At 27.0% G+C, this 57,671-nt stretch carries 45 protein-coding genes and 1 pseudogene (2 of these 46 cut by a window edge); 30 read left to right on the forward strand and 16 right to left on the reverse strand.

Annotation, left to right across the window (positions count from 1 at the left end; all coding sequences use genetic code 11):
- Positions 1–1,095, forward strand: partial view of an SH3 domain-containing protein gene (locus ARA19_RS06785; protein ID WP_055070214.1) — the 3' portion only. 729 nt of this gene lie to the left of the window's left edge; only the last 1,095 of its 1,824 coding nucleotides appear in the window; the start codon falls outside the window, past its left edge; it ends in the stop codon at positions 1,093–1,095.
- A gap of 66 nt (positions 1,096–1,161) precedes the next feature.
- Here the strand turns inward: ARA19_RS06785 and ARA19_RS06790 are convergent, their stop codons facing one another.
- From ARA19_RS06790 to ARA19_RS06810, 5 genes are all read right to left on the reverse strand, one after another.
- Positions 1,162–1,575, reverse strand: a complete 414-nt coding sequence (locus tag ARA19_RS06790) for a (deoxy)nucleoside triphosphate pyrophosphohydrolase (protein WP_055070215.1) — start codon at positions 1,573–1,575, stop codon at positions 1,162–1,164.
- 119 nt (positions 1,576–1,694) lie between these two features.
- Positions 1,695–2,858 (reverse strand): MFS transporter, encoded by a 1,164-nt coding sequence (locus ARA19_RS06795; RefSeq protein WP_055070216.1) that lies wholly within the window; start codon positions 2,856–2,858, stop codon positions 1,695–1,697.
- A 149-nt stretch (positions 2,859–3,007) separates the two neighbouring features.
- Complete coding sequence (locus tag ARA19_RS06800; RefSeq protein WP_055070217.1) at positions 3,008–3,544, reverse strand: Chromate resistance protein ChrB; 537 nt, start codon at positions 3,542–3,544, stop codon at positions 3,008–3,010.
- Between the two features lie 194 nt (positions 3,545–3,738).
- Positions 3,739–4,749 (reverse strand): endolytic transglycosylase MltG, encoded by a 1,011-nt coding sequence (gene mltG, locus ARA19_RS06805; protein WP_055070218.1) that lies wholly within the window; start codon positions 4,747–4,749, stop codon positions 3,739–3,741.
- Between the two features lie 393 nt (positions 4,750–5,142).
- On the reverse strand, positions 5,143–5,730 hold the full coding sequence (locus tag ARA19_RS06810; RefSeq protein ID WP_055070219.1) for a hypothetical protein: 588 nt from the start codon (positions 5,728–5,730) through the stop codon (positions 5,143–5,145).
- 326 nt (positions 5,731–6,056) lie between these two features.
- Here ARA19_RS06810 and ARA19_RS06815 point away from each other — a divergent pair, with 326 nt between their 5' ends.
- Together ARA19_RS06815 and ARA19_RS06820 are read left to right on the forward strand one after the other, a co-directional pair.
- The gene (locus ARA19_RS06815; RefSeq protein ID WP_055070220.1) at positions 6,057–7,328 is read left to right on the forward strand and encodes a peptidoglycan-binding domain-containing protein; all 1,272 of its coding nucleotides are present in this window, start codon (positions 6,057–6,059) and stop codon (positions 7,326–7,328) included.
- Between the two features lie 461 nt (positions 7,329–7,789).
- The gene (locus tag ARA19_RS06820) at positions 7,790–9,088 is read left to right on the forward strand and encodes an APC family permease (RefSeq protein ID WP_055070221.1); all 1,299 of its coding nucleotides are present in this window, start codon (positions 7,790–7,792) and stop codon (positions 9,086–9,088) included.
- Positions 9,089–9,097: 9 nt separating this feature from the next.
- On the opposite strand, the gene ARA19_RS06825 is transcribed toward ARA19_RS06820, so the two are convergent.
- Entirely contained in the window at positions 9,098–10,204 is a 1,107-nt protein-coding gene (locus ARA19_RS06825) for an HD-GYP domain-containing protein (RefSeq protein ID WP_055070222.1), read from the reverse strand.
- A gap of 354 nt (positions 10,205–10,558) precedes the next feature.
- On the opposite strand from ARA19_RS06825, the gene ARA19_RS06830 reads away from it, so the two are divergent.
- Positions 10,559–10,774: a hypothetical protein gene (locus ARA19_RS06830; RefSeq protein WP_055070223.1), complete on the forward strand. Its 216-nt coding sequence runs from the start codon at positions 10,559–10,561 to the stop codon at positions 10,772–10,774.
- A gap of 212 nt (positions 10,775–10,986) precedes the next feature.
- Complete coding sequence (locus ARA19_RS06835; RefSeq protein WP_242862404.1) at positions 10,987–11,721, forward strand: hydrolase; 735 nt, start codon at positions 10,987–10,989, stop codon at positions 11,719–11,721.
- Between the two features lie 238 nt (positions 11,722–11,959).
- Here ARA19_RS06835 and yiaY read toward each other — a convergent pair whose 3' ends face one another.
- Positions 11,960–13,108: an L-threonine dehydrogenase gene (gene yiaY / locus ARA19_RS06840; RefSeq protein ID WP_055070224.1), complete on the reverse strand. Its 1,149-nt coding sequence runs from the start codon at positions 13,106–13,108 to the stop codon at positions 11,960–11,962.
- A 453-nt stretch (positions 13,109–13,561) separates the two neighbouring features.
- On the opposite strand from yiaY, the gene ARA19_RS06845 reads away from it, so the two are divergent.
- A complete protein-coding gene (locus ARA19_RS06845; RefSeq protein WP_055070225.1) occupies positions 13,562–14,053 on the forward strand; it encodes a hypothetical protein in 492 nt (163 codons plus the stop codon).
- A 326-nt stretch (positions 14,054–14,379) separates the two neighbouring features.
- Here ARA19_RS06845 and ARA19_RS06850 read toward each other — a convergent pair whose 3' ends face one another.
- Both ARA19_RS06850 and ARA19_RS06855 read right to left on the reverse strand, forming a co-directional pair.
- Positions 14,380–14,955, reverse strand: coding sequence for a class I SAM-dependent methyltransferase (locus tag ARA19_RS06850; RefSeq protein WP_055070226.1), 576 nt, complete (start codon positions 14,953–14,955; stop codon positions 14,380–14,382).
- Positions 14,948–15,472: an ECF transporter S component gene (locus ARA19_RS06855; RefSeq protein WP_055070227.1), complete on the reverse strand. Its 525-nt coding sequence runs from the start codon at positions 15,470–15,472 to the stop codon at positions 14,948–14,950. The genes ARA19_RS06850 and ARA19_RS06855 overlap by 8 nt, the downstream gene beginning before the upstream one ends.
- Before the next feature lie 715 nt (positions 15,473–16,187).
- Between ARA19_RS06855 and ARA19_RS06860 the strand changes: the two genes are divergently transcribed.
- Both ARA19_RS06860 and ARA19_RS06865 read left to right on the forward strand, forming a co-directional pair.
- On the forward strand, positions 16,188–17,369 hold the full coding sequence (locus ARA19_RS06860; protein WP_055070228.1) for a metal-dependent hydrolase family protein: 1,182 nt from the start codon (positions 16,188–16,190) through the stop codon (positions 17,367–17,369).
- A gap of 175 nt (positions 17,370–17,544) precedes the next feature.
- Positions 17,545–18,447 (forward strand): carbohydrate kinase family protein, encoded by a 903-nt coding sequence (locus ARA19_RS06865; RefSeq protein WP_055070229.1) that lies wholly within the window; start codon positions 17,545–17,547, stop codon positions 18,445–18,447.
- A gap of 131 nt (positions 18,448–18,578) precedes the next feature.
- On the opposite strand, the gene rsiV is transcribed toward ARA19_RS06865, so the two are convergent.
- Both rsiV and ARA19_RS06875 read right to left on the reverse strand, forming a co-directional pair.
- The gene (gene rsiV, locus ARA19_RS06870) at positions 18,579–19,400 is read right to left on the reverse strand and encodes an anti-sigma-V factor RsiV (protein WP_055070230.1); all 822 of its coding nucleotides are present in this window, start codon (positions 19,398–19,400) and stop codon (positions 18,579–18,581) included.
- A gap of 69 nt (positions 19,401–19,469) precedes the next feature.
- On the reverse strand, positions 19,470–19,937 hold the full coding sequence (locus ARA19_RS06875) for an acyl-CoA thioesterase (protein ID WP_055070231.1): 468 nt from the start codon (positions 19,935–19,937) through the stop codon (positions 19,470–19,472).
- 240 nt (positions 19,938–20,177) lie between these two features.
- Here ARA19_RS06875 and ARA19_RS06880 point away from each other — a divergent pair, with 240 nt between their 5' ends.
- From ARA19_RS06880 to ARA19_RS06950, 15 genes are all read left to right on the forward strand, one after another.
- A complete protein-coding gene (locus ARA19_RS06880) occupies positions 20,178–20,897 on the forward strand; it encodes an AzlC family ABC transporter permease (RefSeq protein WP_055070232.1) in 720 nt (239 codons plus the stop codon).
- Positions 20,897–21,202 (forward strand): AzlD domain-containing protein, encoded by a 306-nt coding sequence (locus tag ARA19_RS06885; protein ID WP_055070233.1) that lies wholly within the window; start codon positions 20,897–20,899, stop codon positions 21,200–21,202. Before ARA19_RS06880 ends, ARA19_RS06885 begins: the two co-directional genes overlap by 1 nt.
- Positions 21,203–21,753: 551 nt before the next feature.
- The gene (locus ARA19_RS06890) at positions 21,754–23,193 is read left to right on the forward strand and encodes an NADP-dependent glyceraldehyde-3-phosphate dehydrogenase (protein ID WP_055070234.1); all 1,440 of its coding nucleotides are present in this window, start codon (positions 21,754–21,756) and stop codon (positions 23,191–23,193) included.
- Between the two features lie 77 nt (positions 23,194–23,270).
- A complete protein-coding gene (locus tag ARA19_RS06895) occupies positions 23,271–24,038 on the forward strand; it encodes an FAD-binding oxidoreductase (RefSeq protein ID WP_055070235.1) in 768 nt (255 codons plus the stop codon).
- Positions 24,039–24,476: 438 nt separating this feature from the next.
- Positions 24,477–25,052 (forward strand): VanZ family protein, encoded by a 576-nt coding sequence (locus tag ARA19_RS06900; RefSeq protein WP_055070236.1) that lies wholly within the window; start codon positions 24,477–24,479, stop codon positions 25,050–25,052.
- Between the two features lie 239 nt (positions 25,053–25,291).
- A complete protein-coding gene (locus ARA19_RS06905; RefSeq protein WP_055070237.1) occupies positions 25,292–26,827 on the forward strand; it encodes an ABC transporter permease/substrate-binding protein in 1,536 nt (511 codons plus the stop codon).
- A gap of 11 nt (positions 26,828–26,838) precedes the next feature.
- Complete coding sequence (locus ARA19_RS06910; RefSeq protein ID WP_055070238.1) at positions 26,839–27,615, forward strand: ATP-binding cassette domain-containing protein; 777 nt, start codon at positions 26,839–26,841, stop codon at positions 27,613–27,615.
- 98 nt (positions 27,616–27,713) lie between these two features.
- Entirely contained in the window at positions 27,714–28,301 is a 588-nt protein-coding gene (locus ARA19_RS06915; protein ID WP_055070239.1) for a hypothetical protein, read from the forward strand.
- 260 nt (positions 28,302–28,561) lie between these two features.
- Positions 28,562–30,358 (forward strand): ABC transporter ATP-binding protein/permease, encoded by a 1,797-nt coding sequence (locus tag ARA19_RS06920; protein ID WP_055070240.1) that lies wholly within the window; start codon positions 28,562–28,564, stop codon positions 30,356–30,358.
- Position 30,359: 1 nt separating this feature from the next.
- Positions 30,360–32,030 (forward strand): ABC transporter ATP-binding protein, encoded by a 1,671-nt coding sequence (locus ARA19_RS06925; RefSeq protein ID WP_055070241.1) that lies wholly within the window; start codon positions 30,360–30,362, stop codon positions 32,028–32,030.
- 186 nt (positions 32,031–32,216) lie between these two features.
- Positions 32,217–32,516, forward strand: a complete 300-nt coding sequence (locus tag ARA19_RS06930; RefSeq protein WP_084764317.1) for a nitrous oxide-stimulated promoter family protein — start codon at positions 32,217–32,219, stop codon at positions 32,514–32,516.
- 25 nt (positions 32,517–32,541) lie between these two features.
- Entirely contained in the window at positions 32,542–32,943 is a 402-nt protein-coding gene (locus tag ARA19_RS06935; RefSeq protein WP_055070242.1) for a YbaN family protein, read from the forward strand.
- A 20-nt stretch (positions 32,944–32,963) separates the two neighbouring features.
- Positions 32,964–34,757: an NEAT domain-containing protein gene (locus tag ARA19_RS06940; RefSeq protein WP_055070243.1), complete on the forward strand. Its 1,794-nt coding sequence runs from the start codon at positions 32,964–32,966 to the stop codon at positions 34,755–34,757.
- A gap of 303 nt (positions 34,758–35,060) precedes the next feature.
- The gene (locus ARA19_RS06945; RefSeq protein ID WP_055070244.1) at positions 35,061–36,428 is read left to right on the forward strand and encodes an MATE family efflux transporter; all 1,368 of its coding nucleotides are present in this window, start codon (positions 35,061–35,063) and stop codon (positions 36,426–36,428) included.
- Between the two features lie 162 nt (positions 36,429–36,590).
- Positions 36,591–37,781, forward strand: a complete 1,191-nt coding sequence (locus ARA19_RS06950) for a phosphopentomutase (protein ID WP_055070245.1) — start codon at positions 36,591–36,593, stop codon at positions 37,779–37,781.
- 166 nt (positions 37,782–37,947) lie between these two features.
- Here the strand turns inward: ARA19_RS06950 and ARA19_RS06955 are convergent, their stop codons facing one another.
- From ARA19_RS06955 to ARA19_RS17115, 3 genes and pseudogenes are all read right to left on the reverse strand, one after another.
- A complete protein-coding gene (locus ARA19_RS06955; protein ID WP_055070246.1) occupies positions 37,948–38,706 on the reverse strand; it encodes a class I SAM-dependent methyltransferase in 759 nt (252 codons plus the stop codon).
- 261 nt (positions 38,707–38,967) lie between these two features.
- Positions 38,968–39,690 (reverse strand): site-2 protease family protein, encoded by a 723-nt coding sequence (locus ARA19_RS06960; RefSeq protein ID WP_055070247.1) that lies wholly within the window; start codon positions 39,688–39,690, stop codon positions 38,968–38,970.
- Between the two features lie 30 nt (positions 39,691–39,720).
- Positions 39,721–40,574, reverse strand: a pseudogene (locus ARA19_RS17115) (IS1595 family transposase); the annotation flags it as partial.
- A gap of 360 nt (positions 40,575–40,934) precedes the next feature.
- Here ARA19_RS17115 and ARA19_RS06965 point away from each other — a divergent pair.
- From ARA19_RS06965 to ARA19_RS06975, 3 genes are all read left to right on the forward strand, one after another.
- Positions 40,935–41,360, forward strand: a complete 426-nt coding sequence (locus ARA19_RS06965) for a MarR family winged helix-turn-helix transcriptional regulator (protein WP_055070248.1) — start codon at positions 40,935–40,937, stop codon at positions 41,358–41,360.
- 72 nt (positions 41,361–41,432) lie between these two features.
- Positions 41,433–43,163, forward strand: coding sequence for an ABC transporter ATP-binding protein (locus ARA19_RS06970; protein WP_055070249.1), 1,731 nt, complete (start codon positions 41,433–41,435; stop codon positions 43,161–43,163).
- Positions 43,164–43,185: 22 nt separating this feature from the next.
- Complete coding sequence (locus tag ARA19_RS06975) at positions 43,186–45,105, forward strand: ABC transporter ATP-binding protein (RefSeq protein ID WP_423230604.1); 1,920 nt, start codon at positions 43,186–43,188, stop codon at positions 45,103–45,105.
- Between the two features lie 158 nt (positions 45,106–45,263).
- Here the strand turns inward: ARA19_RS06975 and ARA19_RS06980 are convergent, their stop codons facing one another.
- Positions 45,264–46,049, reverse strand: a complete 786-nt coding sequence (locus ARA19_RS06980; RefSeq protein WP_055070250.1) for a hypothetical protein — start codon at positions 46,047–46,049, stop codon at positions 45,264–45,266.
- A 476-nt stretch (positions 46,050–46,525) separates the two neighbouring features.
- Here ARA19_RS06980 and ARA19_RS06985 point away from each other — a divergent pair, with 476 nt between their 5' ends.
- From ARA19_RS06985 to ARA19_RS07000, 4 genes are all read left to right on the forward strand, one after another.
- On the forward strand, positions 46,526–47,440 hold the full coding sequence (locus tag ARA19_RS06985; RefSeq protein ID WP_055070251.1) for an ABC transporter ATP-binding protein: 915 nt from the start codon (positions 46,526–46,528) through the stop codon (positions 47,438–47,440).
- On the forward strand, positions 47,440–48,672 hold the full coding sequence (locus tag ARA19_RS06990; protein WP_055070252.1) for an ABC transporter permease subunit: 1,233 nt from the start codon (positions 47,440–47,442) through the stop codon (positions 48,670–48,672). The genes ARA19_RS06985 and ARA19_RS06990 overlap by 1 nt, the downstream gene beginning before the upstream one ends.
- A 279-nt stretch (positions 48,673–48,951) precedes the next feature.
- On the forward strand, positions 48,952–50,187 hold the full coding sequence (locus tag ARA19_RS06995) for a dicarboxylate/amino acid:cation symporter (protein WP_055070253.1): 1,236 nt from the start codon (positions 48,952–48,954) through the stop codon (positions 50,185–50,187).
- 581 nt (positions 50,188–50,768) lie between these two features.
- Positions 50,769–57,206: a hypothetical protein gene (locus tag ARA19_RS07000; protein ID WP_055070254.1), complete on the forward strand. Its 6,438-nt coding sequence runs from the start codon at positions 50,769–50,771 to the stop codon at positions 57,204–57,206.
- Between the two features lie 169 nt (positions 57,207–57,375).
- On the opposite strand, the gene ARA19_RS07005 is transcribed toward ARA19_RS07000, so the two are convergent.
- Positions 57,376–57,671 carry the 3' portion of a TetR/AcrR family transcriptional regulator gene (locus ARA19_RS07005; RefSeq protein WP_055070255.1) on the reverse strand. 247 nt of this gene lie beyond the right edge of the window, so the window shows 296 of its 543 coding nt (coding positions 248–543); the start codon falls outside the window, past its right edge — the gene reads right to left on this strand; its stop codon occupies positions 57,376–57,378.

Here is a 57,671-nt window from a genome sequence, read left to right on the forward strand (position 1 = left end):
GGAAAAACTAGTACAAATACAGAGAAAAATCAATTAGAGGAAGTAGGAAGTAAAGAAAAATTAAATACTGTTACTTCTAATAAGAATATAAGCAAGGAAAAGAATATAACTAGTGGTAATTTAGAAGGAAATAATGTAAAGAAAAATTCAGAAAGTAAAGAGGGGACTGAAAAGAATAAAACAGCTTATATAACTAATGTCAAAGTTAATAGTGCGCCGATTTTCTATGTATCAATGGATGGAGAAAAAACTTCTTGGCAGTTAGAAAATGGACAAAAAGTTATGGTATTAGGGGAAGATCATAATAACTACAAAATAAAAGTTATTGATTCTGGAATTACAGGTTATGTAAATAAGAATAATATTACTTTTAAGAACAATGAAAATGATATACATCCAAATGATAATAAATTACTTTCAAGTTATTTTGGAACGTGGACAGTTGGAAAACAAATAGGTTACATGATTGGAGAAGGTGGATATTTTAAATCTTACGAGGGGAACAAATTAGTAATGACAAAGGATATGTTTTCATTTATGGGGACAACTATAAAGGATCCAAATTACTATATAGTAAATATGGGTGTTGGAGAATACTTTGGAAATTCGAAATATGATAAATTTGGTGATTTAAAAACTAATAAATATGGTGAATTAGAAGTACTAGCAGTATTACCTAGCTCAGAAAAAGTAACTAATAAGGAATTCTTAAATAAAATTCAGTGTAATCCTTCTGGAATTTTAATATCAGGAGACAGTCTTGTTACTTTTGGAGGAGGAACTAATAATGCATCACTTAATGAATGTTTAAGAGGAGATGTTAAAGTTAAGGTTCCAAAGGTAGATTTAAGTAAGTATATTGGAAAGTTAGCCTTTGTTAATGAAAATAATTGTTATATATATAAAGATTCTAATGTAAATTCAGAAAATAGTTCAGTTAAGTATGGTTCCTATGGAACAATTGAAAAGATAGATGGAAATTGGGTATATTTAAAGGCTTCAGGAAAAGGTGAAAGTTTAACAGGCTGGATGGAATTAAGCGATTTAAGATTAATAAATAGAACTGATGCTCAACTTCAAAATAGTGATAAATAATATAATTGAAAATTAAAAAACATAGGTAGTATGAATTTTAAGAAATACTTACCTATGTTTTAGACTCTATATAGATTTTGCTGAAAGCATTTCTGTATAGAGTTTTTTTACTGCTGGAATATCAGCAGGTGCCCAGTTTAATGTTTTTAAGTATTCAATAGGCATCCAAAGTAATTTGGCATGTTCATTAGCTATTGGTTGTCCTTTTATTAATTTACATTTTACAGCTATTAAGTTAACTATAACTTTTTCATATTCATGAGTATTTTCATGAAATTCTGATATAAATTCAATATGGCAATTTAGCTCTTCTTTAATTTCTCTAACTATAGCATCATCTATACTTTCATTTTCTTCAACTTTTCCACCGGGAAATTCCCATAGTTTAGACATTGACATTTCTTTAGAGCGAAGAGCACAAAGAATTTCAGCATTTTCATTTTCTATTATTGCAGCTACAACTTTAATAGTTTTTTTCATAAAATCACCTCTTTAGAATATAGAATTTACTGTATAAAATTTTAAATTTACTATAATTAATAGTAACATAAACTGAAATTTAATTCAGATAAAAAATGGTAGGGAGCTTTTAAAGCATATTAAATTTCAATTAAGAATGTAGCAATAACGCCTAAGAATAATATTATAGCACCGACAATAAATGAGATTAAGAAACCAAAATCATTAATTGTATAAGTAGATAATATAGGGGCCAAACTAGTTCCTAAAAATAATATAAAAGTATGTAAAGAAAGAGCATTAGCTCTATGGTTGCCACCAAGCAATCCAATAATAGAAATAAGACTAGGAACCGCTAGTGCTATGCCAAGGACAAATAATATACTTAGTATGGTAAGAAGTGCTATATTATTTGTGAATCCAAGGAGTGCAAAGGAAACAACTGATAATAGAATAGAAAACCTTAAAACTGGTATATTATTAAATCTTTTAATTAATTTATTAGAAAGAGGAGAAAAGAACATTCCAATAATACCTATAAAATTTATATACACTACATCATTATTATCTAGATTAAAAGTAACTAATAAATCATTAAGTGATGTATACATATAAACAAATGATAGTAGTATAACAAAGGATATAATATAGGCAAATCTTAGATTTTTAATTTTTATAACATTTTTTAAATCCTTAAAATTATTAGCTATGGACATATTAGGATTAGCAATAGGAACAGCTGGAATAAAAATATATAATATTATAAAAGTTAAAATATATATAAATGAAAATAAAAAGAATATATATTTCCAATTAAAATAGTTTGATAGTATCATACTAACATCTTGCCCTAAAATACCAGCCATTAAAAATCCAGTACTGATGAAACTTATAGCTAAAACTTTTCTATCATTAGGGAAAAAATCCATTATATAAGCCAAAGCAACTGGTGAAAAAGTAGCTGCTGCTAGTCCTTGTAAAGCTCTAAAAATTATTAAAAGAGTTAGATTATTACTGAATCCTGCAAGTAATGAAAAAATTGATAAAAATATAAGTCCAAGCAAAATAATTTTTTTTCTACCATATTTATTAGAGAGTGCTCCGTAAAATAAGCAACCAATAGCAAAGAATATTGAAAAGATACTGCTTGTTAGTGTTGCATTAGAAGTATTAGTACTAAAGTAAGTTGAGAAAGTATGTATTAAGGGGATTGTCATATATAAAGATGACATTACAACAATACCACCCCAAAGAAGAAGCAACATTACTAAGTTATAATTTTTGTCTTTAGTTTTATTAATCATAATTTTAAATACCTTTCTTGAATTTATAATGTAACAATAGTTACATGTAACTATTGTTACAAATTTATTTAAATTATATTCTTTAAAAAGGAATGTGTCAATAAGAATTCAATAAAAAAACTATGAAGTTATAATAACTCCATAGTTTTTTAGATATTTTCTTTTTTATAGACTAAGGATGCAAAAAGAGATACTTTATTTTCTATTTCTTCTAAAAAGAGTTCAGCATCTTTAGCATTAGAATTATTAAAATAATCTCTGTTTTTTATTTTCTTTAGCCATAATTTTAATTTTTTCAAACTTCCTTCAACTTCTTCAAGCTCAGAGAAATTAAAATTATTTTCATTTATTTCTGTATCAACCTCGTAAATTAGATGTTTACAATTTTTGATAAATTCATCATACTCGCTGAATGATTGGTTTGTAAATTCAGATATTATATCATTTTCATCAGATTCATTAATAAATTGAAGTTTGCTAAGTGTTGATTTCCCATCAAAAGAATCTTTTACTAATTTATCTAATTTATTTAATTTAGTTAAGATATCATCTCTATTTGGCAATAGGGCAACACCTTGTTGTAAATAGATAGCTCCTAAATTTTTTAATGACCTCCAAATATAAACTCTATTTTTAGAAGGTTCACTAGGAATTTTATAGCTAAATGATAAAAATTCTATAGACATTTTCATGTTCCTTTCTAAGCTCTATAAATTCAATTAAAGTAATAGTAAAGTCTATACTCTATTATAACACATAGGTTTTTACCTAGAAGCATTTTATATAAAGAAACTATAGAGAGAGAATCATATGATTTATATATAGAAAAATTGGGAGGAATAAATTCTATTCTCCCAATTTAAGTTAACTATTTAATTAATTATTTTATTATCTTACTTTTTTCTTTTAAGAAATCATTATAGTTATTTGTGAAGTATTTTTGATTTCCATTTAAAATGTAGTAAAGATAATTTGTATTGTCTGATTTTAATGCAGCTTCAATAGCTTTCTCTCCAGGGTTACAGATTGGACCTATTGGTAAACCTTTATGAATATAAGTATTATAAGGTGAATCAATCTTTAAATCTTTATCATATACTTTGTCCACATGTTTACCTAAAGCATATATTACAGTAGCATCCATTTGTAGAGGCATTCCTGCTTTTAATCTATTATCAATTACTGATGATATAAGTTTCATATCATTAAAGTTTTTTCCTTCACTTTGTATGATAGAGGCCTTTGTAACTACGGTTTCTATTTGAGCTGGAGTTATTTTGACACCAGTTTCTTTCATTGATTGATTCAAACCTAAAACAAACATATTTATCATATTTTGAATTATATCATTAATATTTTCACCTTTAGTGAATTTATAGGTTGTAGGGAAGAGATATCCTTCTAATTGATATCTTTTGCCATTAACTTTCTTGATGAATTGAGGTAATGGATAATTCTCAATATCTTTTAAAATTTCTTCTTGTGATCCAAATCCAAATTTAGATAATTTAGTTGCAATTTGGTCAACTGTATAACCCTCAGGTATGACAACATCTATGACATTAGGGTTTTGCTCATTTAAGATATTTAAAAATTGTCCTAAAGTAACACCACCTTTTATTGTATAATCACCAGGAGTTAATCTAACCTTTGTTCCACTCATAGATATATCTAATTTAGCTAAATCACTATGATTAATAACCCCTTCATTAGATAAATTATCAATTAACGTAGAAATATTTTCATTACTATCAATTGAAAAACTTATGTTACCTTTAGTGTTAAAAGGAGTTTTACTAACTGATTTAGTCATTAAAGAAATTATAGCTATAATTACTATAATAATTATTACTATTATTCCTCCAATAATTAGTTTCTTCTTATGTTTCATTTTAATTCCACCTATTCTATTTATATGTTATATATAGATATATTACTATAAGATGTAAATAATAGCTATTATAATTTTTATTATAAAAAAAGAACCTTATAAAGTAGAGTATTTAACAATAGGCTATATATTATTTTGAAGTGTTTTTATTTATATTTATAATTACAATAATAAAGTTTTAATATGATAAAATTGTAGAATGATAGAAAATTAAAATAAAGGAAAAAGAAATAAAAAAACTTCTTAAGATACCAATGAATAAGGAAATACATTTAGTTACATCATTGGGCTATTATGAAAATACTTCTCCAAGGAAAAGGGAAGAAAGCAATTAGAAGAAATTCTTGATTTTAATGAATATAAATAGACTAACTTTTAAATAAAAAATAGGGATTAATGATTGGAGTATAAATCACCAGATTTAAAGTTTACAATTATTTTATCTATTACAGGAGTTAAATCTTCTTCTAGTTCTTTAGGATATTTTAGAGTAAAGCTATTTATAGACTTTGGGCCTACTACACTATATTTGCAGTAGGCTTCATTTTCTTCAGAACCTGCAATTATGTAGTAATTTTCAATTAGATATTTGTAAGTTACATTTCTACTTTCCTTCAAATTTCTTTCAAAAGCAAGTCTTGGAGTTTCATTAAGTGTATTATTAGAGCCAAATGCATATAAAGAAATAGTAGAGGTTTCATTTTTTAAAGTAATTGAATTATCATCATTGGAGCATATTTTTTTTGTAAGAAAAGCTGGATATTCTAAAGAAAATCCATATTTAGTATTAGTATAAGTTTTATATTCTAGAGTATTGTTTTCTTCTATAGTTTTTTGAGTAATAGAATTTTTAGGAGAAAAACAATTTTTAGAAGGGCACAATAAAGTCATTAAGAATTCCATTAAAGATACAACTACTATAGTTATAAGTACTAGAATAATTGAAAGTTTTTTATTTTGCTTCTCTAATTTATCATCCATAAATTTTTCTCCTTTCTCATTAGCACATGAGATATTATTTATAGTTTTTCAATTTATAATTTGAATTATACAGAGAAAAATGAACTTCATTTTACAATTAATTCCTGTAACATTCCAATTGTTTAGAATCTAAGATAAGGAGGTACAGATTATTGTAATTGATAATTTTATATGAATATTTTACACCATTGATAGTAATTTGTTTGAGGAAATATAATGAATGTAGGGAAAAATGTATAATAGAGGAATAATTATAATAATATATTATCCTTAGACATTATATGTACATATAATAATAGAAAGAAATTTTTTGTGAGGAAATATTTATGGCTAATAGTGGCAGACTTAAAGTCCATTGTTTTCTTGGGAATACTTATTTACCAATATCTGATGTGAAGATTTTGATATATTATGCAGATACAACAAGGAATACTCAAGAGCTAGTTAAAGTTGTAAATACTAATAGAGAGGGCTATGTTGATAATATTGAACTAGAGGTTCCAGATACTTTTAGTAGTTCTGGAGAACCTACATTACTTTACGGAGTTTATAATTTAGAGTTAAGTAGAGATGGATATAGAAGTCTCATAGTTAGAGGAGTGCAGGTTTTTCCAAATAGGATAGCAATTCAAAGATGTTATTTAGAAAAAGGATTTCCTCATGCTTGTAGTAAAGTGTTTATTGAAATTCCAGAGCATAAACAGATTAAGCAACAATGTTCAAAGATAGCACCACAATCTTTAACTACTTTAAGACTTAAAAAGGAAGAAAAACATTCTAAAAAAAGTAAAAGTGATAAAAATATGAGAGTTTTAAGCTCTGTGGAAGTTCCATCAGTTATAACAGTGCATGCTGGAGATCCTTATAATAAGTTAGCTCCAAATTATACTTTAGATTTTGTTGATTATATAAAAAATGTTGGTTCTTCTGAACTTTATCCAACTTGGAATTCAGATTCTTTAAGAGCAAATATTTATTGCATAGTATCTTTTGCACTAAATAGAGTTTATACAGAATGGTATAGAAGTCAAGGGTTTGATTTCGATATAACTAGCGATACAGCTTATGATCAAGCTTTCAATTATGGAAGAAATACCTATAATACTATTAATGTAATTGCTGATCAGCTTTTTAAAAATTATTTGCAGAGACCAGGAGAAGAAGCACCATTTTTATCTGAATTTTGTAATGGCACAACAAGTACATGTCCAGGATGGTTAAGTCAATGGGGAAGTCAATATCTAGGCGAAAATGGTTATACTCCTTATGAAATTTTGACTTATTATTATGGAAGTAATTTGAATATATTGGAGGCGCAAACTGTAAAGGGATATCCAGTATCATTTCCAGGGTATCCTATAGGTTTATGGATGGAAGGTAATAGTGTAAAAGCTATACAAAACCAATTAAATGAAATTGCAGTGCATTATCCAGCAATACCTAAGTTGACTGTAGATGGAATATATGGTCCTAAAACAGAAAACTCAGTAAAGATATTCCAAGGAATTTTTGACTTGCCAAACACAGGTATTGTAAATAGTGCAACTTGGTATTCGATTTCAAGGGTTTATGTAGGAGTTACAGGAATAGCAAATTAGGGTGATTTAGTTCTAAATATTTAATATAGCACAACTAAAATATGAGACTTATTTAAAAGTATGAGGCTGTTTATTTTCTATTTACAGAAAATAAACAGCCTCTAGCTATGGGATAAAGATATTTTTCATATATATCTAACTTTTATTTTATATTTAAATTTATTATAACCAAAGTTTACAAAGGGAAATTAATTCTACAGCTATAATAGTTAATGATACTATTATAAAAGTATTTTTAATTTTTCCTCTTTTTTTTATATTAATATTTTTTATAAACATAAATAAAGACCTCTTTTTTTATTTCTATATATCCAAATATAATAATAATGTATTTCTATGAAAAGTAAAAACATTGTATATGAATTTCTTTTGAATTTCTATGTATAAATATTTAAATAAAATCACAAAATTAAATAAAAATGATGTTTTAGGATATGTGATTTTAAAGGAGAATACAAAAGATGAGAATATTTAGACGACAAAGTGCAGAAATATATACATCTAAGGAAGAAAAAAAGCATAGAACTTTAGGAGTATTTGATTTAACCTTATTGAGTATAGGCGCTGTTATTGGTACTGGAGTATTAGTTTTACCAGGGGTAGTAGCTGCAACTATGGCTGGACCTGGTGAAGTATTTTCTTATATTATAGCAGGAATAGCGGCATTTTTTGTGGTTTTGTGCTATGCAGAATTTGCATCATCTATACCTAGTGCAGGAGGGTCCTATACCTATGCATATGTTTCTTTAGGAGAAATAGTTGGATATCTTGTTGGAAGTACAGTTGTTGTTGGATATATAGTTTCATTAGCTTTAGTTTCCAATGGATGGGCATCTTATTTTTATGAAGTGCTTAAAGAATTTGATATAGTTTTGCCTTTATGGATGACAGCAATACCGAGCTTAGGTGGAATTATCAATTTGCCAGCTACCCTAGTAGTTCTTTTAATGACTTATATTTTATCAAGGGGAACACAGGAAAGTAAGTTATTTAATAATATTATAGTGCTTATAAAACTAGCAATAATATTAATTTTTTTAGTGATAGGTTTTTTTAATTATAATAGTGAAAATCTAAAGGTACTTTTGCCAAATGGCATTTCAGGAGTTTTTTCAGGAGCGGCAGTATTATTTTTAGCATATACAGGTTTTGATGTAACTGCATCAGCAGCAGAGGAAACAAAGAATCCACAGAAGACAATGCCAAGAGCATTAATATTATCAATAAGCATATGCATAATAATATATTGTTTAGTTGCCATAGTTCTTGTATCTATGGTTAATTATAGTGAATTAAACCAAGCAGATGCTTTAGCTTATGCATTATATAAGGTTGGACAAAATTTTGGAGCTTTAATATTATCTATAGGAGCTATACTTGGAATATTATCTATAATATTTGGTATTGCCTTTGGCGTATCTAGAATATTAGCTACTTTAAGTAAAGATGGATTAGTACCAAAAATATTTGAAAAGGAAAATAAAAAAGGTGTTCCCTATGTGGCACTATGGTTTTCTGGAGGAGTAGGAGCATTACTTGCTGGGTTTATAAATTTAAATATACTTGCAAATTTTACTTCTATGGCATTATTATTTGCATACCTTATGGTTTCATTAGGACTTATAGCTTTTAGAAGAAATAATCCAATTTTTAAAAGGGGATTTAAAACACCATTAGTTCCTTTAACACCAATAATATCAATATTGTGTTGTGGATTTTTAATGTTTAGTTTGCCTAGAGAAACATTATTATATAAGTAATAGATTCCTTTAAAATTCAATAGCACATATAACGAGAGAAAGTTCTTGAGATAAATCTATAATAGAACCTATTCTACTTTCTATGGGGCTTTCTATGATTTCTAAACATGGTCTTAAGGGATAAAACTGATGTAATTTTAAAACACATCCTATTTCACCGTTACTAAGTTTGACAAGAGTTCCTTTAGAGTATGGAAAGAGAACCTTAGCAAATACTTTTGTTACTTCAAAATCAAACATTATATTAGCATTAGAAAGTATAAATTCAAAGGCTTCACTAGGACACATTGCTCTTTTATAAGGTCTATTAGAGGTAAGGGCATCGTAAACATCTGCCACTGCAACTATTTTAGACAAGAAAGCTATTTCATCGCTTTTCAAACCAAGTGGATAGCCACTTCCATCAACTTTTTCATGATGCTGCACAATTATATTTCTGCAATTTTTGTTGATGTTATCATTTGTTAGGACATAATCAAATCCTTTTTTAGGATGAGTTTTAATTATTTCAAATTCTTCATCAGTAAGTTTACCTGGTTTTTGGATAATTTCTTTTCCTACAAAAATTTTCCCCAAATCATGTAATAGTGCTCCAATACATAAATCTATTAAATCTTTTTTTGGAAGATTAAAGCCCGTGCCTATTACTGTTGAAATTAATGCTACATTAACGCTATGTTGATAGGTATAGGCATCCATTGTTTTTATATCAACAAGACCAACTAATAGATTTTTGTTAGATATGACACTATCATAAAGTTCTTCAGCTAATTCTTCTATGGATTTTAAATAATTTTCTTTTTGTTCAATGAGCTTCATTTTATCCTTAAAACTACAATGAGAAGATTCAGAAGATATTCTGCTAAAGGTACTAAAAACATCTTTCACTAATAATATAGATTTTTGTTTAAGTTCAGGCGAAATAATTTCTTCTATTTCTTTATCCGTATAGTTATCTGTTATATAAAGTGAGTAAATTTTTAAATTTTTAATTCTATTTATTAAGGATTTTCTTAATTTAGTACCTTTTCTTAATAATATTCTTCCTTCAGTGTCATAAATAGTTTTTGATAAATAGCAGCCTTCAGGAACAGATTCAATTGGAACTAAACGCATTTACAACCTCTTTAAAGAATAATAATTTATTAAAAAATACATGAATTAATATTGCTCTATATGTTTATCGTATGATAAATGTGGTTTCTTTAATTTTTTTCATCATTATATTCAAATTTTAAAAATCAATAGAATGTAATTAATATATTTTTAACTTTAGTTTCTAATGTAATTTTAAATTTTACTATTGTTATTGTTTACATTTGATATTCTCATAGTTATTCTTTAGAGATATAACAATCATGATTATTTTGTTGTTGAAATATATACTTTTTGGTGAAAATAGCATATAATTTCTATTAGAGTAATGAAGAAAATATGGATTTTTTAGGTTTACAAATGAGGAGGAGAAAAATGATTTTAGATGTTAATGGAATAAAGTTAGATGTAGAATATAGTATTACTGAAAATGGTAGAGTATTAATTTCTAAGGTAAAAAAAGAAGATAAAGTATTAGAGTCAAATTCAAGAGGTGAGTATTTGATGATGACATTAAATAACATGTACTTCACCGTAAAAAGAGAGCAAATAATAAAAGCTTTACCTGAATATAGTACAGACCTTTGGTAAAACAAAAAACATCATCTTGTAGAGTGAAAAATATAAATTTGATTTAATTTACATTTACACTTTATAAAGGTAGTACATATTGTATATATAATTTTTAGGGTGTCTATAGCAAAGGACACCATTTTCTATTTAAATTTTCTATTTAAATAGAAAATTTAAATGATAAATGCATATATATATAAGGAGGAAAAATTTATAGAGGATGATTTGAGTTGGAAATAGTATACCCTAATGAATTTTTAAATTTTATAGGAAATGATGAGAGTTATAGAGAGGATGAATACTTAAGAAGTAAAAAGAAAATATCTAGGCGAGCTTACAGAGAGTGTTTATTAGATCCTTGTGATGTAACAATGCTTATTATAGATGAACAACCACAAATGTTTTTTGGTATAGAAAGTAATTCTAGATTAAATGTAATGAATAATATTGTAGGGTTAGTAAAAGCAGCAAAGATATTCAATATTCCTGTAATATTAACTACTGTCGCAGAAAAAGAATTTTCAGGACCTATTTATTCAAAAATTCAAAAATTATGTCCGAGACAAGTTCCTATAAATAGATCAACTTTAAATGCTTGGGAAGATGAAAGGGTTAGACGTGCAGTTTGTGAGACTGGTAGAAAAAAATTAATTATAGCAGGGTTATGGACTGAAGTTTGCGTGACACTACCTACATTATCTGCAATTTGTGATGGATATGAAGTATATGTTGTTACAGATGCTAGTGCAGGTAGTTCAAAGGAAGCACATGAAATGGCTATTAATAGAATGATGCAATGTAAGGCTAAAATGGTAACTTGGCAGGCGGTTTTATTAGAATTTCAAAGGGATTGGAATAATAAAGAAACTTATGATGCTGTAACTAAAGTTATAAGAGAACATGGTGGGGCTTATGGCCTTGGAATTGAATATGTAAAAGAAATGTTTAGCAAATGTAGAGAATAATATTTAGAGGGGTTATCAAATCAGCACCTTAATTTATATTACTTTTATAAATGTATTTTTTCGGCTACCGAGATATCTAAGGTACAAAATGATGAACTTATTAGATAAAAGGCAGAGAGGATGTATTTGTAATTGGATACATTCTCTCTATTATTAAAATACAGTTCAGTAAGAAAACTTTAAATTTTATTTAAATTAAGTTTATGTTTTAGCTGTTTAGAAAGATATTTTTATGAGCTTACATTGCAGCTTTGTAGATAGCAATAATTTCTTCTTTGCTACCTTTTCTAGGGTTAGTTAAAGAACAAGCATCCTTTAATGCATTTGTTGCAAGAATTTCAAAGTCAGATTCCTTAACACCAAGTTCTTTAAGTCCACTTGGAATTCCAACTTTAACTGATAATTCTTTTATTAATTTTATGCAAAGAGCAGCACCTTCTTGTGGAGATAGCCCCTCTATGTTTCCACCTAGTATTTTGGCAACTTTAGCTAATCTTTCAGCTGACACAGTACTATTGAATTCTTGAACATGAGGTAATAATATAGCATTACATACACCATGAGGTAAATTATAGAATCCACCTAATTGGTGAGCCATTGAGTGAACATATCCAAGAGATGCATTATTAAATGCCATTCCTCCAAGATATTCAGCATAAGCCATCATATCTCTAGCTTCAATATCTTCACCATTTTCAACAGCTCTAACTAAGTATTGACTTATAAGCTCAATTGATTTTTCAGCACAAGCATCTGTAATAGGAGTAGCTATAGTTGAAACATAAGCTTCAATTGAGTGTGTTAAAGCATCCATACCTGTTGAAGCAGTTAACGATTTAGGCATAGCAATCATTAAAAGAGGATCATTAACAGCCATTAGAGGTGTTAAGTGTTTATCAACTAAAGACATTTTAATGTGTCTTTCTTCATCTGTTATAATAGCGAATAAAGTCATTTCACTACCTGTACCAGCAGTAGTATTTATGCTAACTAAAGGTAATTGAGGTTTTTTTGATTTATCTATTCCTTCGTAATCTTTTATTTCACCACCATTTGTAGCAAGTAGGGCAATTCCTTTAGAACAATCATGAGCAGAACCACCACCTAAAGAAATTATAAAATCACAATTATTTTCTTTTAATTTCTTTAATCCATTATTAACATTTGTAACTGTAGGGTTAGGTGAAGTTTCATCATATATACTGAATGAAATATTATTCTCTTCTAACATTCTAGTTATTTTAGATACTAAACCTATTTTATTAAGAACTTTATCTGTAACTATAAGGCAATTTTTAAATCCTAATTTTGCTATTTCTGTTCCTGCAGTTTTAAGACAATCAGGTCCCATTAAACTAGTTTGTGGCATAAAAAATTTATAATCCATTTTAAAACCTCCTAAGATGTCAATTTTATTTTGAGTATTTAAAGGTCTAAAAGATTTAATTGATAGTTAAAACTTTAACAATACTCTCTATGCCTTTATTTTAGTTCATAACACTCCTTAAAACTATCTCATTTTTGTTAATAAATGTTGCATTTTTTACATTATGTATATATTGATAATATTATTTTGATTTTGTAGAATAATTAACTAAATATTCAATTATATATAATCAATTTTTCTATAACTTTATTGAAAAAATATATATTATACTAGAATAATAGGGAAAAGGATTTTTTTAAGTTAAGCTTAGGGTATGGATATTATTCATGAAATAAAGTTTGGGAATTATTATTATTATACATTATAGGTTGACATATATTAAATTTTAAAGTAATATAAAATACAAATTATAAAGAGGAAGTGATTTTTATTAAAAGTCTAAAGGAATTGAGAATGACTATTAATGATAAAGAAGCTGATTTATATTCTAAAACTAATGAACTTAGAGAATACTATAAAACAGTTATACACATTTTGCCAGATAAAAGTGAGCAAATTATAAACGATACTGGAGATAAATTTGCCTCTTTATTCAATGAAATAAAAATCTTAGAAGAAGAAATAGTTAGATTAAAGTTAATTCTTCAAGATTATAACTCACAGAAAATAATAGAAATAGATGGTGATAAAAGAAGTATTTTAGATATTCTTGCTGAATTAAGATCTGTAAGACATAGAATGGAATTTTTAGAAGAATTAATAAAAATAAGACCATCAATAAGAAGAATAGATATTCAAAATAGTGAAAACTATTACTATGAGAAGTCTAATTTAAATTATGATGTTAAAAATATAGTAAAAGAAAGAGATAAACTAAGAAGTTTAGCTAATAAATATGAAGCAATAATTGATGGTTATAATTCAAAGGAAATAATTAATATGTAGCCTGTGTATTCTATGTTTTTAGACATAGTTTTATATAGAGTATATCACTTTAAATATTTTAATGAAATTAAATTTGGGAGTAACATTAAGTTTTACACATTTCACAATTAACATTTTTTTATTTTTACCAAGTTACAAGTCATATTTTAATTTGATTATATAATTAATTTTTAAAGTAAAGCAAACATTAAAATACAAAATGGGAGTTAGCTTAAAATTTTCAAAAAGTGATATACAGAAAAAAGAGACTATTTTAAAAGAGAATTTTTTCTCCATTGAAATAGTCTTTTTTATTTATCTAACTTTTATTTAAGTTTATGAAATTATTATTTTTTTGTTCCATATACTATATAAATATGTTCTTCATCTGTTACATTTTTAATAGTGAAAGAAGAACTTATTAATTCAGCTACTTCCGAAGCTGGTTTAAGACCTAATGAAATTTCATTAGCAGTTCTTTTATGATGGTCGTTTAAAGGCTTTCTTCCCATACCATGGCAAATTACAAGTTGACCATCTTTATTTAATAGTGTTGAAATATGATTAATAAATTTTTCTGGTTCTAGGAAATGAGGAAATGCATTATATATAATTATAAAATCGAATTTCTCATCTTTTATGTTAAATATGTTTTCACATAAAAACGTTATTCTAAAATCATCATATTTACTTTTAGCTTTTTCTATCATTTTTTCAGATAAATCTACAGCTAAAATTGAATTTGGATTATGAGGTAATAAAAATTCTTCTAATACACCAGTGCCGCAAGCTATATCTAATATTTTTGAATTATCTTTAAGCTCTGCTGTTTTTAAAATTCTTTCTATTTTCTCAGGATCGCCCTTTGATTGGTTATCCCAATCTGCTGCTAAGTTGTTAAAAAATTCTTTCATTTTATCCATTATAAACACCAGCTTTCTTTAAAACTCTATATAAATAAGGGACTATAATCCATTGTAGTATTATTCCAGGTAAACCTATAACGAAAACTACGAAAAGTAAATGGAAAAACTTATGCGTAGGAAGCCCCATAAATATTACAAATAAACCAGCATAAAGTAAGTTACCTATAATTTCTGCAATAATTAAGTTTAAGAAACTATTTATTTTATTTCTAAGTAATCCAGTTATAAGCCCCATTGCTCCTAATTGGAATAACATAGTTAAAGCAATTGGTAATGGTGGCATACCTGTTAGGAAACTAGATATTATAGGAGTAAAGACACCTAGAGCTAGTCCGTATCTCCAACCTAATATAAGACCACCTAATAATACTGTTAAATCCATTGGTGAAAAAATAGTTCCCATTTCTCTACCGAAAGCTGTGAAAAAATGTGGTAAAATTAGTCCTATAGCTAATAGCAATCCAGCTGATGTAAGATTTCTTGCTAAGCCATTTTTTGTTGTTGAGTTATTCATAATTTTCTCCTATGTATAATTGGTTTGTTATTGATAATATCTTATCAATTAATATTATATTACTAAGTAAAAATTAATGCAATATTTAAATAAAATTCATAAAAAATTAACAATTGAGATAAAATTAATCTAATTTGATTAAAATATTAATTATAAAAGCTATACCTATTTTATCTAATAACTAGAGGTGTAATATTCATATCTCCTACTTAACAGGAGATAGACTTATGTGTATTTCTAGTAGAAGTTGATTAAGAATTTAGATAGAGTTAAAATTTCATTTTAATTAAGTCTAGCTTTATTTAGGTATAGCCTCAAATAGAGAACTTTAAATTAAGTGAAATATCACTTTAATAAATAAAGTAAGAATATTTAAAGAGAATTATTTTTTCATAGATTGTTATAAAGCTGTCATTTGTTGATAAATATAATAAAATGTAAAAAATATTTTAACTTTATTGAATTATTAATTAAATAGAATTAAAGAAAATTTTATTTAAATGATTATATGTTATAATAATAAATTTATAAAATAGAATGGTTTTTAAGAAAATTGTGTTTATTATAATTATTAGACCTATTTAAATAAATAATTTAAGATTAAATTAGGTTATATTAATAAAATTAAAGGAGAAGATGAGTGTTATAGGCATGAGTGTTAGAAGAGTTAATATTATTAATGTAACTTTAATTTTATAAAGAAAAGGTGAGACTTATGAAATATTACTTTAAAAATTTGAATTTAATTGATGGAACAGGAAAAGATATTATAGAAAAAACTAATATGTTAGTTGAAAATAATAAGTTAAAGTATATAGGCAAGGATATTAAAGTAGAAAATGACTTTGAAGTTATAGATTTGGAAGGGAAGTATGTTATTCCAGGAATTATAGATTGTCATGTTCATTCTTTTGTAGAGACTAGTGGAAAGATAAATCCATTGACAACTATGAATAATCCAGTGTTTCTAACAGCAATAGCTATGAAAAATTTAGAAGAGTTATTAAAGTCAGGGGTTACCTATATAAGAGATGTTGGAGCTATTAATGGATATGATATAAAGTTAAGAGAATTATTAAAAATGGGGTATATAAAAGGACCAGGAATGAAGTGTTGTGGACAAGTGATAACTATGACAGGAGGACATATGCATTTTATGGGGAGAGAAGCAGATGGAGAGGATGAAGTTAGAAAAGCTACAAGAGAAGCAATAAAAATGGGAGCAGATTTTATTAAAATGGCTGCATCAGGGGGAGTTTTAACTGCGGGTAATGATGTAACAACCTATCAATTTAATGAAGATGAAATAAGAGCTGCTGTAATTGAAGCTCATAAAGCAAAGAAAAAAGTTGCTACTCATTCACATAGTGTAATGGCTATAAAAAATTCAATTTTAGCTGGAGTAGACAGTATAGAACATGGTTCTTTAATGGATGAAGAGTGTATAAATATGATGTTAGAAAATGGTACATACTTAGTTCCAACACTTAAAGCTTCTTACAGTATAATAAAAGCAGGTGAAGAAAATAGTTTGGCTAAAAAAGAGGGTTATGAAAAAGCAATGATGTTATTTGAACATCAAAAAGCAAATTTTAAAAAAGCTTATGATACTGGTGTTAAAATAGCAATGGGAACAGATTCAGGAGTTCCTGGTAATAAATTTGGAGAAAGTGCTATAGAACTTGAACTAATGGTTCAATGCGGTATGAGTGAGAGTGATGCAATAAAAGCGGCAACAAAAACTTCATCAGAGCTTTTAGAGATAAATGATGAGTATGGAACAATAGAAGAAGGAAAGTTTGCTGATTTTATTGTATTGAGTGAAAATCCTCTAAAAAATATAAAAGTGCTTCAGAAACCTTTAATGGTTTATAGACATGGGGAATTAGTTAAATAAATGGATATTAGCTATCTGATAAATAGTTTGTTATATAAATTTTCTAAAATATCAATGAATATACTTGATAAAGGGAGAAGTGGGATATAAGATAAGTAAGGAAATATATACTGAGACTTAATTTAAGGGGAATTTTTCTTAATAGAATGATTTCAGTGTAGTATAGGAGGCTTTTATGAAGAAGATTTATTGTATAGGAGAATTATTAATAGACTTTGTATCAACTGATGGAAATAATTATAGTAAAAAACCAGGAGGAGCTCCAGCAAATGTAGCTGTAGCAGTTAGTAAACTAGAGGGTCAATCATATTTTTTAGGAGCAGTTGGTGAGGATAACTTTGGAGATTACTTAGAAGAGGTATTAAAAGAAAATAAAGTTAATTGTGATTATCTAAAGAAAGTAGGAAAAACAACTTTAGCTATTGTAACTTTAGATAAATCAGGAGAAAGAGCTTTTAATTTTTATAGAGGGTCTGATGGAGAATATATTTTAGATAATAAAATTAATATAGGAAAAAATAGCATAGTACACTTTGGTTCAGCTACAGGGTTTTTAGAAGGAAAACTTAGGGATAGTTATTATAAACTTCTAGATAGAGCTTATGAAAGTGGAGCTATAATAAGTTTTGATCCAAATTATCGAAATATGCTAATAGATAATAGATTTTTAAAAGAGTTTATTAATCACTGTGAAAACTTTATGAAAAAAGCAGACTTTATAAAAATAAGTGATGAAGAAGTAATGTTATTAACAGAAGAAAATAACCTAGAAAAAGCTATTGAAGTTTTAAAGTCTAGAAATTACAAAGCTGTAATAGCCATAACTCTTGGAAAAGAAGGTACTATGGTTATAGAAAATAATAATAGCTATAAAGTTGCTTCTATTAATATAGAGCAGAAAGATTCAACAGGAGCAGGAGATGCTTTTGTTGGAGGAGTTTTATATATGTTAAGCAAAAGAGAAGATATAACTTATAAGGAAGCTATAGAATTTGGAAATAAAGTAGGAGCTATAACCTGTGAAAATTATGGAGCTATACCATCAATTCCAACCTTAAAAGAAGTTAAGAGTAGATAATAGAATTTTAAATAATGTTTGTATAAAGTATAATAGATAAATTATTTAAAATAACAAAGAGAAAGTATTCTAGAAGATTAACTTATTATGCAAAAAAAGAGGGGGTTTTCCTCTTTTTATTTTTATTAATTTTATTTGATATTATTAATAACATCATTTGGTATAGTAAATTCCACAATCCCCATATATCCTGGAGATACTTCATATTCGTTAAATGATATAACTAGCTCACCTTTAGTATTTATATAGAAGTTTTGATTTTCTTTTATTTTAGTAAAGTTATCAAAATTAATAGATTCGTCGTCTATAAAATATATTTTTTGAGGATCTTTTTTCATTTCATTTTTCATTTGTTCTTTTATATTTTCAGAAATTACATCAATATAGTTTTTACCAGCAAAAATTCCTTTTAGTGATAAAACAGTATTATTTTTTTTATCTATAGTATAGTATTTTACAGTATTGTATCCAGAAGCTTCTATTTCCTCAGTAGCAATTTTTAATACCATATATTTATTATTATTTACTATAATATCGTAATCAGAAGAGATGTATATTTTTCCTTTATTATTAATTATTTTATTAAATAATTCTTTCCCTTCTTTTTCAAATTCTTTATTAAGCGTAAATTCTAATTCCTTATTTGTTAATCCTACTATCTTTGGTATGGAAATATTTCCATTTTTATTTGTGGATTCAATTTTATAATTAGTGAAATCAATTATATTAATAATTCCACTTATTATTGGAACTTTCTTTAAATTGCTTGCGAATACCTCATTAATATTAATTCCAATTATTAATATTAGAATTACAATTGAACATACTCCTATTTTTTTTAGTGATGTTAAATTTTTATTTTCTTTTTTAGAAAGAGAAAAATTTTCAGTTAAATTTATTATGATAATTTTAAGATGATATATTAGTCTTATATTTTTGTAACTTCTTTTCATAATTTTACCTCTTAGAACTGTAATTATATATTTAATTTTTTATTATAGGTATGATGTTGTTTTATTATATTATTTTTTAAATTTTTGACGTTCATATCTTTCTTTGCCTTCTTCATAAGCTAATTTTTCTTCATCTGTTTCAATTATTAGCTCAGGAACAAGTGTTGGTTTTCCATTTTCATCTAAGGCAACCATAGTGAAGTAGGCAGTTAATGCTCTATTTCTTCTACAGGCTCCAACACATTCTAAACTTTCCACTTCAACAACAACTTTAACTTGCATTGAAGATTTACCAACATAAACAACTTGTGCAGTACAAGTAAGAAGGTCACCAATAAAAATAGGAAGATGAAACTCTAGTTCATCAACTCTTGCTGTTACTGTATTAGTATTAGCGTATCTTCTTGATGAGGCATAGGCAGTTGAATCCATTATTTTCATAACTTCACCACCGTGCATATTTCCAGCTATATTTGCTTTATGTGGCCAAACAACTTCGCTCACTACTATTTTGGAATCTATAGATCTTTTTTGCATATAAATATCCTCCTTAAAATATTATCTGTAATAGTTAAAAATAAATATTATTTCAATTTTATATTGAGTTATAATAAATATTTTTTCTAATTTTGAAAAAATTATACTTGTTTTAAAAAAGGTATATTTTATATTGATAATTTTAGTTATTGGAATATAAATCTAAGGAATAAACTTTATTTATATGGAAAATAATAGTAATATTATAATTAGATTTAGGAATAGAGGGGTAATATAGTTATGGAAGGAATTGAGAGTGTAAAAAGGGCTAATGAGTTTAAAGAAGGACTTAAAAAGGGCATACCTATTGGTCTTGGATATATATCAGTATCTATAACCTTTGGAATGTTAGCAGTGAGAGGTGGCTTAGATATTGGCACTGCTGTACTAATATCTATGACTAATTTAACTTCAGCAGGACAGTTTGCTGGAATAGACTTAATACTTAATAATGCAATATACATAGAACTTGCATTAACAACATTTATTATAAATATAAGATATTCTTTAATGTCCTTCGCTATTTCACAAAGATTAGAAAAGGTTTCTCTATTAAAGCGGATGATTTTAAGTTTTGGAATAACAGATGAAACTTATGCTTTAGCATCTCTTGAAATGGGAAAATTAAGCTATAAATTTATGTTGGGTTTAATAACTTGCCCCTATTTAGGATGGGTTATTGGAACTTTTATTGGAGCAATAAGTACAGCTTTTATGCCAGTAAAGTTACAAGATTCTTTAGGAATAGCCTTATATGGAATGTTTTTAGCTATAATAATTCCAGCAAGTAGAAGGGATAATGCTGTATTAAAGGCTATTGTAATTTCCTCTTTAATGAGTATAGGCTTTTTTTACTTCCCAGTATTAAAAAATATATCTGGTGGATTTTCAATAATAATATGCTCTATAGTTGGTGCTATGATTATGGCTAAATTAAAACCAGTTAAGGAGGAAAAGTAATGTATTTAATGATATCTTTAATAATTTTAGCTGTAGTTACTTATATACTAAGAGGTGTTCCTTTAATAATAAATAAACAAATTGAATCTAATTACATTAAGTCAGTATTATATTATATGCCCTATTGTGTTTTAGGGGTTATGACATTTCCAAGTGTAATATATAGCACGAGTAATGTTGTATTTTCAGTAATTGGAGCAATTGTGGGAATAATTTTAGCTTATAAGGGAAAAAGTTTGATTAAGGTTGCTATGGCAAGTGTTGTAGTCATATATTTATTGAATATTTTATCTGAAATTTATTAATTCATATTAAGGAATAAAGGATTATAAGAAATGCATAAGAATTATGTTCATTAGTTTTTTGTAGCTAATGAACATAATTCTTATGCATTTTATTTGTAAATTTATTACATAAAATATTTAAAGAAATTTAGTTGATTATTTAAAAATATACATATAAAAAGTCTAAAATTTTATTACTATTATAAAAGTTCATAAAGTTAAAGGAAAGTAAAAAAATTATATTTTTTTTATAAATATGCATAGAATAAGTAATTTTTACGAAAAAATGAATTATTTATGTATAAAGTATGAAGATGAATGATGAAAATATGACTAATTTTATTATTTTAAGTGGTTTAATATTTTTTCTTAAAGTTATATGCTTAGTTCAAGAACAATAACTTAAAAAGCAATTATTTTATGATCAATATTACCAATCAGATGATATAAAGTAATTAAAGTGTTTATGGAGAGAGGTCAAGCCTGTTTAGTAATAGTTATGATAAAATAAATTTCTTTTAAAATTGTCCTTAAACTTATATAGTTAGACTTTTTTAGGGAGGAAATTTGTTATGACTAAAATTTACAGAAACATAGTAGATGGAAAAGAATATGAAAGACAAAATGAGAAATTTATAGAAATTCATTCACCTATAGATGGATCATTATTGGGTAAAGTTGTGGCTATGAGTCAAAGTGATATTGACCGTGTTATGGAAGTATCTAAGAAGAGACAAGAAGAGTGGGCAGCTGTTCCAGTTAATGAAAAGGCAGAAATTCTTTATAAAGTTTCTAATTTATTGATTGAATGTAAAGAAGAATTTGGAACTCTTTTAGCTAAAGAAGTTGCAAAGTCTAAAAATAGTGCTATAGGTGAAGTAATTAGAACTGCTGATTTATTAAGATTTACAGCGGATGTAGCTAAATCAATGGAAGGTAGAAGTATTTTAGGAGATAAGTTCCCAGGATTTAAGAAAAATAAATTAACTATGGTTATAAGAGAACCATTAGGAACAGTTTTAGCTATATCACCTTTTAACTATCCAGTTAATTTAGCAGCTTCAAAAATTGGACCAGCTATAATGGCAGGTAATACAGTAGTATTTAAACCAGCTACACAAGGAGCTTTAAGTGGTATTTATTTAGCAGAAATATTCCATAAAGCTGGACTTCCAGCAGGCGTTTTAAACACTGTAACTGGTAAAGGTAGTGAAATTGGAGATTATTGTGTATGTCATAAAGATATAGACTTCATAAACTTCACAGGAAGTTCAGAAATAGGAAGAAGAATTTCTAATATAACAGAAATGAAACCATTATTAATGGAATTAGGTGGTAAGGATGCAGCTATAGTTTTAGAAGATGCTGACTTAGATTTAACAGCTAAAAATATAGTTTCAGGAGCTTTTTCATATTCAGGTCAAAGATGTACAGCCATCAAAAGAGTGTTAGTTGTAGATGAAGTAGCAGATAAACTAGTTGAAAAAATAAGTGAAAAAATGAAAGGTCTTAAAATTGGTAATCCAGTATTAGTTCCAGATGCTGATATAGTGCCTTTAATAGATAGTAAGGCTGCTGATTATGTTCAAGACCTTATTGAAGATGCAAAATCTAAAGGTGCAAAATTACTTACTGGTGGACATAGAGAAGCTAATATAATTTATCCTACTTTATTTGATTATGTAACATCAAATATGAGGTTAGCTTGGGAAGAACCATTTGGACCAGTTCTACCAATAATAAGAGTTAAATCTTTAGAGGAAGCTATTAAATTAGCTAATGAATCTGAATATGGATTACAATCATCAGTATTTACTAAAGACGTTGATAAGGCTTTTGAAGTTGCCTTAAAACTACAAGTTGGTACAGTACAAGTGAATAATAAAACTGAAAGAGGACCAGATCACTTCCCATTCTTAGGAGTTAAATCATCAGGTATGGGAACTCAAGGTATTAGAAATTCAATTGAATCAATGTCAAGACCAAAGGGTATAGTTCTTAATCTACATTAAGGTTTAAATATTTTATTTAATCAAAGTATTATATCTTATAGTTTGAGAAAGCGTGAATGGTAGAGAGGTGAGTTATTATGAATAAAGTGCAAGTTGTAGAAGCTCAAGGTACTGTAGAGCCTTGGAAAGGATTTAAAGACTTTACAGTAAAGAAGAAAGTAATAGAGAGTGAAGAGATATTTACTCTTTACTTAGAGCCAACAGATGGCGGGAAGGTTGTTTTGCCAAAGGCAGGACAATTTATAGGTATAAAAGTAAAGAGCGAAGATGAAGAAATGAAAAAAGTTATAAGAATGTATAGCTTATCAATGAAGCCAAATGAAGATTATTATAGAGTGAGTATAAAGTTAGTTGAGGGTGGAAAAATGACTAACTATTTATTAAATAACATAAATGAAGGAGATATATTAGAGGTAACTCCACCAAAAGGACTTTTTACTTTAAATAAAGAAAAAGTGGATAAACCTTTGATTTTATTAGGTGGTGGAATTGGAGTAACTCCTGTATTATCCATGTTATATGATGTTGTTGGAACTAGAGATAATGTTCACTTTGTTTATTCATTAAGAAATATGAAAGTTGAGTGTTTCCTAAAAGAAATTAAAGATTATAGGGAAAAAGGCTTAATAAATGCTAATATATTCTTTACAAGACCTTTAGAAAATGAAGTTGAAGGAAAAGACTTTGATAGAAAAGGTCGTATAACAAAAGAATGGATAGCTGAGAACTTACCATTAGATGGAGAGTTTTACTTCTGTGGAAATAAAGGATTTACTGAACTTGTACAAAATTCTTTATTAGAATTAGGAGTTGAAAAAGATAATATACACTTTGAGTTTTTCTAAAAGCTTAATAAAATAATATATAAGTAATAAGGCTGTTTTAAAGATGATTAACTATCGCTTTGAAGCAGTCTTATTTAATTTAAGAGAGTAACTTTTATTAATTTTTTTAGTAGATATATATTTGAATGTTCAAAACCTACACTTTAAAATAAATTAAACTAATTTTGATGCAATTTTGTAAAAATTTCAAATTCAATAAAAAATACAGCAATAACAAAATAGCTTAAATATTTTTGAATCTTATTGTATTTTATTTCCTGTTATGTTAAAGTTAGTATTGAAATATTGATTATTCAAAGGATACTAAAAATAAATAAGTTTTTAAAGAAAGTTATTGCAACAAGTCTTGATAATACAATATTAACTTAATTTATATAATTATTATAAATATATAATAAAAAACATAAAATATATTATTAATAAGGGAGAAAACAAAATATGAGTCTAGGTTTATACTATGATGTTAGAAATGTTGTATTGGATAATATTTTTCAAGTTTTAGTAATATCAATACCTATATACTTAATATTTTTATTAATTAATAAAAGTATATGCAAAAAAACATATGTAAAAAAATATATGTATATTGTAGAATTTGCTCTAATCGGTTATATCATTAGTGTCTTAATTATAACAGAAGTATTTTCATCTAATTTATTTAATGCAACCTTTAAATTAACCCCTAATCTAATACCTTTAATAACCACTTTAACAGATTTAATTCAATATCCTGGTTCTGTGCTTTTTCAAGTTATTTTAAATATGATATTCTTTATTCCTTTTGGATTTATATTGATGTTTTTTTCTATAAATGAATATAAACTAATAAAAATATTAAGTAGTGCTTTTATTTTTTCAAGTATAGTAGAAATGGCTCAATATTTTTCGGGAAGATATGCTGATATTGATGATGTTATATGGAATACACTAGGTGCATTAGTAGGAATTATAATATTTAAATTATTACAAAAAATATTTAAGTCTAAATTTTCAAAAATTAATTTTCAAGTCTAATTATAGAAGTATTATACAAATGAGTGTAGATTGATAAAGAATAAATTATCATTACTTTTTTTCATCTGCCGAGATAGCTAGATAAAAGGCAGGGAGGATGTATCTGTAATTTGGTACATCCTCTTTTTTCATGTATGGATAGTTGATAGGGGATTATTAAAAGAGGAGGAAAAGTATATTATTGTTATTACTTAAGTATAATTAAAAGAATAATTCTACTTAAAGGAGACACTTAAATAATGATTAAAGATATAATTACATTATTTATGAGCAAAAGGGAATTTTTTGTAGAGCTTCTCTTAGAACACTTAGGTATTTCATTAATATCTATAATTATTGCAAGCTGTATTGGATTGATTATAGGAATAATAGTTAGTGAAAAGGAAAAAAGCTCAAAATTTATTTTAGGAATAATTAATTTCCTTTACACAATTCCATCAATATCTCTCTTAGGTTTTTTAATTCCCTTTTCAGGGATAGGGAATAAAACAGCTATAATTGCTTTAACAATTTATGCACTTTTACCTATGGTTAGAAATACTTATACAGGTATAAGTAATGTTGATAAGAGGCTTATAGAAGCAGCAGAGGGAATGGGGAGTACAAAGATGCAAATACTGTTTAAGTTAAAGTTACCTTTAGCTGTGCCAGTAATAATGTCTGGATTACGTAATATGGCAACTATGACCATAGCTCTTGGTGGTATTGCTTCTTTTATAGGGGCAGGAGGTTTAGGGGTAGCCATTTATAGAGGAATAACAACAAATAATTCAATAATGACCATAACAGGAAGCTTATTAATAGCATTTTTAGCTTTAGGAGTAGATTTTATTTTAGGAGTAATTGAGAGGGCTTTCTGTAAAAGAAAAACACTTAGGAATAATAAAAAAACAAGTACTTTAATTTTAATAGGACTAATAATCATAGTAGTTTTAGGAGCTTCTATGAATATTGGAAAAAAAGACAGTATTAACATAGGAACTAAACCAATGACAGAGCAATATATAATTAGTTCTATGTTAAAGGAGGTTATTGAACAAGAAACAGACTTAAGTGTAAATTTAACACAAGGTGTAGGAGGAGGAACAGCTAATATTATGCCAGCAATGGAAAAGGGTGAATTTCATATGTATCCAGAGTATACCTGTACAGGATGGAATATGGTGTTAAAACATGAGGGCTTTTATGATGAAACTATGTATGAAAAATTAAAGGAAGAATATAAGGAAAAATATAATTTTACTTGGACTGGTATTTGGGGATTCAATGATTCTTTTGGTTTAGCAGTTAGAAAAGATATTGCTGAAAAATATAACTTAAAAACTTATTCAGACCTTGCAAAAATATCAGATAAACTTACTTTTGGAGCTGAATATGATTTTTATGAAAGACCAGATGGGTATAAAGCTTTTTGTGAAAAATATGGGTTTAATTTTAAAGATACAAAAGACTTAGATATAGGACTAAAGTATAAGGCAATCAATGAAGGTAAGGTTGACGTTATGGATGTATTTACTACAGATGGACAACTATCCAATGCTGAAGTTGTAGTTTTAGAAGATGATAAAAACTTTTTTTCTTCATCTATGTGTGCTATGGTTGTAAGAAATGATATTTTAGAAAAGTATCCAGAGCTTAATGACGTATTTAAGAAAATAGAGGGAATTTTAAATGATGAAAAGATGGCTGAACTAAATTATGAAGTAGAAACTAAAGGTAGAGAAGCAGAAGAGGTGGCTCATGAATTTTTAGTTGATTTAGGAATTATTAAATAAGGGGTTTGCATATGGAGTGTATAATCAAATTTGAAAATATAAAAAAGATTTATGGAAATAAGGTTATTATTGAAAATTTTAATCTTGATATAAATAAAGGTGAATTTTTAACTGTTATAGGTAGTTCAGGATGTGGGAAAACAACAATATTAAAAATGATAAACGGATTAGTAAAAGCTGAATCGGGAAATATTTTCATTAAAGGAAAAAATATAGACAATGAAGATATTATATCTTTACGAAGAAATATAGGTTATGCAATACAAGGTTCTGTATTATTTCCTCATATGACAGTGGAAAAAAATATAGCTTATGTACCAAATCTTTTAAATAAAAAAGATAAAACTAAAACTATAAATGCAGTGGAAAAATGGATAAATATAGTGAGACTTGATGAGGATATGCTAAAAAGATATCCAGATGAATTGTCAGGAGGACAGCAGCAAAGAGTGGGAATAGCAAGGGCTTTAGCAGCTTCCCCAGATATACTTTTAATGGATGAGCCTTTTGGTGCTGTTGATGAAATAACTAAAATGCAGCTTCAAGAAGAAATAATGAGAATTCATAGAGAAACTGGAATAACAATTATATTTGTAACACATGATATTTCAGAGGCTATTAAATTAGGTACGAAAGTATTAGTAATGAATGAAGGGAAAATAGAACAATACGGTACCAGTAAAGAAATATTAAAGAATCCAGCTACAGACTTTGTTAAAAAATTAATAGATAGGGAAATGAGAATTTATGAACTATTAGATGATAAACAATCACAGAGTGAGAGTTAAAACATTATAATTCATTAGATGATTATTTCAAATAATGGTAAAATATACAATGATATGTTAATATTATTGTATATTTTATATTAAAAGGGGCGTTATCAATGAAGAAGATTTTGATTAGTTTTTTGACTATTGTTTTATGTACAACCTTAGTAAGTTGTGGTGAAAATAATAAATCAACAAAGAGTTCTTCAGAAAAGAGTACAGTTGAAGAGGTTAATAATAAGGATAATAAACCAGAGGAAAAGGAAGAACAGAATAAAAATAATGATACTATAAACAATAAGGATAATGAAAATAAAGAAACTTCTAATGAAAAAGGTAGTTATAACAAAGAGATATTATCTGAATTTAAAAATTTAGTTAAGTTATTAAGTGAGTTTGGACAAAAAACAATGGATGTTACTACAGATGGAACTATTTCAGAGGGAGAAGAAAAAGAGGTTTTAGAAACAGTAACTAAAATAAGTAAAATAGTAGAAAGTATAGAGACTTTAAATAAAGAAAGTACAGATAAAGAATTTAAAACATTGACAAATAGCTTTGTGGAAAAGATGAAGCTTTATAGTGAAAACTTTGTAGGAGGTCTTAATAAAGATCCTGGAAAGCTAACAAGTGCAACACAATATTTTAATGAAGCTGGAAATTTAGCATCAAAGGCTATAATGAGAGCAATGGAGCTCAATTAAATTTAATTTTTAGAAGCAACCTTTAATTATTGAAAAAATAACAATAATTAAGGGTTGTTTATTTTTAATAAGCTTTAGGAATACTCTTAAGTTAAACTTAATTTAATGTCATAAATTTTAAAACTTATTCTTTATTTTTACAGATGTAAAATTTAATTATTACTTTTGGAAAAAAATACTTGAAAATAGTTTTCAATTAATGTATATTGAATTATGATGAAAATGATTATCATTTAGCTTACGTTATGGAGGGGAAAATTATGATGATAAATAAAAGGCTTATAAGCCTTTGTGAGGATTCAAAGAAGTATGTAGGATTAACTGTACTGGTTAATTGGTTAGCTGTTTTATGCAATATAGGTATAGTAATTTTTATTGGTAATTTTATTAATAAAGTTTATTTAGGAGAAAAGCTAGACTTATCTAATGGTATTTTTACAGCATTAATGTCCTTTAAGGTTATAGGAAATTTATCTCTTTTTAGTGTTTTAGTTCTTATAGTAGCATTACTTTTTATTAGATATATGAGTAATAAACTTTACGCAAGATTTTCAAATTTAGCTTCAGCAAATGCAAGATGCACTTTAAGGGATGTAATTTATAGAAAGTTATTAAAGCTTGGATTAGATTATACTTCTGTAGAAAGCACATCTGCAATTGTCCAAGTTTCTGTTGAGGGTGTAGAACAGTTAGAAGTTTATTTTGGAAGATACCTACCACAATTCTTTTATTCACTTTTAGTTCCAATAACTTTATTTGTATTTATGAGTTTTATTTCAGTGAAGGCAGCTTTAGTATTTATGCTTTCAGTACCTCTTATCCCAATTTCAATTATTGCAATTATGAAAATAGCAAAAAGAATTTTAAAGGATTATTGGAAATCCTATTCTGATTTAGGGGGTACTTTTTTAGAAAACCTTCAAGGGTTAACAACTTTAAAAGTTTTTAATATAGATGAAGAAAGACATAAAAAGATGAATCTTGAAGCTGAAAATTTTAGAAAAATAACTATGAAGGTTTTAAGCATGCAATTAAATTCTATTACAATAATGGATTTAGTAGCTTTTGGAGGAAGTGCTGCTGGAATAATTGTAGGATTAATTCAATTTAGTAGAGGAGAATTATTAGTTGGAAGTTTACTTATAATAATTTTACTTTCTTCAGAATTTTTTATTCCATTAAGACTTTTAGGATCTTATTTTCATATAGCTATGAATGGAATGGCAGCAAGTGATAGAATATTTTCTCTTTTAGATGCAGAGGAGAGAGTAAAAAATACTAATGAAAATATTAATGTAGGAAATAAAGATGTTGAAGTTACTTTAAAGGATGTTGACTTTAGTTATGATGGGAAAAGAAAAGTTCTAAAAAATATTAACTTGACTGTAATTAAGGGGGGAGTAACAGCTATAGTTGGTGAAAGTGGATCAGGAAAAAGTACTGTAGCTTCTCTTATTTTAAATAATTATAAAGTTAATTCAGGAGAAGTTTTGCTTAATGGTATAAATATAGATAACTTATCAATGGAAAATATTTATGAACATATTGCTATAGTATCAACTAATAGTTACATCTTTAATGGTAGTATTCTAGACAACTTAATAATAGCTAACAAAAAGGCCAGCCAAGAAGAGATAAATGAAGCATTAAAAACAGCTAGGTTATATGACTTTGTAGAAGGTTTAAGAGATGGTTTATTAACAGATGTAGGACAAGGTGGTAGTTCATTATCAGGTGGACAAAAGCAAAGGTTAGCTTTAGCTAGAGCTATATTAGCAAATAGAGATATGATTATATTTGATGAAGCAACTTCAAATATAGATGTGGAAAGTGAAGAAGGAATTTGGGATGCTATATATGAAATTTCTAAGGAAAAAACCATATTAGTTATATCACATAGATTAGCTAATGTTAAGGATGCTAAGACAATATATGTTATGAAAAGTGGTGAAATAGTTCAATCAGGAAGTCACAATGAATTAATGACGAAGGAAGGACACTATTATAACATGGTAAGAAAACAAAATGATTTAGAATTAATAAGGGAGGTTGTTTAAAATGGAAAGAAGATCTGGCCTTCAAATCATGAAGAGATTAATTTTAGAATTAAAGCCTTTAATAGCTATTATGTTTATAACCATAACCATGGGAGTTTTAGGATTTCTAGCAGCAATATCCATAGGAACCTTTGGAGCAGTAGCTATAGGTGCTTTTATTGGAGAAATTACTTTTATAAGCGTTAAGGGTGCTGTAATTTTAATGATAGTTAGTGCATTATTAAGAGGTTTTTTAAGATATGGAGAACAACTATCAGGACATTATATTGCTTTTAAAATACTTTATATACTTAGAGATAAAATATTTCATAAGTTAAGAAAGTTAGCTCCAGCTAAGTTAGAAGGGCAAGAAAAAGGAAAATTAATTTCAATAATAACTTCAGATATTGAACTTCTAGAAGTGTTTTATGCTCATACTATAGCTCCAATAGCTATTGCCATAATAACAAATACAATAATTTCAATAATTTTATATATGATAAGCCCATATTTTGGAGTTTTATCAGCTATTTTCTTCTTAATAGTAGGGTTAGTTATACCTTATTTTTCATCAAGTTTAGGAAAAGATGCAGGAATGGAATATAGAAATATGTTCGGGGAATGCAATAACTATGTTTTAGATTCCTTAAGAGGAATAAAAGAAGTATTACAATTTAAAAATGGAGAAGAGAGATTAGAAGAAATTAATAATAAATCTCGTAAGATCAATAAAAGCTTAGAGAAACTTAAAGAACATGAAGGATTAATAAGAGCAATTACAGATTTAACTATTATGATTGCAATATTAACCTTTGTAGGAGTTGGATTTTATGAATATTCCTTAGGAAATATTACTTTTACAGCTATGATTTTAGGTATAGTAATTATAGCATCTTCCTTTGGTCCAGTAGTAGCTTTAAGTAATTTATCTAATACACTGCTTCAAACATTTGCATCAGCAGAAAGATTGTTTAACTTATTAGATGAAGAGCCATTAGTATTAGAAGTTGAAGAGGGCAAAACTATTAAAGCTCATTCTATTAACTATAATAAGGTTGACTTTTCTTATCCAAATAGAGAGGAAAAGATATTTAGTGATGCCACTGTTAATATTCAAAAAGGAGATAAAATAGCCTTAGCTGGTGAAAGTGGAATAGGTAAAAGTACCTTTGTTAAATTACTTATGAGATTTTGGGATGTTAATAAAGGTGAAATAAAAATAGGAAAAGAAGATATAAAAGGAATAGAAACAACTTCTTTAAGAAATTCACAGGTATTAGTAAGTCAAGAAACATATTTATTTAATGAATCTATATTAGATAATATAAAAATAGGAAATTTAAATGCAACTAGAGAAGAGGTTGAAATGGCTGCTAAAAAAGCATCTGTAGATAAATTTATAAAATCTTTACCTAAGGGATATGACACAAAAGTAGGAGAACTTGGTTCTAATTTATCATCAGGTGAAAGACAAAGAATTGGATTAGCAAGAGCCTTTTTAAGTAATGGTGAAATACTTATATTAGATGAACCAACAAGTAATTTAGATACTTTAAATGAAGGGGAAATATTAAAGTCTATAAAAGAGAACTGTGATGATAAGACTATAGTTTTAATTACTCATAGAAAATCAACTACAACAATTTGTGATAAAACTTATAAATTACAACAAGGAAAGCTTGTGCTTAGTTAATTTTAATTATTAGTTACTGGCAATACTCTCACTAAAAAAAATGAAGAGTATTGCATTGTAACTACATTAAAGAGAGTAATAGGTAAACTATAAGATTATATTGATAATGATAATTAATTGAAAATTAATGTATGGATAAAATTTTAAATTAAAAAAATAAATTATCTAATAAATGAGGTGTTTAGCGTGGGTAGAATTGAAAGGGAAAAAAGAACTATAGAATTAATGATAAATATTTATTGTAGAAAAAAACATAAAACAGAGAAAGGCGAACTTTGTGAGCAGTGTAAGGAGTTATTAGAATATGCAAATAAGAGATTAACTTATTGTAAGTTCGGGGATAATAAATCTACATGTTCAAGATGTCCAATTCATTGTTATAAAAAGGATATGAAGATTAAAGTGAAAGAGGTTATGAGATTTTCAGGACCTAGGTTAATTATATACAGTCCAATTGAATTTATTAAACATTTATTTAATTTGTAAACTAAGTTTAATGGAGGAGTAAGTTATGGGGAAATTTAAAAAATTCATTTATATAGCTATAGGATTAGTAGCTTTTGCTTTAGGAGCTCTAGGAGTAATGTTACCAGTATTACCAACCACACCATTTTTACTTTTAGCTTCTTTTTGCTTTGCTAAGGGGTCTAAAAGGTTTGAGATTTGGTTTACTAACACAAAGATTTATAAAAAGCATTTAGAAAGTTTTGTTAAAGAGAAAGCTATGACTTTAAAACAAAAAGTTTGTTTATTGGCTTTTGCTGATACTATGATAGCCTTTCCACTTATTATTCTAGATAACATTTATATAAAAGTATTTTTAATTATATTGGTGCTCTTTAAATTCTATTATTTTATATTCAAAATAAAAACTATTGAAGTAGACAAGAAAAAAGTTAAAAAAATTAAATAATAAAAATTGGGGGATTTTTAATGAAAAGAAAAGCTTTAGCAGTTATTTTAGCTACAACTATTACGGTGGGGTATTTACCTGTAGAGACCTTAGCAAGTGAGGGAGTAGAAATAGAAAATACAATAGAGAAAAGAAGTAAAAATTATAAAGAGGGAACTTATACAGTTGAAAATAAGGTATATAAGATAGATGCAGATAGTAATTCAGCAGCAAGAAACTATGTGGATAATCAATCTATTGTAAAAATAAGTGGAAATAGCATTACTACTACTATTGATTTTACAGAGAAAAAATTAATGAGTAATATAAAGATTAAGGTTAATGGACAAAGTGTTGATTATAAGTCCACTGATATAGATGAGAAGAAATTGAGATTAGAACTTTCATTAAATTCTTTAGATGATAAAATAGAAGTTTCAAGTACAATTAATACAGGGTTTTTCAAAATGGATGTTTCTTTTAGAGTAGTACTTGATAAATCAAGTATTCCACTTGCACCAGAAGAAAGTCCAGAGACAAAACCAGAAGAAAATCCAGAGATAAAACCAGAAGAAAAGCCCGAAACAGATTCAGAGGAAAAGCCAGAAAATAAACCAGAAGGTGATGAGGATTATGTTGAAGAAGAAAATAATGGTGGAAAGGAAGAGAATGTTACAGAAGGAATGAACAAGCCTACTGGAGGTAATGTAAATAATGGGGATACTTCAAATATAACTACTCCCTCTACAGCACCACAACAACCACAAATATCTGTAGATAAAGAAAGTAAAATATATAAGATTAAAAATGAAATAATTACTAGTAGTGCTATTGGATACAGTGCCGCTAGAGCATCAGTAAACAATATTTCTTATTTAGAAGAAATTAATGGAGAAAAATATATAACTTTAGGTTTATCACAACTTAACCTTATGAACAATATAAGATTAACTGTGGATGGAAAAAAAGTTAATTATGAGGTTGTTAGAAAAGATGACAGTAAGCATGCTATGGATATAAGATTTAAAGTTTCTAGTATAAATTCAGATGTTAAAATTACAGCTTATATTGAAATGACTTCTATGGATATTTCCTTTGGAATAGATTTTTTAGAAAATACAATGGAGTTAATAAGTAAGTCTGAAGCTAGCAAATCTTTAGGAAGTTCTAATGCAGGAAAAACTTTAGAAATAAGTGCTGCTAAGGAAAGAAGTGCAGAGGAAGGTGAAAATAGTGAAGAAAAAATAGATGAAGAAACTAAAACTGAAATTCCAGAGGCAAAGGAATATTTTAAGAAATACACTATAGAAAATGATATAGTAAGTAATAGCTCTATGGGAAAATTAATGACTAGAAAATATTTAGATAAAATAAGTATATTAGAAGAAATAGATGGGAAGTTTTATCTTACATTAAAGTTCTCAGGAACTACAGCTATGGAAAATATAAAGATAAAAGTAAATGGCATAGAAACTAAATATGAAGTTATAGCAAGTAATGAGGATGAGGGTGTAAAGGCATTTAGATTTGAAATCTCAAATATAAAAGATGATATAAGAGTATATATGTTTATAAAACCAGTAAAAATGAATATAGACTTTGGGGTAACTCTTTTAGAGGAAAGTAAAAAACTTATAGAAGAAGGTGTTATATCTGAAGAAAATAAAGTAGATTCTTCAAACAAGCTATTAAATACTTTAGTAAACTCTAATAATAATGGTGGGATAAGTCAAAGTAAAATAATAGGTACAACAGTAGCAGTAACTGTTCCATTAGTATTATTAATAGAAGGAATAATTACATTAATAAGAAGAAAAGTTAAGAAAAATAAATAGATAAGGGTGCGAGTTGTAGTAAGTTAGGACATTGTAATTTACTACAACTTATTTTTTATTAATCTTAACTTTTAAAGTACTTGAAGATATATTAATATATATAAGTGAGATTTAATATAAAAGCTTTTAAAAAGTTTAGTTTACTTTAAGGAAGCTATGAAGTTAAACTAGAAATTTAAAGATGAATCTCACATAAGTTTATCTATGACCATAAGCAGAATGAATTTGATTTTTCTTTAAAAATTATAATAGTTAATGGTTATAAGATGAATAGGTAGAAAATAAAAGGAGGACTAAGGATAAGTGGAAGATAGTTTGCTAATAGAAAAAGAATGGCTACTATTTGTTAAATATACCATACCTAGTGTTTTGAGTATGATAGGATTTTCATTGTATATTTTGGCAGATACTTATTTTGTAGCTAATGGTGTAGGGGCTATTGGACTAAGTGCTTTAAATATAGCTATTCCTGTTTATGGATTTATGGCAGCTATAGCTATTTTACTAGGCATGGGTGGATCAACACTATTTTCTATATATAGAGGAAAGGGGGATTTTGATTCAGCAAATGATGTGTTTTCAATGTCTATGTTCAATTGTGCTGTTGTAAGCACAGTAATTTTATTACTAGGAATTTTTGCTTCAAAATATATTGCTATTTTATTAGGGGCAAGTGGGATAATCTTAGATTATGTTGAAGTATATCTTAAGGTTATTATGATTTTATGTCCTTTAATGATTTTTAGTAATGTATTAATAAATTTTGTAAGAAATGATGGAAAGCCTAAAGTAGCTATGGTAGCTATGATTATAGGAACTGCTTTAAATATAGCATGTGATTATATTTTTATTTACATATTCAAATGGGGAATGTTTGGAGCTGCTTTAGCAACCTCATTTTCTCCAATTATAAGTCTTATTATAGGTTTATATTTTATAAAAAATAGTACATTAAAGCTAAAGAAATTTAAGTACAAGTATTCCATGCTAAAAGAAAGTATACATTGTGGTATTTCTAGCTTCTTATCAGAGGTATCTATTTCTGTAGTAATATTAATATTTAATATTGTCATTTTAGATATTAGTGGTGAAATGGCTGTTGCAGCTTATGGAATAATTACTAACATAGCTTTAGTATGTCTTTGTATGTTTAATGGACTTGCACAAGGTATGCAGCCTATAATAAGTACTAACTTTGGAAATAACAAGAGAACAAGAATGCTAAAGGTTTTAAAAATGGGGATTATTGTAGCTTTGATTTTAGGAATAATATTTTACGTTGTTGGAATGGTATATCCTAAAGAAATAACAGAAGCTTTTAATGGCCAAGATTCAGCTATATTAACTAATTTAACTGTAAATGGAATAAGAATATATTTTATAGCATTTATATTTATGGGAGTAAATATAGTAATTTTATCTTTTTATCAATCAATAATGAAAGCAAAAGAAGCTTTTATATTATCTGTATTAAGAGGATTTTTATTAATAGTAGTATTATTACTAATTTTAACACCTCTTTGGGGCATGAATGGAGTTTGGTTAGTAGTGCCAATAACAGAGTTAATAACTTTAGTGTTAAGTTCTATTTCCTTAATAAAATACTTAAATAGTGAGAAAAATCTTAGTATTGAAGTAGATTATAAGAAAAGTGAGGTAGTAAGTAAATAGTTAAGGAAAATAGGAAGTAAAGAAGAGTGTAAACGATTGACAAAAGCTGTGAGAACATGGTATTATCTGTTTATAGAATTAGACAAATATAGACAAGTTAATAAAATTAAGAGTAATAAAAAAGTTTAAATAGTATAAGAATATTTAATGAGGTGAATTGAGATGAAAAAATATAATAGAGTTTTTACAATAGTAATTGATTCATTAGGTATTGGAGAAATGGAAGACTCAAAGAATTTTGGAGATATAGGTGTAGATACATTAGGTAGTATAGCTAAATCAGTGGATTCTTTTAATATTCCTAATCTACAAAAAATGGGTATAGCAAATCTTCATAAAATAGAGCATGTTAAGGAAGTAGAAAAACCTTTAGGTTATCAAATGAAGTTAAAAGAAGCAAGTGTAGGTAAAGACACTATGACTGGTCATTGGGAAATGATGGGCTTACATATAACTAAAGCTTTTAAAACTTTTACAGATACAGGATTCCCAAAAGAACTATTAGATGAATTATCAGCTAGAACTGGTCATGAAATAGTAGGAAATAAAAGTGCTAGTGGAACTGAAATTCTAGATGAATTAGGAGAGCATCAAATACAAACTGGAGATATGATAGTTTATACATCAGCAGACTCTGTTCTTCAAATTTGTGGTCATGAAGAAACTTTTGGGTTAGATGAACTGTATAGATGCTGTGAAATTGCAAGAGACTTAACAATGAAAGATGAGTGGAAAGTTGGAAGAGTAATAGCTAGACCATATGTTGGAAATAAAAAGGGAGAATTTAAACGTACATCAAATAGACATGATTATGCTTTAAAACCATATGGAAGAACAGTTCTTAATGAGTTAAAAGATAATGGCTTTGATGTAATCTCAGTAGGAAAAATAAGTGATATATTTGATGGTGAAGGAATAACAGAATCAAATAAATCTAAAAGTTCAGTTCATGGAATGGAACAAACTTTAGAGATAATGGATAGAGATTTCAAAGGATTATGCTTTGTAAACTTAGTTGATTTTGATGCTTTATGGGGACATAGAAGAAATCCACAAGGATATGCTAAAGAGTTAGAAATGTTTGATGTTAATTTAGGTAAAGTTTTAGATAAATTAAATGATGACGATTTATTAATAATAACAGCAGACCATGGAAATGACCCAACATATAAAGGAACAGATCATACAAGAGAATATGTTCCATTTTTAGCTTACTCACCTTCAATGAAAGGTAACGGAGTTTTAGGAATTAAAGATAGCTTTGCTACAATAGGAGCAACTATAGCTAATAACTTTAATCTTAAAATGCCTGAAAATACAATAGGAGAATCTGTTTTAGAAGAATTAAAATAGAAAAATATATTTAAATGAAAATTAGAACCTATACAATAGACCTTTGTAAAAGGATACTATAGTATAGGTTCTTTTTATATAATTTAGAAAATTTAAGTATTGTATTTAAGTAATCTTAAAAGAACTGACTAAAGGTAGCCAGTTCTTGAAAGTTTAAAAGTATCAATTATTTATAATTTTCACAAACTATGATAAATCTGTGTTCAATACTTTCTATATATCCGTAAGTATTTAGATCTTCATTTAATTTATACAATTCTTCAAAACAATTATCTACAGAGAAATTTGGAAATTCCCATTCAATAATTTTTGCAAAATAAATTATTGCTCCAATATCTTTAAAACGTAAGTGAGGAAAATATTCTTTTGCATATAAAATTTTAAAAGAGTTTTGCTCTAATTCTTCTAACTTATTACTTAGAGTATTTTCTGGAAACAAAGGCTTGAAATCTTTTATTAATGCTTTAGATAATACTTCATTATTTTGTCCACCGACTTGTTGAGTAATGAGAATTCCATTTGGCTTTAATATTCTTCTTATTTCTTTAATATCAAAAGATGAATGTCTATTAATAACTATATCAAAACTATTATCATCAAAAGGTAAATGTGTATCAGTAAATATTTGTTTTACAGTAATTCCTAATGGTTCTAATTTTTCTTTGCATAATTTTACATTGGGTTCCCACATTTCTGTAACAGATGTATTATTATAAGGGTGATTCAAGGATAATAAAAATTCACCACCACCAGTTCCCATATCCAGTAGTTTATAGTTTGGATTTAAGTATTTTTTTAATATATCTCTATAATTCCAAGGTAATTTTTCAGTGACCCATTTATTTTCTAAATAAGAAAAGTTCCACCCTTTAAATGTAATATTCTCTTCTTTTCTCCATGCTTCTCTTAACTTACTATAATTCATAACTGTCCCTCTTTTCTTTTTATTTATTTACTAGAAATTTGGTGCAGCCACCTGATAGTATATTTAAATTTAATCTTGGTACAATCTACTATCAGTTATTATAACTGCACCAAGAAATTAATTCGATTTTTTCTCATTTTGAGAATTCACCTACTTTCAAATCCTATTTATATATTAGTTATTCAATATTATATTAACATAATTTTACATAATATTAAATCAAAGTATTTGAATATTGATATAGTTTTTATAATAAACAAATTATATTTTACAATCATCAATTATAATTTTTGGAACTTTTCCTTTTATTTTTTCCATATTTGACAATTGCATATCTGCTTCATCTAATTTATTATTTCTCATTGCGTTTTTATAAGAACAATAATATCCATAATAGTTTAATTCATAATCCTTTGAATCAAGCAATGGAACTATCAATATTTCTGGAAATAAAACATCCTCTCCATCAAATATAGTAATTTCACTTAGTTGGAAAATAGACATTTCTTCTAATTGTTCTTGACCACCATTTTTTAATCTCTTATATCTTGTTCCATCATTATATAATAATCCTGTTTTCATTTTCATCGGAATTATACACATAATCCCCATTGCAATTGGCATTAAGCTCAACATTAATAAAATAATATTTTTAGTATGGAAAAATAGAGGCAACATCAAAATTCCAAATATTATTGAAGTAAGAGGTCCTGCAAGCAATATTCTTGCCCATACCTTAATATTATCTTCTGATTTCTTAATGGGAAATGTTCCTCCAACACCACACCAAAGAGTAATATTTTTTTCTATTCCAATCTTTAATTTAGAATTTATATTTTCTCTATAAATCTTAATTGGTCCGACAACCAACATAAACAATTTCCAATGATTAATTAATCCATAAATAATGTGTCCAAGTTCATGAATTAAAGCTGATATAAAATAACAACCAATTATACTTATTATCAAAACAATATATTTCATTATTATATTATCCTCCTTACAAATTTTTATTTATGCTACCAGCGGGATTGTTACTCTATTTGATAAGTCTCTGCACTTGTCTGTTTTTAAGATGCCTAATACAAAGGTTGAGAAGATGTTTCTCTTTTCTATATCACTTTCTTTGGTATAGTTTATAAGATTATTCCATATAAGGTAAGTTATTCAAATATTTAGTGGAAACATCATTAAAACCTCTCATAAAACGTTTTAATTGACTATGAAAACTATTTTATATGTTGAATGTTATAAATACCTTTCTTTGTCTTATCCCGTTTTTAATTGTATCAACTCAATAGTAATAGAATTTGTAAATCTAACATAAGAGTTCATCTTATCTGTTACAAAGGTAGAGTTACTCTTAATTCTACCATCATAAATATGGTGTAAATCTTTTGTTGATACTCTACCAGTATTGGTGATTTTGGCAATTGATAAACCATTCCTATTTACTGCACAAGGGACACATACTTTTTCAGGTGATAAACCTCTTATATGCGTAGAATGACTACGCTTATATGCCTTGCGTGAAAGGATAAAATTCTTGCTCTTGCTATGATTTCCTTTGTACGAAATTGCGAAAAAGGTTTTGCCTGTTTCTATTATACCATCTCATTTAACATTATTTTACATATTATGAAGTGTATCTAAAATTTTATATCTCCAAATAAATGCTGTATTTCTATGAATATCACAAACTATCGTAGTTTTTCTGAGAGATAATCCATTCATCATGCAATCAATATATTTTTCCCACAATCCTTACACACGTATCTTTGAGTACCATCTTTTCTATGCACATTACGAATAATATGAATACAACCACAAAGAGAACATATACGACCATTTGTAAATCTCCCTTTGGGGTAATTATCTTTCTACTATTATTATTGCACTTTCTAGCAAAACAAGCCATTTGTTGTGACAGAGCCTTAATTTTTTATTTTTATCATCTAGTAATGTTACTTTAACTTTAGTTAGTACTGGAGCTAAAGCGATTAAAATGATTTCCTATTCTTTCTTCATATTTTTATTTCCCTTTTTTATGCATAATATAGTGTTAGTGTTTATTAAATTATACATTAATTGTAATTTAATACTATCATTTTTTAGTTTTATTAATATACTTTTTACACATAAGTTGATTTGTTATTTTTAAAATATTTATTGAAAAAAATGGATTATTAGTATATAATTAGCATACTAACTATTTAAGGGAGGAGATAATGAGTGTGGATATCAATTTAAGTTTGCTTATTAAGATAGTTGGAAAGAATTTTGATAAATGCTTAAATAATAGAGTTAGTGGTTTAGATCTTACTTCATCACAATGTAAAATACTTGGATTTTTGCATCTTAATGATGGAAAAGAAGTTAATCCTATTGATATTGAAAGAGAATTTAAATTAAAAAAACCAACAGTAACAGGGCTTTTAAAAAGATTAGAAGAAAAAGGGTTCATATCTTTAGAGCATAGTAGTAAAGATAAAAGATATAAGCAAATTATTTTAACTGAAAAAAGTAGAGAGCACCATGAACTAATGAAAAAGAACATTTTAGAAGTTGAAGAAATAATGTATAAAGGGATAACAGAAAAAGATAAAGAAGAAATGAAGAGAATACTACAAATTATAATAAAAAATACAATGTAATTAAACCCAAGGTTAATTAAAAGGCATTTAAAGAAGTCATATTGATAATTAACGGGGGTATAGGAGGTTAGTATGGTAAAGACTTTATTATCACAGGTTAAAGAATTTAAAAAGGATTCTATTATGACACCAATTTATGTGATTTTAGAAGTTGTTATGGAGGTTATTATACCTTTAATGATGGCATCTATAATTGATGAAGGTGTTAATAAAGGAGACTTAAAACATGTAATCTATACGGGAATAGCTATGATTTTAATGGCTTTTTTAGCTTTAGTTTTTGGTGCACTTGCAGGAAAAAGTGCTGCTCGGGCATCAACAGGTTTCTCAAAAAATTTAAGAAAGGCTATGTATGAAAATATTCAAAGTTTTTCATTTTCAAATATAGATAAATATTCTACAGCAGGATTGGTTACTAGGTTAACTACTGATGTTACTAATGTTCAAAACTCTTATCAAATGATTATAAGAATGTGTACAAGAGCACCAATTATGCTTATTTCATCAATGATAATGGCTATGGTCATAGGTGGAAGACTAGCATTTATATTTTTAGGAGTTACATTTCTTTTAGCTTTAGGATTAGCTTATATTATAAAAAAAGCGTATCCAGTTTTTATGGAAGTTTTTAAGAAGTATGATGATTTAAATAGAAATGTTCAAGAAAATGTAAGCGCAATTCGTGTAGTTAAGGCTTATGTTAGGGAAGAACATGAAATTAAAAAATTTAATAATGCAAGCTTAAAGTTGTATAACTTATTTGTAAAAGCTGAGAAAGTATTAGTTTTAAATATGCCTATGATGCAAATGGCCATGTATACTTGTATATTATTAATTTCTTGGTTTGGTGCAAAAATGATAGTATCAAAAACTTTAACAACAGGTGAGTTAATGAGTTTGTTTTCTTATATTTTAGGTATATTAATGAGCCTTATGATGCTTTCTATGATATTTGTTATGGTTACAATGTCAAAGGCATCAGCTGAGCGTATTGTTGAAGTTATAAATGAAAAATCAAACTTGAATAATGGAATTAATCCAATAAAAAAAGTGCCAGATGGTTCTATAGAGTTTAATAATGTTAATTTTTCTTATAAGGATGATGATAACTATGTTTTAAGAAATATTAACTTTAAAATAAATTCTGGTGAAACTATTGGAATTATAGGGGGAACAGGTAGTGCTAAATCATCCTTAGTTCAATTAATTCCTAGATTATATGATGTTTCTACTGGTGAGGTTGAGGTTGGAGGAATATCTGTAAAATCCTACGATTTAGAATCACTTAGAAATGAAGTAGCTATGGTTCTTCAAAAGAATGTATTATTTTCAGGAACTATTAAGGAAAACATACGTTGGGGAAAAAAAGATGCTACAGATGAAGAAATTAAAAGAGTTTGTGAATTAGCTCAGGCGGATGAGTTTATTCAAGGCTTTCCTAAGGGGTATGATACTTATATTGAGCAAGGAGGAAGTAATGTTTCAGGAGGACAAAAACAAAGACTTTGTATAGCTAGAGCCTTACTTAAAAAGCCAAAAATATTAATATTAGATGATTCAACAAGTGCTGTAGATACAAAAACAGATAGTCTTATACGTAAAGCATTTAAGGAGGAAATTGGAGATACAACAAAGATTATAATTGCTCAAAGAATAACTTCAATACAGGATGCAGATAGAATTATAGTGTTAAATGAAGGAGAAATTGAGAATATAGGAACTCATGAGGAATTACTAGAGAAGAGTCCTATTTATAAGGATGTATATCAATCACAAATGAAGGGGGCTGAAAAGATTGGTTAAAGGGAATGCTATGAGACAGGGAATGAGAGGACCTAAAGCTATGGGAAAAGGTGCAAGACCAGCTTTAGAAAATCCTATGGGGATAATTAAAAGACTTGGTGGATATATACTGAAAAAATATAAATTTTACTGCTTTTTAGTAGTTGTATTAATAATATTTTCTTCACTTACTAATGTTGCTGGTACTCTTTTTATGAAAAATCTTATTGATGATTTTATATTACCATTTATAGCTAAAGAAAATCCTGATTTTTCAAAGCTTGCATATGCACTTGTAGTTATGGCTATGATTTATTATTCGGGGGTTATTGCTATTTATGTTTATAATCGTATTATGGTAAAAGTATCTCAAGGGACTTTAAAAGATATAAGAGATGATTTATTTAAGCATATGGAGACACTTCCAATAAGATATTTTGATACAAATGCTCATGGTGATATTATGAGTGTTTATACAAATGATACAGATACTTTAAGACAGATGATAAGTCAAAGTATACCTCAATTAATAGCTTCTATAATTGCTATTATTAGTGTTACAATTTCTATGATTATTTTAAGTATACCTCTTACAATAGTGACATTTATTATGGCAGCTCTTATGATATATGTTACTAAGTTTGTAGCTACTAAAAGTGGTAAGTACTTTATGGAACAACAAACAAACTTAGGAAAAATCAATGGATATATTGAAGAAATGATGGAAGGACAAAAGGTTGTAAAAGTATTTTGTCATGAGGATGAAAGTTTAGAAAAATTTGATGAACTAAACAATAAATTATTTGAAAGTGCTAATAATGCCAATAGTTACGCAAATATACTTATGCCTGTTATGATGAATTTAGGAAATATAAATTATGTTGTAACAGCTATAATTGGATCAGCTCTTGCTATATTTGGTTTTGGTGGATTTACTCTTGGAGCCTTAGCATCATTTTTACAATTTAATAAGAGTTTTAGTCAACCAATAGCACAGGTATCAATGCAATTAAATTCAGTGGTAATGGCACTTGCTGGAGCAGATAGAGTGTTTAAATTATTAGATGAAAAGTCAGAGGCTGACAATGGTTATGTTGAGTTAGTAAATGCTAGAATAAATGAAAATAATGAAATAGAAGAAGTTGAGAAGAGAACAGGAATTTGGGCTTGGAAACACTATCATAAAGATGATGGTACTACAACTTATACTAAATTAGAGGGTGATGTAGTATTTGATAAGGTTGATTTTGGATATAATGAAGAAAAAGTAATTTTACATGATATAGAGTTATATGCAAAACCGGGTCAAAAAATAGCCTTTGTTGGTGCAACAGGAGCAGGAAAAACTACTATAACAAATTTAATCAATAGATTTTATGATATTCAAGACGGTAAGATTCGTTATGATGGAATAAATATTAATAAAATTAAGAAAGAGGATTTGAGACGTTCTCTTGGTATAGTACTTCAAGATACACATCTATTTACAGGAACAGTAATGGATAATATAAGATATGGAAAATTGGATGCTACAGATGAAGAAGTAATAGCAGCAGCGAAACTTGCTAATGCTGATTATTTTGTAAGACATTTGCCAGATGGTTATAATACTGTATTAACAGGGGATGGAGGTAATCTATCACAAGGACAAAGACAATTATTAGCTATAGCTAGAGCGGCAGTTGCTAACCCACCAGTGTTAATATTAGATGAGGCAACATCAAGTATAGATACTCGTACAGAAAAAATAGTACAAGAAGGTATGGATAGATTGATGGAGGGAAGAACTGTATTTGTAATAGCTCATAGATTATCAACTATAAAAAATTCAGATGTGATTATGGTGTTAGATAAAGGAAGAATAATAGAAAGAGGAAACCATAATAGTTTAATAGATAAAAAAGGAACCTATTATCAATTATACACAGGTTCAAGTGTAGGATTAGGTGACCTTGAAGTATAAATATAATTAGAGTATAAAGATTGTGGTGCTTAATAATAGAACTATTTTTTATATACAGATAGGATGTAAAAAAAATAAATACTATTATGCTCTTTAAAGATAAAGGGATTATCTATAAGTAGGAATTTTATTCTACTTTAAGATAGTCCCTCTGTCTTTTAATATAGAGGTATCATTGGATTATTTGGATTAATTGTCCGCTTATGAAAAGGATTATGAATCATTGCTTTTTTGAATAATGTAGGATATTCTTCTTGAAGATGTTTCATATAAATAACCCATGTTTGAGTCATTAGCTTATATAAAATGCTAAAGTCTTCTTTAATATGTTCTCTATTAAATGTGTCATATTCTGTATGTACATAAATATCTTGAAGCTCTTCTCTTATATGAAATATAGCAACAGCCATTTCTGAAAAAAGTTCATGCTCCATAAGTGTAGGGTTTGTTATTATTGAAATTAAAAAATCTTTATTATCATTAATAATATTAGACACTTTTCTTAAAGAAATAGCATCAATATCTACATCAAATTGATGGTTATTTATAACTGAATTAAATTTTTTAAATTCTGATGGTCCCCAATTTTTATTTATATGTGCCTCATCTGACAATACCTTAATATTCTTATCATATCTAGCAAATTTCTCTAATAATTCTGTTCCAAACTCTGAGAAAAAAACTCCTTCTATCATTATAAGTTTTTCTATTTTATGATATTTATTTCTTCTTTCAAAGAGGGTATCAATGACAAAAGCTGTTAAGAAGACGTTCAATGGAATAAAGGCTATGTTAGAACATAATAGGGATAAAGCTCTATCTAAGTCATTGAAAACATGAGTTTGGATGAAGAATAAAATTAAGGATAAAGAAAGCAGTACAATTCCTGTAATAATAGGTTCTCTATATTTTTTTTTAGTTCTAATTTTCTTGTTTTCTTTCATTTGTTTAATATCATCCTTTTTAGTATTTAAAGCTTGTGAAATTAAATTAAGAAGAGTTATTTAAGTAAATTTTAAAATTGTTCTTTGGATTAGGTTTACTATGGAACTTTAGTTAATTTGTAAATAAGCTTTATTATACTGTAAAATTTACATCATCTTAGAAAATAATTCAATGTGATGAAATTAATATTTTTTATTATATATAATAATAAAAATGACTTTTTTTGAGTGAATAATTATAAGTCTAAGTGGATTAATAAGAAATAGCCTAAAATATTAAAAGTTTTAACACTTAAACATTGAGGTAAATATACTTTTGTTTCAATTAAATACGATAATTTTAAAAATTTAAATATGAATGTAATAAAGTTGTAAGAAACACATTAATAATTAATACATATTTAAACAATTCTTCTGTTTTTTTGTAAAATTATTTATTTATAATTTACATTAGAAATAGAAGGGAGCAATAAAAGATGAATGTTTTAGAGATAAAAGGCTTGCGGAAAAAGCTAGGAAAAAGGGAAATAATAAAAGGAATAGATTTAGAGTTAAAGGAAGGTGAGATATTAGGATTTTTAGGACCAAATGGAGCTGGAAAGACAACTACTATAAGAATGATTGTTGGCCTTATAAATCCTGATAGTGGGGAAATTAAAGTTTGTGGAGAAAGCTTAAAGAATAAAAAGAAAGCTCTAAAAAATGTAGGTGCTGTAGTTGAAAATCCAGAGCTTTATAAATATCTTTCTGGACGAGAAAATCTTATGCAAATTGCACGAATAAGAGGAGTAGCTAAAGAAGAAGTTAATGAGTTAATTAATTTAGTTGGATTAGAGGATAGAATAAATGAAAAAGTTTCTAAGTACTCTTTAGGAATGAAGCAAAGATTAGGTCTTGCAGCAGCTTTAATTGGAAATCCTAAATTACTTATTTTAGATGAACCTACCAATGGTTTAGATCCATCAGGAATAATAGACTTTAGAGAGGTAGTAAAAAAGGCAGTAAGGGAAAAAGGAATATCTGTATTTATATCATCACATATTTTAAGTGAAGTACAAAATCTTTGTCATAGGGTTGTCTTTGTAAATAATGGTGTTGTAAAGGCTGTTGAAGAAATTAATAATCAACATATGGAAACAGAAAAGGAAAGTCTTAAGGTTGTTGTAAATACTGAAAATAATGAAGAGATTATTTCTAAAATAAAGGAGATACCTTTTGTAATTAATTCTTCTTATAGTGAAGATGGTATAGATGTTGTAATAGAAGCACAGAGTGCTCCTAAATTGATTAAGGCTCTAGTAGAACTTGATATAGAAGTAGAAGAAGTTTATAAGAATAGAGTGGGCTTAGAACAAAGATATATGGAGTTAGTTGAAGGGGGCATAAGATAATGTTTTTTACTTTAGTGAAAAATGAATTAATTAAATTATTTAGTAGGGGAAAAACTTGGATTGTTTTTGGACTTTTTGTTTTAATGGTTATAGGGATAAATGTAGCTTTACATTTTTCAGATAAACAGATGAGGTATTATCAATCTCCACAAGGGCAGATAGAGCAAATAAGCAGAGAAATTGGTTATGCAAAAGAAAATATAGAAATGTATGAAAAGGAGTTAAAAACTAATCCTGAAAGTTATATTAAAGAGAGTATAGAGGTGGAAAAGGAGAGATTAAAAGAGTTAGATGAAAGGAAAAAGGTAGAAGAGGGAAAATTAAAAAATGGAGTTAAGCCAAATCAATGGAAAGAAGATTTAAGTATTGAAAAAAATCAATTAAAAGAGCAATTAAATGATAAAGGCATAGAAGATGGAGAAAAAGTAAATATAAAAAATAGACTTGCAGAAATTGAGGGGATAGAGAAAAGTGGTATAAAACCAACAGAAACTTGGGAGTTTTCTCCTTTTAATAACAGTATAAGTCTTATGGGAGCAATTGGAACTATAATATTAGTTGCAGGTATAGCAATTTTTATGAGTGATATAGTTTCTGGGGAATCTACTCCACCAACTTTGAAGTTTTTATTGGTGCAACCAATTTCGAGAACTAAAGTAATAGCATCTAAATTTACAGCTGTTGTAATTACTGTTCTTTCAATGATAGTTGGTCTTGAGGTTCTTGCATTTGGTGTATTAGGAGTAATGAAAGGATTTAATTCAGGGAAAACACCTATGTTCCTTGGGAAAAAGTATATTTTAAAGGCGACGCAGAATTACAGCGGATGGCAGGAATTGATTCTAGCAGAGAACAGTGGTTACTTATCTGATGTAAGTAGTCATTTTTTACAAAGCTTAGGGTTACAGGTATTATTTATAGTGGCCTGTTGTGCATTTATATTTTTAATATCAACATTGTTCAAAAGTAGTATGATTACAATGGCTGTAGCAGTTATAATTTCTGTAGCTACCACAATGGTTACAATGAATATAGGTAAAATAAGAGAATTTGCACATTTAATTTTCTTAAATTACGGAGCAATTCCTTATGTTATAAGTGGAGATATTGCCCAGATGTATCAAAATCCTAATTTTTCGGTAAGTTTAGGTGTTACTTTAATGGTAATAACCATAATTGTTTGTCCTTTACTAGCAGCTTTAGTATTTAAGAAAAAAGATATTTTAATATAAAAAAATAGTGTTAAAGTAAGAGAATTTACTGGCATACCTGTATATCCTATAAAACAAATAGGATATACAGGTATTTTTATGTTGACATGACAAGAAAGCCATGCTAAATTAAGTATAATATAAAGCTGATGTTTTGGCGTTAAAACAAGGAGGGGGCAACATGTTTACGGGGAAATTTTATGGTAGATATTTTGCTAATTGGCGATGTAGCAGCTTTTCTAAAATATTAAATAAGGTGAAAAAGTAGGAAAATATTTAGAAAAGCACGAGGGGACACAAATGAAATTTTTGAAAAATTATAAATTTTCTTTAATACTATTACTATCAATGATTTTAGGTTCTGTTCTAGGAATTATTATGGGTGATAAGGCAAAGATTTTTACACCTATAGCAGATTTATTTCTTAATTTACTATATTGTGTAGTTGTTCCTATGATATTTGTTTCTTTAGTTTCATCTATAGCTAACATGAGTGATTTAAAGAAACTAAAAAAAGTATTAGGTGTAATGATGCTGGTATTTATAGCTACTGAGATAATAGCTACATTATATATGATAGTAGTTTGTATTTTTATTGACCCAGCTAAAGGAGCACACATAGCCATGGGAAGTACAACTGTTGATATGAGTACTAAAACAAATATATTATCCATATTTACAGTAGATGATTTTAGCTTATTATGGTCAAGAAAAAATATAATGGCTTTAATAGTTTTTTCAATATTATTTGGAGTATCTACAGTTGCAGTAGGGGAACAGGGAAAACCTGTAGTTAAATTTTTTAATTCCTTAACAGAAGTAGTAATGAAGATGGTTAATTATATTATGTATCTAGCACCTATAGGTCTAGGAGCATTCTTTGCAACTTTAATGGGTGATTATGGGAAGGAAATTGTAGGACCTCTTTCAAAGACTTTAAGCCTATTCTTTATAGCATCAATAGTTTACTTTATTTTATCAAATACTATTTTTGCATTTATTGGAGGGGGAAGAAAAGGAGTTAAAGTTTATTGGAAAAACATATTACCAGTGACTTTAACATCTTTGGGGACATGCTCTAGTGCAGCTTCCATTCCAAGTAATTTAGTTGCTTGTAAGAAAATAGGTGTCCCTGATGATATAAAAGATATTACAGTGCCTATGGGCTGTAATTTACATAAGGATGGAGCATGCTTAACAGTTGTTTTAAAAATAGCTTTTATTTGCTCAATATTGGACATTAACTTTTTATCTCCTAAAATAATAATAACAACCATATTAGTATCGATTTTATCTTCAACAATTATAGGAGCTATACCTGGTGGAGGTTATGTTGGAGAGATTTTAATCGTATCCTTATTTGGTTTTCCTCCAGCAACAATTCCTATAATGGTATTGCTTGGAACTATAACAGATGCTCCGGCAACAGCAATTAACGTTACTGGTGATACTGGTGTGGCTATGATAGTATCAAAATTAATAGAAGGTAGAAAATGGATGGTTGGAAAAATAAAACCTGAAAGTACAGTAGTTTAAAATAATATACATAGATAGAAGAGGATGTATCAAATTACAGATACATCCTCTCTGCCTTTTATCTAGATATCTGGGCAGATGAAAAAATATATAAAAGAAACATAAATTAAGGTGCTGATTTGATACAGCCCCTTTTTTTATTAAATTTTTTAAGAAAAGCTATTGTCCTAAAATATAGTAAAAAACAACAAAATAAAAAAGTTTAATTATTTTCTTTAATTTTATTATACTTTTTATTAAAATTATAGTAGAATGTAGTTGGAGAGAAATTAATTTAAAAATTAAGTATTAATTTAAATAAAATTAAAGTTTTATTTAAAACTTTAAAGAACATATCTAGAGAACTGTCTTTATTCATCTTCCTTTCATAGAGGACTGAGTATTACAGTCGGTAGTTATTAATTAAAGTTTAGAAAAATTAATAATTTATATTTGAAAAATATAAGATAGATTATTTTACTATTTAAATTAATTTCAGAAGGAATTTAAAGATATATTTAGACTTATCTTTAAGTGGATTTTAATTATATTGTTGAATGTAAAATTTTACAGATGTTTATATTATAGGAGGAATTTCATTTATGAACAAAAGAAAAATATCGTTTATTTTAGCTACAGCTACAATTGCTTCAATGTCGTCGACTATGATTCCAAGTAACTTAGGAGAAGGTAGAAGCAACAAAATTTTATTGGCTAGGTCAAACAGTGAAAAAAGCAGTAAGAAAGATATTAATAAATTCATTACTAATAATGTAGAAGTTAAAAAATCAAATGTAAGTAGTGTTACTAAAGAAGGACTAGAAAATAATAAAATAGTTATAAATAATGTATGGAATCAAGCATTAGGTACTATATCATTTAATCCAGAGACTCAAAAAATTCAATACTCTGGAGGATGGTCAGAAGGAAATCCTTATGTACAGGGAGAGGTTTTTGCCATAACATTATTCAATAGTGATGGAGCTATAATAAAAACTGTAAAAGTAAATGGAGGAGAATATCCAGAAAGTGCTTTAAATAATGCTTTCAATAATTTAAATTACTCTTATGGAGATTTAATAAAGATAGATTATAAGACATCAAGTAAAATAGATATAACAAATTTTAATAATGAATCTAATTATGCAGTAAATAAAAATATAACAATGGAAATTACTAAAAATGGACTTAAGGAATTAGGTAATAATATAACTTTAAATAATGTTTATTATAGCTTAAATTCAACAAGTGTAGAGGTGAGTGGTTCCACTACAAGTAATACAAATATATATGTAAATATTGATAATAAAATTTATAATACAACATCTAATAGTAATGGAAAATTTTCTTTAAATATAAACACAGGTAAAGAAGTTACAGCATCAACAGAAATACAAGTTTATGCAAAAGGACAAGAAATTAAGGAAGTTAATCCTATCTTAAATCCTAATATATATAAAATAGAGAATAACATAATAACTTTAAATAATGTGTGGAATCAAAATATTGGTTCATTAAAATTTAATCCAGTAACTAAAAAGATTAGTTTTAATGAAGGATGGACAGAGATTAATCCATATTTAAGTGGAGAAGCATTTTCTATAAATTTATATAGTAGTAATGGAGAATTATTAAAAAGCGTTACTATGACAGGTGGAGAATATCCTGAAGAAGCTTTAAAAAAAGCTTTTAATAATGAAAGTTTTTCTTATGGAGATATACTTCAGATAAATTATAAGACATCAAGTAAAATAAGTATTTCAAACTTTAATGGAGAAAAAGAATATTCTATAAGAAAATCTATATCATTAGAATTAACTCAAAATGGATTAAAGGAATTAGAAAGTGGATTAAAGGTTAATAAAATATATTATACTTTAAATTCTAATAAAATAAACATAAGTGGAACTACAAATGTAAACACTGATGTTTACGTAAACGTTGATAATAAAGTTTACTCAACTAAATCAAATAATAAAGGGCAATTTAATTTAAATATTAGTGCTCCAAAGAATGTTACTTCATCAACAGTTATTACAGTTTATGCTGCAGGACAGCAAATAGAATATGTTACTCCAGAAGTTAATCCTAATATTTATGGAATAGTAAAAAATAATATAAGCTTAATAGGTAATTGGTATGGTGGTTTATATAAAGCCGCAACTATTGCATTTAACCCAGAAACTATGAAGTTAAATATAAGTGGAAGTATGAGAGATTATTTTGCAAATGGTACAGGAAAAGCTTTTAAAATATCATTATATTCAAAAAATGGTTCTTTAATAAAAACAAAAACTTTTAATAATAGTAATCAAACAAAAAATTTATATGATGATTTTAATAATTTAGGATTTAGTTATGGTGATATTATTAAAGTTAGTTCTCTAGGAAAAGGACAAGTAAAAGTAAGTAATTATGATGGACAAAGTAATTATTTAGTAAGTAGTTCAACTACAATGACAATAACACAAGATGGACTAGTGCCATGTAAATTACCTGAAATTAAGGTAAATCCTTTTGAAGTTTTAGGAAATGGAAAAGTGACTTCAGGGGTTATTTCAGGAATTAGTGCAAAACCTAATCAAGTAATTAATGTAATAGTAGATGGAAAAACTTTCACTACAAAAAGTAATGAAAAGGGGACTTTTAGTGTAAACATATCAGATCCTAGTGGATTTACAGAAGCAACTAATATAGTAGTAGAAGCATCAGGAGAAGTCGCTAGAAGTATTAATCCTACAGTTGATTCAAAACTTGGTATATTAAATTCTAATATAGCACTATCTAATAGTGATAATGATGATGCCTATGGAAATCTTGAGCAATATATAGGTTTTAATCCTGTTAATATGTCTATTATAAGTAAAAATATTTTTGGAAGAAATTTTGCTGCACAACTTATAAATGGGCAAACAGGACAAGTTTTGGCAAGTTGTGGTGCAAATGATTTTAATGCATTTACTTCACAAAACAATTTAAATGGTGCTCATTTTCAATATGGAGATATAATTGCAGTTTATGAACCAGAAGAAAATGAATTATCACTAGGAGAAGTATTACTTGATAATGGAAAGAGTAAAGTTGATTGTACAAATAAATTTAAGTGTTTTAAAATAACTCCTAATGGATTAGTTCCAGTTGAAAATAAGAATTTAACTACTTCTCAAGTGTTATATACAGGTTCTGAAAATTTAACTTTAACAGGTAAAACATTACCTAATACTAATGTAACTGTATCCTATGGAAATATGTCTAAAGTTGTTAAGTCAAATAATAGTGGAGATTTCTCACTAGAAATACCTATTACAAAAGCACCTATAAATAGTGAAGTTAGAGTTTTTGTTAATAGGAATAATACTGAAATATTAACAGTTAAATATGATTCTAAAGAAATTAATATAAATTCTAATAGAATAGAAATTTTAAATAATACAAGTGTTCCTGTATTTAATATAAAGTTTAATCCAGTTGACAATAAGTTAGAAGCTGTAAAATATCCAATAACAATGGGATATACAGGAGCGTTTTATGGAAATTCACTAAATATAAAACTTATAAATTCTAAAACAGGGAAAAGCATATATTCATTTGATGGAAATAAATTAAATGATATTGATAGCTTTGTTTCAGCAATTAATAATAAATCTTATGTTCCTGGTGATATAATAGAAGTTTCATACAATCCAAACTTCATAAAAGCTGATGTTTATGATGGAAAACAAAGTGTAGGTAATACTACTGGAGCAAAAGAATACTTTGAAATAACAAATAAAGGATTAGTGAATTTAAATGATAAATTTATTAATGTAAAACCAGTAGATATTCTAAGTAATACTAAAGTGACATCTACCAAAATAGAGGGACAAGCAAAACCTAATACTCTTGTAGAAATTTCTGTAGATGGTAATACATTTAAAGGAACAACAAGTAGAAATGGTGATTTTAGTATTCCTATAAGAGATGAAAGTGGGTTTACAAGTAATACAGATATAGTAGTTTTATCAGAAGGCTATATTCCTACAATTATTACTCCTACTATAGAATCAAATATAGAATTAATGAATAGTTATATAAATTTCTATAACAATAAGGGTAATACTGGGAAGTTAGTATCAAGTATAACATTTAATCCAGAAACTATGAAGTTCATTGTAAATAATTATGATAATAGTTTTGGAAATGGAAAATCTCATTATTTTGATTTAGACTTATATAATAGTAATGGTAAAAAAATCCTAACTTCTTCAATTAATAATGGTTCTACAAGTGAGTTAACTAATGCTTTAAATAACAAATCATTTAACTATGGTGACATAATAGGTTTAAGCTATAATAATTCAATTTCTAAACCAGTTGTTTTAAATGGAAATAATGTATTAAGTAATATTAGTGGGAACGAAGAATATTTTAAAATAACAAAAGACGGACTTGTAAAAGTTAATTTTGGACAAAATGCATATACAAGTAGTGTTTATTGGAATAAAAATAATTTAGTTATAGATAGTAATTTAGCTGATGGACAAAGTGAAAGTATATTAAATGCTAATAAGAAATTAGTTATATTAAATTCAAATAATAAAATTATAGATTCAGTTAACACAAGTATATTAAATAATAATAATTCAAATGTACAAGGTGTAATACCGGAATCAATTTTAGACAAATTAAGTACTGGAGAAAATTATACATTTGCATTAGAGATTAATAATCAGTTATTCCCAATAAAAGTATTATCAAATACTCCAAGTAATTCAAGTTATTTATTAGAAGGAAATTCAGATAATATTCTTACAATAGATCTTGCTAAAAAACCAATAGTAACTATAAATAATTCAAAGGAAATAACAAGTTATCTTAGTACATTAAACTCTAATATTAACTCAGCAATAAATGCTAATAGTAATATAAATATATTAACTAATAGCGAGTTAAATTATAAAATTACTGTAAGAGAATTCATAGGAAGAGTTGGAGCAACTAACTTAGAAAATTTCTTTAATAAAAATGAAGCTAATAAGGAATTTGTAAATTGGCTATTAAATAATAAAATTGCTATGCAATATTACTTACAAGGAACCAACCCAACAGGAATAAATATAAATGGCCTTCAAATTTGGTCTGATATATGGAACAAGTATACTAATTCAAGATCAGGGTTTAACTTAAAGTTAGCTGTAGCAGTAGCTATAAGTAATGCAAAGCCTATAAATGCATGGCCAGGTAGTGGTAATGTAGGAAGTCCAGTTGAAAGATATAATATATTTGAGACTTTAAATGCTGAAGGTGGAATGCTTCCTATATTTAGAACATTAGATGTTAGACATATAATGGCTGTAGTTGATACTCACGTAACTAATTCTCAAATATTAGAAACTAGAGCGATAATAATGCAGAATCATAATGATTATGTAAATTCAAGTAATAATGGATTAAATAATATAGCTTATACTATACATTATAATGAAATAAATCCTCATACAGGTGCAAATGTATTTAAACCGGGATTTTATGGACCAAACCCAACAACAGCAACTGTTTGGTATGATGGAGGAGTTTGTGGTTCTTTATCTAAAATGGGTACAATAGCATGTCAAGTATTTGGAGTACCAGCAGAAGCAATTGCTCAGACATCTAGTCAGGGAGGTCCAGTAGTACATTGTGCATTTGTATTCTATAATAATGAACATAAATGGGAAGTGGGAAATAATGTATTTGGATGGGCAAACTGTGCAGGTGGAGATATTAGTGGATGGTCAAATGGAATAGCAACTACTATAAATAGAACAACTTATAATTTATTATATGAAAATGCTGATACACCTGCATTAAAGGAATCTAATGAATATTTATGGTTAGCAAGTTTTGATATATCATCTAAAGATAAAATGAATGCAATAAATGAAGCTATAAAAATACAACCATTAAATTTAGGGGCATGGCTTGAAAAAATTGCTATGATGAAATCTAATCCTAACACACCAGTACAGGATTATATAAATCTTGCTAATGAGATAATAAGTACATTTAAAGATTATCCAATGCCTATGTTTGATACTTTATTACAGATAAAGAATGAAATCTTAGTAAAGGGAACAGAAAGAGATTACTCAAATTTTGTAAATTCTATAACTAAGGTATTAAATTCAGTTACAGATCCAAATCAAAGCGCAACAGCTAAGGGAATGTTAAACTTAATGAATAAGTACAATATGATAGTAGGGGCTACCCCATTAACTCTTAGTAATATAAATTTAAGTAATGTTTGGAGTCAAAATATAGGGTCAATAAGTTTTAATAATATAACTAAAAAAATGTATTTTTCAAAAGGATGGGGAGAAATTAATCCATATTTAAGAGGAGAGGCATTTAATATATCATTGGAAACAGCTTCTGGAAAAGTAATAAAAAGTATAACTTTAACAGGTGGAGAAAAACCAGAAACAGAATTATATAAGGCATTTAATGGAACAAGTTTTAATATAGGTGATAAGATAGTTATTGATTATAAAACATCAAGTAAAATATCTGTAGATAATTTAATAACTGAAAAAGGTGTTGAAAATAATTATGAAATAAAGAAACCAACAACTTTATATATTGAAACTAATGGATTAAGTTTAAATGCGCCAGTTAAAAATACAGAGGGGATAAAGAGTAACCATAGTTTAGAGAAAACTAATGTAAAGGAAGTTGGCGTTACTAAAACTGTAAAAAAGGTAGAGAAAGAAAATAATACAAGTGATATAAATGGTATCACAAAGAAAGCGGTAATAGAAAAGAAATTAGATAAAGTAAAAGTAGAAAATAATTCACAGCAAGAGAAGAAAGATACTAGTAATACTTCTATAGTAAATAAAAATAATGAGAAGAATGAAAGCAATGTGAATAAAAATTCAAAAGATGGCTCAGCTAAAAAAATAAATAGTAGTAGTAATGAAGTTAATAATACTAGCATGGAAAAAAATAGTGAAAATAGTATTACAAGTAAAATAAATCATGTATTTAATAATATAATTCAATGGATAAATTCATGGTTCTAATATATGAATAAATAAACATAAGAGGATGTATCAAAATTATAGAGACATCCTCTGCTTTATATTAATAAATAAAGTTAGAAGTTTATTTAATTTCACTAAAAAGCTGATTTCTATAGTTAATAGAAGTCAGCTTTTTAGTTATATTCATAAGTGTAGTTAATATATAAGTTTAAAGAGAGAAGTATTTACCTTCAAATAATGAAATTAATAATTCTTCAATTTTGTTTAAATCAGCAGTTTCTCCATCTTTTATATATTTACTTGTTATTTCTACTAAAGCACCAGAAACAAAAGCAATTGCATATTCATTTTTTAAGTTTTCATTATTAAGAAATAATTTATCACAACTTAAAAGAGCTTTTTTTAGACCGTTGCTTAAAATTTCGGTTAGATTATTATTTATTAATATGCTGAAAAAATCATTATGTTGTGAAATATATTGAATAAATATATGAACTAATTTAG

Source organism: Clostridium massiliamazoniense, assembly GCF_001403635.1.
GTDB lineage: Bacteria > Bacillota > Clostridia > Clostridiales > Clostridiaceae > Sarcina > Sarcina massiliamazoniense.

Bases quoted from the DNA above. Each gene is read 5' to 3' on its own strand.
- ARA19_RS06865 (WP_055070229.1), top strand. From the start codon at position 17,545: ATGAAGAAGATTTATTGTATAGGAGAATTATTAATAGACTTTGTATCA.
- ARA19_RS06905 (WP_055070237.1), top strand. From the start codon at position 25,292: ATGATTAAAGATATAATTACATTATTTATGAGCAAAAGGGAATTTTTT.
- rsiV (WP_055070230.1), bottom strand. From the start codon at position 19,400: ATGAAAAGAAGTTACAAAAATATAAGACTAATATATCATCTTAAAATT.
- ARA19_RS06880 (WP_055070232.1), top strand. From the start codon at position 20,178: ATGGAAGGAATTGAGAGTGTAAAAAGGGCTAATGAGTTTAAAGAAGGA.
- ARA19_RS06890 (WP_055070234.1), top strand. From the start codon at position 21,754: ATGACTAAAATTTACAGAAACATAGTAGATGGAAAAGAATATGAAAGA.
- ARA19_RS06795 (WP_055070216.1), bottom strand. From the start codon at position 2,858: ATGATTAATAAAACTAAAGACAAAAATTATAACTTAGTAATGTTGCTT.
- ARA19_RS06860 (WP_055070228.1), top strand. From the start codon at position 16,188: ATGAAATATTACTTTAAAAATTTGAATTTAATTGATGGAACAGGAAAA.
- ARA19_RS06965 (WP_055070248.1), top strand. From the start codon at position 40,935: ATGAGTGTGGATATCAATTTAAGTTTGCTTATTAAGATAGTTGGAAAG.
- ARA19_RS06940 (WP_055070243.1), top strand. From the start codon at position 32,964: ATGAAAAGAAAAGCTTTAGCAGTTATTTTAGCTACAACTATTACGGTG.
- ARA19_RS06850 (WP_055070226.1), bottom strand. From the start codon at position 14,955: ATGGATAAAATGAAAGAATTTTTTAACAACTTAGCAGCAGATTGGGAT.
- ARA19_RS06810 (WP_055070219.1), bottom strand. From the start codon at position 5,730: ATGGATGATAAATTAGAGAAGCAAAATAAAAAACTTTCAATTATTCTA.
- ARA19_RS06855 (WP_055070227.1), bottom strand. From the start codon at position 15,472: ATGAATAACTCAACAACAAAAAATGGCTTAGCAAGAAATCTTACATCA.
- ARA19_RS06825 (WP_055070222.1), bottom strand. From the start codon at position 10,204: ATGCGTTTAGTTCCAATTGAATCTGTTCCTGAAGGCTGCTATTTATCA.
- ARA19_RS06975 (WP_423230604.1), top strand. From the start codon at position 43,186: ATGAGAGGACCTAAAGCTATGGGAAAAGGTGCAAGACCAGCTTTAGAA.
- ARA19_RS06800 (WP_055070217.1), bottom strand. From the start codon at position 3,544: ATGTCTATAGAATTTTTATCATTTAGCTATAAAATTCCTAGTGAACCT.
- ARA19_RS06985 (WP_055070251.1), top strand. From the start codon at position 46,526: ATGAATGTTTTAGAGATAAAAGGCTTGCGGAAAAAGCTAGGAAAAAGG.
- ARA19_RS06925 (WP_055070241.1), top strand. From the start codon at position 30,360: ATGGAAAGAAGATCTGGCCTTCAAATCATGAAGAGATTAATTTTAGAA.
- ARA19_RS06820 (WP_055070221.1), top strand. From the start codon at position 7,790: ATGAGAATATTTAGACGACAAAGTGCAGAAATATATACATCTAAGGAA.
- ARA19_RS06995 (WP_055070253.1), top strand. From the start codon at position 48,952: ATGAAATTTTTGAAAAATTATAAATTTTCTTTAATACTATTACTATCA.
- ARA19_RS06895 (WP_055070235.1), top strand. From the start codon at position 23,271: ATGAATAAAGTGCAAGTTGTAGAAGCTCAAGGTACTGTAGAGCCTTGG.
- ARA19_RS06915 (WP_055070239.1), top strand. From the start codon at position 27,714: ATGAAGAAGATTTTGATTAGTTTTTTGACTATTGTTTTATGTACAACC.
- ARA19_RS06910 (WP_055070238.1), top strand. From the start codon at position 26,839: ATGGAGTGTATAATCAAATTTGAAAATATAAAAAAGATTTATGGAAAT.
- mltG (WP_055070218.1), bottom strand. From the start codon at position 4,749: ATGAAACATAAGAAGAAACTAATTATTGGAGGAATAATAGTAATAATT.
- ARA19_RS07000 (WP_055070254.1), top strand. From the start codon at position 50,769: ATGAACAAAAGAAAAATATCGTTTATTTTAGCTACAGCTACAATTGCT.
- ARA19_RS06815 (WP_055070220.1), top strand. From the start codon at position 6,057: ATGGCTAATAGTGGCAGACTTAAAGTCCATTGTTTTCTTGGGAATACT.
- ARA19_RS06900 (WP_055070236.1), top strand. From the start codon at position 24,477: ATGAGTCTAGGTTTATACTATGATGTTAGAAATGTTGTATTGGATAAT.
- ARA19_RS06960 (WP_055070247.1), bottom strand. From the start codon at position 39,690: ATGAAATATATTGTTTTGATAATAAGTATAATTGGTTGTTATTTTATA.
- ARA19_RS06875 (WP_055070231.1), bottom strand. From the start codon at position 19,937: ATGCAAAAAAGATCTATAGATTCCAAAATAGTAGTGAGCGAAGTTGTT.
- yiaY (WP_055070224.1), bottom strand. From the start codon at position 13,108: ATGGATTATAAATTTTTTATGCCACAAACTAGTTTAATGGGACCTGAT.
- ARA19_RS06950 (WP_055070245.1), top strand. From the start codon at position 36,591: ATGAAAAAATATAATAGAGTTTTTACAATAGTAATTGATTCATTAGGT.
- ARA19_RS06845 (WP_055070225.1), top strand. From the start codon at position 13,562: ATGACTATTAATGATAAAGAAGCTGATTTATATTCTAAAACTAATGAA.
- ARA19_RS06990 (WP_055070252.1), top strand. From the start codon at position 47,440: ATGTTTTTTACTTTAGTGAAAAATGAATTAATTAAATTATTTAGTAGG.
- ARA19_RS06830 (WP_055070223.1), top strand. From the start codon at position 10,559: ATGATTTTAGATGTTAATGGAATAAAGTTAGATGTAGAATATAGTATT.
- ARA19_RS06920 (WP_055070240.1), top strand. From the start codon at position 28,562: ATGATGATAAATAAAAGGCTTATAAGCCTTTGTGAGGATTCAAAGAAG.
- ARA19_RS06790 (WP_055070215.1), bottom strand. From the start codon at position 1,575: ATGAAAAAAACTATTAAAGTTGTAGCTGCAATAATAGAAAATGAAAAT.
- ARA19_RS06955 (WP_055070246.1), bottom strand. From the start codon at position 38,706: ATGAATTATAGTAAGTTAAGAGAAGCATGGAGAAAAGAAGAGAATATT.
- ARA19_RS06935 (WP_055070242.1), top strand. From the start codon at position 32,542: ATGGGGAAATTTAAAAAATTCATTTATATAGCTATAGGATTAGTAGCT.
- ARA19_RS06980 (WP_055070250.1), bottom strand. From the start codon at position 46,049: ATGAAAGAAAACAAGAAAATTAGAACTAAAAAAAAATATAGAGAACCT.
- ARA19_RS06970 (WP_055070249.1), top strand. From the start codon at position 41,433: ATGGTAAAGACTTTATTATCACAGGTTAAAGAATTTAAAAAGGATTCT.
- ARA19_RS06885 (WP_055070233.1), top strand. From the start codon at position 20,897: ATGTATTTAATGATATCTTTAATAATTTTAGCTGTAGTTACTTATATA.